General features: G+C 46.9%; 54 protein-coding genes and 2 pseudogenes (1 of these 56 running past the window's edge). 28 read left to right on the forward strand and 28 right to left on the reverse strand.

Annotated features, from left to right (window positions below; all coding sequences use genetic code 11):
• Positions 1-366, reverse strand: the beginning of a protein-coding gene (locus NQS30_RS00925; protein WP_025285397.1) for a DEAD/DEAH box helicase. It extends 2,409 nt beyond the left edge of the window; 366 of the gene's 2,775 nt are visible here — the first part of the coding sequence; the start codon lies at positions 364-366; the stop codon falls past the left edge of the window.
• Positions 353-1,963 carry an SWIM zinc finger family protein gene (locus NQS30_RS00930; RefSeq protein WP_218791402.1) on the reverse strand — a complete coding sequence of 537 codons (1,611 nt, stop codon included), beginning with the start codon at positions 1,961-1,963 and terminating at the stop codon, positions 353-355. Before NQS30_RS00930 ends, NQS30_RS00925 begins: the two co-directional genes overlap by 14 nt.
• A gap of 203 nt (positions 1,964-2,166) precedes the next feature.
• On the opposite strand from NQS30_RS00930, the gene NQS30_RS00935 reads away from it, so the two are divergent.
• The 12 genes from NQS30_RS00935 to NQS30_RS00990 all read left to right on the forward strand — a co-directional run bounded on the left by NQS30_RS00935 (position 2,167) and on the right by NQS30_RS00990 (position 12,264).
• Positions 2,167-2,310 (forward strand): YwzD family small protein, encoded by a 144-nt coding sequence (locus NQS30_RS00935; protein ID WP_003151259.1) that lies wholly within the window; start codon positions 2,167-2,169, stop codon positions 2,308-2,310.
• A 215-nt stretch (positions 2,311-2,525) separates the two neighbouring features.
• Positions 2,526-3,272, forward strand: coding sequence for a protein-tyrosine kinase activator TkmA (tkmA, locus tag NQS30_RS00940; RefSeq protein ID WP_007407552.1), 747 nt, complete (start codon positions 2,526-2,528; stop codon positions 3,270-3,272).
• Positions 3,259-3,948 (forward strand): CpsD/CapB family tyrosine-protein kinase, encoded by a 690-nt coding sequence (locus tag NQS30_RS00945; protein WP_007614272.1) that lies wholly within the window; start codon positions 3,259-3,261, stop codon positions 3,946-3,948. Before tkmA ends, NQS30_RS00945 begins: the two co-directional genes overlap by 14 nt.
• Before the next feature lie 45 nt (positions 3,949-3,993).
• Positions 3,994-4,758: a tyrosine-protein phosphatase gene (locus NQS30_RS00950; RefSeq protein ID WP_163113524.1), complete on the forward strand. Its 765-nt coding sequence runs from the start codon at positions 3,994-3,996 to the stop codon at positions 4,756-4,758.
• Between the two features lie 199 nt (positions 4,759-4,957).
• Positions 4,958-6,283, forward strand: coding sequence for a UDP-glucose dehydrogenase family protein (locus NQS30_RS00955; protein WP_015240736.1), 1,326 nt, complete (start codon positions 4,958-4,960; stop codon positions 6,281-6,283).
• A 63-nt stretch (positions 6,284-6,346) separates the two neighbouring features.
• On the forward strand, positions 6,347-7,135 hold the full coding sequence (locus tag NQS30_RS00960; protein ID WP_098081828.1) for a YwqG family protein: 789 nt from the start codon (positions 6,347-6,349) through the stop codon (positions 7,133-7,135).
• A gap of 280 nt (positions 7,136-7,415) precedes the next feature.
• The gene (locus NQS30_RS00965; RefSeq protein ID WP_007407544.1) at positions 7,416-7,850 is read left to right on the forward strand and encodes a coiled-coil domain-containing protein; all 435 of its coding nucleotides are present in this window, start codon (positions 7,416-7,418) and stop codon (positions 7,848-7,850) included.
• On the forward strand, positions 7,850-8,110 hold the full coding sequence (locus NQS30_RS00970) for a YwqI/YxiC family protein (RefSeq protein ID WP_007407543.1): 261 nt from the start codon (positions 7,850-7,852) through the stop codon (positions 8,108-8,110). Before NQS30_RS00965 ends, NQS30_RS00970 begins: the two co-directional genes overlap by 1 nt.
• Positions 8,111-8,129: 19 nt before the next feature.
• Positions 8,130-10,136, forward strand: coding sequence for a T7SS effector LXG polymorphic toxin (locus NQS30_RS00975; protein WP_124692688.1), 2,007 nt, complete (start codon positions 8,130-8,132; stop codon positions 10,134-10,136).
• Positions 10,136-10,621 (forward strand): hypothetical protein, encoded by a 486-nt coding sequence (locus NQS30_RS00980; RefSeq protein ID WP_015240733.1) that lies wholly within the window; start codon positions 10,136-10,138, stop codon positions 10,619-10,621. The genes NQS30_RS00975 and NQS30_RS00980 overlap by 1 nt, the downstream gene beginning before the upstream one ends.
• Positions 10,622-10,801: 180 nt before the next feature.
• On the forward strand, positions 10,802-11,455 hold the full coding sequence (locus tag NQS30_RS00985) for a hypothetical protein (RefSeq protein WP_015240732.1): 654 nt from the start codon (positions 10,802-10,804) through the stop codon (positions 11,453-11,455).
• A gap of 92 nt (positions 11,456-11,547) precedes the next feature.
• Positions 11,548-12,264, forward strand: coding sequence for an endonuclease V (locus NQS30_RS00990; protein WP_015240731.1), 717 nt, complete (start codon positions 11,548-11,550; stop codon positions 12,262-12,264).
• A 157-nt stretch (positions 12,265-12,421) separates the two neighbouring features.
• On the opposite strand, the gene chrA is transcribed toward NQS30_RS00990, so the two are convergent.
• From chrA to chrS, 3 genes are read right to left on the reverse strand one after another with little or no spacing between them, the layout of a single operon-like run.
• A complete protein-coding gene (chrA, locus tag NQS30_RS00995; protein WP_015240730.1) occupies positions 12,422-12,958 on the reverse strand; it encodes a chromate resistance efflux protein ChrA in 537 nt (178 codons plus the stop codon).
• Positions 12,955-13,545 (reverse strand): chromate efflux transporter subunit ChrB, encoded by a 591-nt coding sequence (gene chrB / locus NQS30_RS01000; protein WP_218791401.1) that lies wholly within the window; start codon positions 13,543-13,545, stop codon positions 12,955-12,957. The genes chrA and chrB overlap by 4 nt, the downstream gene beginning before the upstream one ends.
• Positions 13,546-13,558: 13 nt before the next feature.
• Positions 13,559-14,035 carry a chromate efflux transcriptional regulator ChrS gene (gene chrS / locus NQS30_RS01005; RefSeq protein WP_007407537.1) on the reverse strand — a complete coding sequence of 159 codons (477 nt, stop codon included), beginning with the start codon at positions 14,033-14,035 and terminating at the stop codon, positions 13,559-13,561.
• 207 nt (positions 14,036-14,242) lie between these two features.
• On the opposite strand from chrS, the gene ggt reads away from it, so the two are divergent.
• Positions 14,243-15,820 carry a gamma-glutamyltransferase gene (gene ggt / locus NQS30_RS01010; RefSeq protein WP_015240728.1) on the forward strand — a complete coding sequence of 526 codons (1,578 nt, stop codon included), beginning with the start codon at positions 14,243-14,245 and terminating at the stop codon, positions 15,818-15,820.
• Positions 15,821-15,830: 10 nt separating this feature from the next.
• Here the strand turns inward: ggt and NQS30_RS01015 are convergent.
• From NQS30_RS01015 to NQS30_RS01025, 3 genes and pseudogenes are all read right to left on the reverse strand, one after another.
• Positions 15,831-16,124 (reverse strand): annotated as a pseudogene (locus tag NQS30_RS01015) (hypothetical protein); the annotation flags it as partial.
• Between the two features lie 164 nt (positions 16,125-16,288).
• The gene (locus tag NQS30_RS01020; protein WP_012118614.1) at positions 16,289-16,909 is read right to left on the reverse strand and encodes a flavin reductase family protein; all 621 of its coding nucleotides are present in this window, start codon (positions 16,907-16,909) and stop codon (positions 16,289-16,291) included.
• A gap of 156 nt (positions 16,910-17,065) precedes the next feature.
• The gene (locus tag NQS30_RS01025) at positions 17,066-17,635 is read right to left on the reverse strand and encodes a CotG/ExsB N-terminal domain-containing protein (protein WP_117363998.1); all 570 of its coding nucleotides are present in this window, start codon (positions 17,633-17,635) and stop codon (positions 17,066-17,068) included.
• A gap of 140 nt (positions 17,636-17,775) precedes the next feature.
• Here NQS30_RS01025 and NQS30_RS01030 point away from each other — a divergent pair, with 140 nt between their 5' ends.
• From NQS30_RS01030 to NQS30_RS01040, 3 genes are all read left to right on the forward strand, one after another.
• Positions 17,776-18,870 (forward strand): CotH kinase family protein, encoded by a 1,095-nt coding sequence (locus tag NQS30_RS01030; RefSeq protein ID WP_025285385.1) that lies wholly within the window; start codon positions 17,776-17,778, stop codon positions 18,868-18,870.
• 122 nt (positions 18,871-18,992) lie between these two features.
• Positions 18,993-19,886: a hypothetical protein gene (locus NQS30_RS01035; RefSeq protein WP_015240724.1), complete on the forward strand. Its 894-nt coding sequence runs from the start codon at positions 18,993-18,995 to the stop codon at positions 19,884-19,886.
• A 41-nt stretch (positions 19,887-19,927) separates the two neighbouring features.
• Entirely contained in the window at positions 19,928-20,602 is a 675-nt protein-coding gene (locus NQS30_RS01040) for a hypothetical protein (protein ID WP_007407530.1), read from the forward strand.
• A gap of 49 nt (positions 20,603-20,651) precedes the next feature.
• On the opposite strand, the gene NQS30_RS01045 is transcribed toward NQS30_RS01040, so the two are convergent.
• Both NQS30_RS01045 and alsR read right to left on the reverse strand, forming a co-directional pair.
• Positions 20,652-21,983, reverse strand: coding sequence for an arsenic transporter (locus NQS30_RS01045; RefSeq protein WP_012118610.1), 1,332 nt, complete (start codon positions 21,981-21,983; stop codon positions 20,652-20,654).
• Positions 21,984-22,178: 195 nt separating this feature from the next.
• The gene (alsR, locus tag NQS30_RS01050; RefSeq protein ID WP_007407528.1) at positions 22,179-23,087 is read right to left on the reverse strand and encodes an acetoin biosynthesis transcriptional regulator AlsR; all 909 of its coding nucleotides are present in this window, start codon (positions 23,085-23,087) and stop codon (positions 22,179-22,181) included.
• A gap of 156 nt (positions 23,088-23,243) precedes the next feature.
• Between alsR and alsS the strand changes: the two genes are divergently transcribed.
• From alsS to NQS30_RS01065, 3 genes are all read left to right on the forward strand, one after another.
• Complete coding sequence (alsS, locus tag NQS30_RS01055) at positions 23,244-24,956, forward strand: acetolactate synthase AlsS (RefSeq protein ID WP_007407527.1); 1,713 nt, start codon at positions 23,244-23,246, stop codon at positions 24,954-24,956.
• Between the two features lie 60 nt (positions 24,957-25,016).
• Positions 25,017-25,784, forward strand: a complete 768-nt coding sequence (gene budA / locus NQS30_RS01060) for an acetolactate decarboxylase (protein ID WP_003151318.1) — start codon at positions 25,017-25,019, stop codon at positions 25,782-25,784.
• A 102-nt stretch (positions 25,785-25,886) separates the two neighbouring features.
• Entirely contained in the window at positions 25,887-26,411 is a 525-nt protein-coding gene (locus NQS30_RS01065; RefSeq protein WP_007407526.1) for an NAD(P)H-dependent oxidoreductase, read from the forward strand.
• A gap of 124 nt (positions 26,412-26,535) precedes the next feature.
• Here the strand turns inward: NQS30_RS01065 and NQS30_RS01070 are convergent, their stop codons facing one another.
• The 10 genes from NQS30_RS01070 to NQS30_RS01115 form a co-directional block, all read right to left on the reverse strand.
• On the reverse strand, positions 26,536-27,069 hold the full coding sequence (locus NQS30_RS01070) for an SH3 domain-containing protein (protein ID WP_007407525.1): 534 nt from the start codon (positions 27,067-27,069) through the stop codon (positions 26,536-26,538).
• A gap of 60 nt (positions 27,070-27,129) precedes the next feature.
• On the reverse strand, positions 27,130-28,047 hold the full coding sequence (gene rbsB, locus NQS30_RS01075; protein ID WP_007407524.1) for a ribose ABC transporter substrate-binding protein RbsB: 918 nt from the start codon (positions 28,045-28,047) through the stop codon (positions 27,130-27,132).
• Positions 28,048-28,060: 13 nt separating this feature from the next.
• A complete protein-coding gene (gene rbsC / locus NQS30_RS01080) occupies positions 28,061-29,032 on the reverse strand; it encodes a ribose ABC transporter permease RbsC (RefSeq protein WP_012118605.1) in 972 nt (323 codons plus the stop codon).
• Entirely contained in the window at positions 29,022-30,515 is a 1,494-nt protein-coding gene (locus NQS30_RS01085; protein WP_012118604.1) for a sugar ABC transporter ATP-binding protein, read from the reverse strand. Before NQS30_RS01085 ends, rbsC begins: the two co-directional genes overlap by 11 nt.
• A 16-nt stretch (positions 30,516-30,531) precedes the next feature.
• Positions 30,532-30,927 carry a D-ribose pyranase gene (gene rbsD / locus NQS30_RS01090; RefSeq protein WP_007407521.1) on the reverse strand — a complete coding sequence of 132 codons (396 nt, stop codon included), beginning with the start codon at positions 30,925-30,927 and terminating at the stop codon, positions 30,532-30,534.
• The gene (gene rbsK, locus NQS30_RS01095; RefSeq protein WP_007407520.1) at positions 30,924-31,805 is read right to left on the reverse strand and encodes a ribokinase; all 882 of its coding nucleotides are present in this window, start codon (positions 31,803-31,805) and stop codon (positions 30,924-30,926) included. The genes rbsD and rbsK overlap by 4 nt, the downstream gene beginning before the upstream one ends.
• Positions 31,798-32,787, reverse strand: coding sequence for a LacI family DNA-binding transcriptional regulator (locus NQS30_RS01100; protein WP_167340900.1), 990 nt, complete (start codon positions 32,785-32,787; stop codon positions 31,798-31,800). Before NQS30_RS01100 ends, rbsK begins: the two co-directional genes overlap by 8 nt.
• A gap of 93 nt (positions 32,788-32,880) precedes the next feature.
• Positions 32,881-34,014 (reverse strand): Ger(x)C family spore germination protein, encoded by a 1,134-nt coding sequence (locus NQS30_RS01105; RefSeq protein WP_015418364.1) that lies wholly within the window; start codon positions 34,012-34,014, stop codon positions 32,881-32,883.
• Positions 34,004-35,095, reverse strand: coding sequence for a GerAB/ArcD/ProY family transporter (locus NQS30_RS01110; protein WP_218791400.1), 1,092 nt, complete (start codon positions 35,093-35,095; stop codon positions 34,004-34,006). The genes NQS30_RS01105 and NQS30_RS01110 overlap by 11 nt, the downstream gene beginning before the upstream one ends.
• Entirely contained in the window at positions 35,085-36,554 is a 1,470-nt protein-coding gene (locus tag NQS30_RS01115; RefSeq protein WP_015240716.1) for a spore germination protein, read from the reverse strand. The genes NQS30_RS01110 and NQS30_RS01115 overlap by 11 nt, the downstream gene beginning before the upstream one ends.
• Before the next feature lie 731 nt (positions 36,555-37,285).
• Here NQS30_RS01115 and pgsB point away from each other — a divergent pair.
• From pgsB to NQS30_RS01140, 5 genes are all read left to right on the forward strand, one after another.
• The gene (pgsB, locus tag NQS30_RS01120) at positions 37,286-38,467 is read left to right on the forward strand and encodes a poly-gamma-glutamate synthase PgsB (RefSeq protein WP_003151337.1); all 1,182 of its coding nucleotides are present in this window, start codon (positions 37,286-37,288) and stop codon (positions 38,465-38,467) included.
• 14 nt (positions 38,468-38,481) lie between these two features.
• Positions 38,482-38,931 (forward strand): poly-gamma-glutamate biosynthesis protein PgsC, encoded by a 450-nt coding sequence (pgsC, locus tag NQS30_RS01125; RefSeq protein WP_003151340.1) that lies wholly within the window; start codon positions 38,482-38,484, stop codon positions 38,929-38,931.
• A gap of 18 nt (positions 38,932-38,949) precedes the next feature.
• On the forward strand, positions 38,950-40,098 hold the full coding sequence (locus tag NQS30_RS01130) for a CapA family protein (RefSeq protein ID WP_007614174.1): 1,149 nt from the start codon (positions 38,950-38,952) through the stop codon (positions 40,096-40,098).
• Positions 40,099-40,105: 7 nt separating this feature from the next.
• Positions 40,106-40,267: an extrachromosomal elements maintenance protein EdmS gene (gene edmS, locus NQS30_RS01135; protein WP_088461759.1), complete on the forward strand. Its 162-nt coding sequence runs from the start codon at positions 40,106-40,108 to the stop codon at positions 40,265-40,267.
• A 150-nt stretch (positions 40,268-40,417) separates the two neighbouring features.
• Complete coding sequence (locus NQS30_RS01140; protein ID WP_124692694.1) at positions 40,418-41,653, forward strand: C40 family peptidase; 1,236 nt, start codon at positions 40,418-40,420, stop codon at positions 41,651-41,653.
• 38 nt (positions 41,654-41,691) lie between these two features.
• On the opposite strand, the pseudogene NQS30_RS01145 reads toward NQS30_RS01140, so the two are convergent.
• The 3 genes and pseudogenes from NQS30_RS01145 to NQS30_RS01155 form a co-directional block, all read right to left on the reverse strand.
• Positions 41,692-42,417: pseudogene (locus tag NQS30_RS01145) on the reverse strand (sunset domain-containing protein).
• A gap of 105 nt (positions 42,418-42,522) precedes the next feature.
• A complete protein-coding gene (locus NQS30_RS01150; RefSeq protein ID WP_025285373.1) occupies positions 42,523-43,380 on the reverse strand; it encodes a Cof-type HAD-IIB family hydrolase in 858 nt (285 codons plus the stop codon).
• Positions 43,381-43,535: 155 nt separating this feature from the next.
• Positions 43,536-44,522: an LCP family protein gene (locus tag NQS30_RS01155; RefSeq protein WP_218791399.1), complete on the reverse strand. Its 987-nt coding sequence runs from the start codon at positions 44,520-44,522 to the stop codon at positions 43,536-43,538.
• A 304-nt stretch (positions 44,523-44,826) separates the two neighbouring features.
• Here NQS30_RS01155 and NQS30_RS01160 point away from each other — a divergent pair, with 304 nt between their 5' ends.
• Both NQS30_RS01160 and NQS30_RS01165 read left to right on the forward strand, forming a co-directional pair.
• Positions 44,827-46,203: a sugar porter family MFS transporter gene (locus tag NQS30_RS01160; protein WP_025285372.1), complete on the forward strand. Its 1,377-nt coding sequence runs from the start codon at positions 44,827-44,829 to the stop codon at positions 46,201-46,203.
• Between the two features lie 92 nt (positions 46,204-46,295).
• On the forward strand, positions 46,296-47,708 hold the full coding sequence (locus NQS30_RS01165; RefSeq protein WP_083673807.1) for a bifunctional glycosyltransferase family 2 protein/class I SAM-dependent methyltransferase: 1,413 nt from the start codon (positions 46,296-46,298) through the stop codon (positions 47,706-47,708).
• 3 nt (positions 47,709-47,711) lie between these two features.
• Here the strand turns inward: NQS30_RS01165 and NQS30_RS01170 are convergent, their stop codons facing one another.
• The 3 genes from NQS30_RS01170 to gerBA are packed head-to-tail and all read right to left on the reverse strand — an operon-like array spanning position 47,712 to position 51,402.
• Entirely contained in the window at positions 47,712-48,842 is a 1,131-nt protein-coding gene (locus tag NQS30_RS01170; protein ID WP_020956435.1) for a Ger(x)C family spore germination protein, read from the reverse strand.
• Entirely contained in the window at positions 48,839-49,945 is a 1,107-nt protein-coding gene (locus NQS30_RS01175) for a GerAB/ArcD/ProY family transporter (RefSeq protein WP_025285369.1), read from the reverse strand. Before NQS30_RS01175 ends, NQS30_RS01170 begins: the two co-directional genes overlap by 4 nt.
• Before the next feature lie 5 nt (positions 49,946-49,950).
• Positions 49,951-51,402 carry a spore germination protein GerBA gene (gerBA, locus tag NQS30_RS01180; protein WP_218791398.1) on the reverse strand — a complete coding sequence of 484 codons (1,452 nt, stop codon included), beginning with the start codon at positions 51,400-51,402 and terminating at the stop codon, positions 49,951-49,953.
• A 217-nt stretch (positions 51,403-51,619) separates the two neighbouring features.
• Here gerBA and manA point away from each other — a divergent pair, with 217 nt between their 5' ends.
• Both manA and NQS30_RS01190 read left to right on the forward strand, forming a co-directional pair.
• Complete coding sequence (gene manA / locus NQS30_RS01185) at positions 51,620-52,570, forward strand: mannose-6-phosphate isomerase, class I (protein ID WP_218791397.1); 951 nt, start codon at positions 51,620-51,622, stop codon at positions 52,568-52,570.
• Positions 52,571-52,710: 140 nt separating this feature from the next.
• Positions 52,711-55,356 (forward strand): N-acetylglucosaminidase, encoded by a 2,646-nt coding sequence (locus NQS30_RS01190; RefSeq protein WP_218791396.1) that lies wholly within the window; start codon positions 52,711-52,713, stop codon positions 55,354-55,356.
• A gap of 61 nt (positions 55,357-55,417) precedes the next feature.
• Here NQS30_RS01190 and NQS30_RS01195 read toward each other — a convergent pair whose 3' ends face one another.
• Together NQS30_RS01195 and NQS30_RS01200 are read right to left on the reverse strand one after the other, a co-directional pair.
• Positions 55,418-56,584 (reverse strand): CDP-glycerol glycerophosphotransferase family protein, encoded by a 1,167-nt coding sequence (locus NQS30_RS01195; protein WP_069006929.1) that lies wholly within the window; start codon positions 56,582-56,584, stop codon positions 55,418-55,420.
• A gap of 32 nt (positions 56,585-56,616) precedes the next feature.
• Positions 56,617-57,387 carry a WecB/TagA/CpsF family glycosyltransferase gene (locus NQS30_RS01200; RefSeq protein WP_012118587.1) on the reverse strand — a complete coding sequence of 257 codons (771 nt, stop codon included), beginning with the start codon at positions 57,385-57,387 and terminating at the stop codon, positions 56,617-56,619.
• Positions 57,388-57,671: the final 284 nt, after the last annotated feature.

Genomic DNA, 57,671 nt, shown 5'->3' on the forward strand with positions numbered 1-57,671 from the left:
GACGCCATTTTGCCAAGCCTCATAGTCTGGAAGAAAATCGCCGTCGGCAATAAATTCGAATATCGTCGAAGCCGCTTCGATTAACGGTTCCGTTTCCTTTGTCAGCTGCACGGTGCTGAATGAATTGAACGAGTTTTTTCCGAGCAGCTCGACGGTCATCCACGGGCTGAGCAGAACGGCCGGAGTGCCGATGAAGCTGACGTCTTCAAGAAACGTTCCGTAAAAGGTGGACTCATGCCATTGGAACAAATGAGTCTTCATCTGACTGAGAGTAAGCGGCTGCTCCTTCTCATCATGGCTTGACAGCGTAAATGTCCAATCTTCCATTTGTTCTACATGAATGAAAATTTCCTTAAGACTCGCCATCAATCAACTTTCCTTTCTGCAATTCTTCTTGAAGGGCGCGCAGCCTCTTGTAGCTTGCGCTCAGCCGGCTGATATACCGCTCCCATACCTGCTGTTTTTTTGCCTTTTTATAAAGCGTCCGCAGTTTTTTCAGATGGCGCGCAGCCTCTTTATAGGCGCTGCGGTTTTTTTGGTCGATAAAAAAGGCCGCCGCCCGGTGATAGGAGGGGATGAGCGCTTCCGGATCACTGGCGGCAATTTCCTTCAGGATGTCCTTTTCGATTTCCCAGACGGAAAAACCGACGAGGCTGTGAATCTCCACCCACTCCGCGTACCGTCGTTTTTCGTACAGGTACTGGCTGTATTCGGTAAAGGTATAGGGAAGGCAGCCGGAAGCAAACCGTTCAAACAGCTGATCATCCCGTGAGTGCCGCGCATAATCCGCCAATAGCGCAAACAGCTCTCCGATAATGTCGCGCATTTCTTTAAACGGCTTATCAAGCTTCGTATAGTTGACGGCAAGCGGTTCGATCCGGCCATACCATGCTTTCAGCCGTTTCCAGTCTTTTTTCGCGGTGAGTTCACCGAGCCATTGAAAGGTATACGGCAGCGCTTCAGGAGGGAAGCGGGACATATCTTCAAAGACAGATTCATCATCTTTTTGCAAAAAGGCCAGATGAAGCCGTCCGAACCGCAATTCCGGCGAAAAACGGCGCCCGCTTTCCTGTTCGAGAATCTCCTGTTCACGCGCGACCCATTTCGGCCGGTTCAAAAGCGCGCTCCACATTTCACCGAATACCCGGAGGCGTTCGTATTGAAAAAGCTCTTCTTTCACAAGCAGTCTGCGGAGCACCGGGGGCGTCCGGTCTAAAAAGGGATCGAGTGAAAAAGACAAAGCGTACGTTTTCAGTCTGTCAATGGAGGAATAAATCGTATCCATCAGCTGTTCCACGTATGGATTGATGCTGTAATAATCTTTTTCGGCATCCAATCTGCCTGACTCAATCAAAGTGAACATGTGAAGCCAGACGGCAAGCGCCGAATGAATCTGATATAAGCTTTTAAGCTCGGGTTTTTTCGGGGCGTGTTTTTTGAGCGCTGACAGATAGCCGTAATAAAGGCCCTGCATCGTCTGGCTTCCGGCCGGCGTCCGCGCCTCCCACAGCGAGAATTCCGAATCAAAAAAAGCGAGCCAGCTTGACAGCGACTCTTCATTCGGCAGCACTTTTTCCTGAAACTGCCGGCGGACAAGCTCCCTGCTTTCCTCAAGCTTTTCTCTTTCCAGCCAATGTTCGGTAAAGGTACCGACCCGCTCGAATTGGGCATATACGTAAAGAAAAACGGCCAGCACGTGGCGGCAGATCGCCTCAGACGGGCATGCGCAGCCGCTTTTCACCATGAAAAATAAGTTCAGCGTGACCCTTACAGGCACAACATCCTGCACATATGCGGAAATCTCTGTCGGGGTTTGAACCTGTATACGATAGACGGAATCCTGCCGATATAAAATGAGTGCTTTCTTCATCAGCTGAACATTGTCTTCATTGTAAGGAAGAAGTTCTTTAAGCTGTTCAGCCGCTGCGAGCACATCTTCTTTAGCAATCATATCCTGAAGCATGATTATCGCTCCTAACGAGTCACAAAATAAAAAGATTCCAATTCCTCTATTATATCGCAACACATGGCCCGGAAAAAGTTTTTCCTAAAAAAGGACATAAAAACCCGAATGTGTCGAATGATGTATTAGAGATTGCAAAACAGCACCCGACAGCATATAATAATCTTGTTTTCAATTTAATGGAAGCCGAAAGGAAACGAATGATGAAGAAAACGAAGTTAGATCAAGAGGAGTTTCTGAAGATTTTAATGCATGCGCACGACATTGGTGAGCAGTCCTCTGAGATGACCACAAAAGAAATGCTTGAGAATTTGATTTCTTATATTAAAAATGGATATGCAACATAAAATCCCGCAGGCTCTTGGCCGCGGGATTTTTTAATCTTCCTGTGACACCAGTATTTAAAGCGCTTACAAAAATAAAACAGATTGAAGTGATTGTCTATTTTTGTCGAATTTTGTCATTTGAAAAGGTTAGAAATGACAGTTTAAAACTGTATAATCGTAATTGGAAAAGATCATTGGAGGGAATGGGAATACGCGGAAAGTGATATGGAGGTTATATGGGAGAATCTACAAGCATAAAGGAAATATTCGCAATACTGAGAAAGCGTCTGCTGTTTATACTTATTATTACCGCGGCGGCATCTGCCGCAGGCGGACTCATCAGTTTCTTCGCTCTTACGCCGGTCTATGAAAACTCAACTCAAATTTTGGTCAGCCAATCCAAAAACAATCAAAAAGAAGTCCAATTCAATGATGTTCAAACCAACCTCCAATTAATCAACACGTATAATGTCATCATCAAAAGCCCGGTCATCCTTGACGAAGTGATTAAACAGCTGCATCTGTCCATGACTTCGAAAGAACTTGAATCGAAAATCACGGTGTCCAGCGAGCAGGATTCACAAGTCGTGACGATTGCCGTGCGGGATACGGATGCTAAGCGGGCGGCCGTTATGGCAAATGCGGTTGCAGCCGTTTTTCAGGACAAGATCACCGCCATTATGAACGTGGATAATGTCAGCATCCTTTCAAAGGCCGAAGCGGCGGACAGCCAGTCACCGGCAGAGCCTAACCGCAAGCTGAACATCGCGATTGCGTTTGCCGCCGGACTTTTGGGCGGAATCGGTCTCGCCTTTTTGCTGGAACATCTGGATAATACGATCAAATCGGAAGAACAGCTGGAATCGCTGCTCGGCATCCCGATCCTGGGGACGGTTACTTCAATCAGTACTAAAGACAGCGTTGCCAAAAACTTGAGGATGGCGGAAACCAAACAAGCGGGGGGCGGACATGTTGACGCGTAAAAAAGACAAACCCGGAAAACGAAGCGTGATTGCGATGTCTGAGCCGAAATCCATCAACTCAGAACAATATCGCACGATCCGCACAAACATTGAATTTTCTTCCGTTGATACGGAGGTGAAGTCCCTTTTGATCACATCCGCCGGTCCGGAAGAAGGAAAATCGACAACCGCGGCCAACCTTGCCGTCGTATTTGCACAGCAGGGGAAAAAAGTGCTTTTAATTGATGCGGATCTGCGCAAACCGACGGTTCATTTCACCTTCAAATTGGATAACGGAACCGGATTAACGTCACTGCTGTTAAAACAGATGCCGTTTCAGAAAGCCGTCCTGCCGGCTGATGAAGCAAACCTGGATATTTTAACGAGCGGTCCGATCCCGCCCAATCCGGCGGAGCTTTTATCGACGGGTGCCATGAAAGATCTTCTGTCAGAAGCAGCCGCAGTTTATGATAAGGTGATTTTGGATACGCCTCCCGTCTTGGCCGTAGCCGATACGAAAATATTAGGCAGCTACACTGACGGGGCCATTATGGTGATCTCAAGCGGGAAAACGGACAAGGAAAAAGCGGCCAAGGCGAAAGAAGCGCTCGATTACTGCCCGTGCAAGCTCCTGGGGGCCGTGATGAACGGGAAGAAACAAACGAAACACTCGGACTACGCCTATTACGGACAATAATGTCATAATGGGCGCGGTCCATTCTTTTTAAGGAGGGATTGAAATATGATAGATATCCATTGTCACATCCTTCCTTCCATAGACGACGGCGCGGCGGATGATACAGAAAGCCTGAAGATGGCGAGAGAAGCGGTCAGACAGGGGATTGATACGATCATCGCGACGCCGCATCATGTGAAATACCGCTATAACACGGACCGGCATACGGTCAACGAAGCGGTCAGCCTGTTAAACAAACGTTTGAACAAGGAAGGCATTCCGCTGACTGTTCTGCCCGGCCAGGAAATCAGAATAGACGGAGATCTGCTGGCAGGTCTTCAAAGCGGCACGCTTGTCCCGCTCCATAATACAAAGTATGTGCTGGCGGAATTTCCGGCGGATCATGTCCCGGCCTACGCTGAAAGGCTGTTTTATGAACTGCAGCTGAACGGATATGTCCCCGTCATCGCCCATCCGGAGCGGAACAGGGAAATTCGCGAAAACCCTTCCGTCCTTTACAGTCTTGTGAAGAAAGGGGCGGCCGCCCAAGTGACGGCCGGCTGCATTGCCGGAGCATTCGGTCGGAAAGCGAAATCCTTTTCGCTGCAGCTGATTGAAGCGAATTTGATCCACTTTCTCGCATCTGACGCCCATAATCTCGGACCGAGAAATTTTTATTATCAGGAGGCGCTCGGCGTTCTGAAAAAAGAAGCAGGGGCTGAGCTGATTTACATGCTCGCGGAAAATGCGGCGCTTCTCGCTGAAAACAAAGCCGTTTATAAGGAACCTCCGCTGCCTGTGGCCCGCCGTAAGCGCTGGGGTCTTTTTTAATCGTCGTCTCCATCCCGTTTAAATGAAGCGTAAGCGGCTGTTTTGCAAGATGATTCTTTTATGCTTATGCTATTATCAGCGGCCGGCGCCGTTTTTTCCTATCATGACCTCAGGCTTCCGGCATTCAGCCGGCGCCGGGATCATATGATAATAACGGTAAGCTGCCCAGCAGCAATTTCTAAACGGTTGGGGGAACACGATGAAAATAACAGTGATCGGAACAGGCTACGTCGGTCTTGTGACAGGAGTGTCTCTTTCAGAAATCGGCCATGACGTAACATGCATAGATATTGACGAACGTAAGGTTGAGCAGATGAGAAAGGGCTTGTCCCCTATCTTTGAACCGGGACTTGAAGATATGATGAAACGAAATATCGGCCGGCATCGGCTGGCATTTGAAACGAGCTACGAAAAAGGGCTTGCGGAAGCGGACGTTATTTTTATAGCGGTCGGAACACCGCAAAAAGAAGACGGGCACGCAAACCTTACTTATATTGAAAATGTCGCCGAACGGATTGCCGAACATATTTGTAAAGATGCGATCGTCGTGACAAAAAGCACGGTTCCCGTGGGAACGAATGACAGGATCAGCGAAGTTATTCATTCACGGCTGAAAGCGGACGTGAACATTTCAATCGCCTCGAACCCGGAATTTCTCCGTGAAGGTTCGGCAATTCACGATACCTTTCACGGAGACCGCATCGTGATCGGGGCTGAAGACCGGCAGACGCGGGAAACGCTTGACCGGGTTTTCGCGCCGCTTGCGATTCCGGTATATCATACGGACATCAGAAGCGCTGAGATGATCAAATATGCGTCAAACGCATTTTTAGCGGCGAAAATCAGTTTTATTAATGAAATTTCTCATATATGTGAAAAAGTCGGTGCGGATGTGGAATCAGTCGCACACGGAATGGGATTGGATAAACGGATCGGCAATCAATTCTTAAGAGCCGGCATCGGTTACGGCGGTTCCTGTTTTCCGAAGGATACAAACGCCCTCGTGCAGATTGCGGGACATGTGGAGCATGATTTTGAATTGCTGAAGTCCGTCATTAAAGTCAACAATAACCAGCAGTCCATGCTGGTTGATAAAGTGCTGAACAGGCTCGGCGGTGTGACGGGGAAGACCATCGCGTTATTAGGGCTGTCTTTTAAGCCGAATACAGATGATATGCGGGACGCGCCGTCCATTGTCATTGCGGATCGTCTGGCGGCTCTTGACGCCCGGATGACAGCGTACGATCCGATCGCTTCATTCCGGGCTTCCGGACTGCTTCCGGCTGCGGTTTCCTATCGGGAGTCCATAGAAGAAGCCGTAAGGGGAGCGGATGCCGTCCTGATTCTGACAGATTGGGAACAAATTAAACACTTCCCGCTTGAAGCGTACAAAGAGCTGATGGAAACCCCGGTTATTTTCGACGGGAGAAACTGCCACTCGCTTGAGGAAGCGGAACAGGCGGGCGTGGAATATATCTCAATCGGAAGAAGAGCCGTCGTGCCTCAGACTGATTCTGTCACTTGAAAGGCCGGCGGACCGCGCCGGCCTTTCATCATACAATCTTTAGAGACGAAGGAGATATTTATCGTGGAAAAAACATGGAAATTGCCGAAGCAAATGGAATCATCCCGCGGTCTGCTGGAAACGTCAGCACGGCCTTTTATCAAACTGCACGTCAAAAAAGCTGAAACGGGACGGTATGACAGTAAAATTGCAGGAGACCCCTATTTTCCGAAACATGAACCATATCCTAAAGATGAAAGCGGCAGGCCGATGAAGCTTCTCGCTCAAATCAATTTTGCGGATATGCCCGGACTCCCTGATTTTCCGGACACCGGCATTCTTCAGTTTTACATATCGGTCAGTGATGACGTATACGGTCTGAATTTTGACGACGGGTGCGCGCAAACGGGTTTCTGCGTCAAATATTTTGAACATGTGACAGCAGAAGAAGCGGAGCTCATGGATGATTTTTCTTTCGTTCAGGTTGAAGAGGAGTACGATTTTCCGATTCAATCCGAAGCGCTGATCACCCCTGAGCTGTCTGCTGAATGGGTGCTCCCGTCTGATTTTCAATTCGGGCAGTATGCCGGGATGGATGCCTTTGACTATTTCGAGCAGTTTGACGATGAGGTGTATGACGAATATACGGCGAACGCATTCGGCCATAAAATCGGCGGCTATGCGTCCTTCACCCAGGAAGATCCGCGGTCTTACTCCCATCAAAACCATACAATTCTGCTTTTGCAAATTGATTCAGATGATGACATTGATTCGATGTGGGGAGATGTGGGAATCGCCAATTTCTTTATCAGACCAGAAGATTTGAAGAAAAAAGATTTCTCAAACGTTTTGTACAACTGGGACTGCAGTTAACGACAGTATGATGATCATGATACAAGGCAAAGGAGACGGTTAATCACTGTCTCCTTTTTTTTAGGGAATTTATCATGGATACATAGAGGAGATCGATGAATGGATATGCCGTTTATGTGAGTCTTTTGGCGTTAATGATGAGCATCTCGGCTGTTGAAAATAAGCCATTTAACCTATTTAAGCTGCTTTCTGTCTATTTTAAAATATAATATATGGAAATATAGTATGGAAAAGTCTGTGCTTTTTGTACGACTTTTTGCGTAAGACGAGGTGAAAACAGATGAGCCATTCAAGCACATTAAGCCATATTAACAGCACGATCAGCCATAAACTGGGCGAGGTTGAACACCAAATTGATAAATTAAAAGAAGCGAAAAGAGAGATAGAATCTCTGCAGGAAGAGGGCGTATCTGAAATCAGGGACATCCTCAGGCCGCACCTGGACCATCATTGGACCGGCACTTTTGCTGAAGAATTTGATGACCGGCGCGATCAGGCCCATACAGAAGCATACAGAATCGTCACAGACAAATACGACGGTTATATTTACCGAATCGGCTTAAAGATGACACAGCTTGAAATTGAAAAAGGAGGGCTCCTTGCCGCCAGAAGCATCGCGAGAGAGGCAGAGCACCTGCTGACGCTGGGAGAAGAAGCCCTTGACACGGTCGGAGAAAAAATACAATCAATCAAAAGAAGCTGGAGTTGGTTTTAATGGCAGAAATAAAACTCAAATACGGAACCGTCATGAAGCAGCTTGAATCCGTCAGCAGCGCTTTGGAGGCTGTTTCGATCGGGAACGCCGGTTCAAACGGAAAAAACAAGCTCGACTATACCTCCAAGTACCAATCCCGCGAGGCAAAGCTTGTATCGATGATCAGCGAATACAAGCAGGCCGTTCATAAGAATATCGCGGACGTTAAAGACAACGTAGATTCTTTGAAAGAACAGGACGAGGCGATCGCCGTAAAATAACGAAAGAAAGGACTTGCCGATGAGCAAAGTGTTTGAATCACAATCGTTAACGGACGAAGCAGATAAGAGAAAGAAACAATACGAAGCCCTTGAAGAGCAGCTGCGTGCGCTCAAACAAGCCTTTCAAGGCGTGGCCGATCTGGGTGATGCTTTGAAAGGGAAAGGCGCAGACAATATAAAAGATTTTTTTCAGGGACAAGCGGAAATCGCCGACAGCTGGCTGACGCTTGTCTCTGCTCAAATTGCGTTTTTAAATGGCATTTCAGGTGACATTAAAGATCAAGAACTCAGCGATACATATGTGGAGACTTCATTTTTGGAGCATGAGCTGCCCAACGCGGATTTGAAAGCTTCAGAGATTGTCTCCGCTCATAAAGCAGAAATCGATTCAATTTTGTCAGGCATCAGCGATATTATTCATCTCGACACATATACGCTGGATGATTACGCTGATAAAATGGGCGATGCCCAGAAAACCAGACGTGACACGATCACGGCAGTCGATACGCTTGATGAATCCCTGACTGCTGAATATCAAAACTTAGAATCTCTGGACAACGCAGTGCTCAGCAAATATTCTGTTCTCATGCAGGCCACCAGCAACGGGAAAAGCGCATCCCCTATGTACTATGACAAAAAAGCCTTCCACAGCAATGAAATCTACAAAAGCGTCACGGCGACAGAAAAACAGGGAACGGACTATATTGACGCAAAAGCCCAGCAGGCCGAAGCAAGACGGCTTCAGGAAAAGGCTGAAGAAGAAGCCAATAAACCATGGTACGAAAAAACATGGGACGGCATCTGCAACTTTACCGGCGAAGTCACCGGCTATTATGATTATAAAAGAGCAGCCGAAGGCGTTGATCCGGTGACTGGAGAAAAGCTCTCCACCGCAGAACGCGTCACAGCAGGAGCGATGGCCGCCGCCGGATTCATACCGGTCGTCGGCTGGGCGGGCCGCGCTTTCAAAGGCGGAAAAGCCATTTACAAAACCGGAAAAACCGTCATTGCCGCAGAACATGCTTTAGATGCCTATAAAACCGGAAAATCCTTAGACATTCTCAAAATGACAGAAATGGGCGCATACGGCCTTGTCGCCTCAAACGGATTCACAGAAGCCGTCACAGGCCGGGATATGTTCGGAAACAAAGTGTCTGAGGAGAAGCGGAAGCAAGGGGCGCTGGAAGCTGCGCTGAGTTTGGTTGGAGCCGGTGCATTGGCGAAGCATGTAAACAAAGGCATACCGCTTGCAAAATCGCCGCAAGCATCAAAAGTTGAAAAAGGGAAAAAGATTCTAGACCAAGTAAAAGAATTCAAAGTACCGACGAATGTAAAAATTCGTGTCCACAAGACTGTCACACCGGATGGCGCAACTTTCCCAATCATTCATGCTGATGTGAAAACGACTGCTGTGAAAGATCTTGGGGTTGTGAAGATGGCGGGTAGTGGTAGCAGTGGAAGCACTCCCACAAGATTAATTCCAGGAACTCCAGGAAAGGTTACAGGAGGGAGTTCAACTAAATTAGGTAAAAATATGTTTGAGCAAATGGGACTTCCACGTTCAACAAAACGTACTCCATATCAGGCTCAACATATTATACCGAAGGAGTTTCGAAATCATCCTGTTTTGAAGAAGTTAGGAATGGATATGGATGATGCTTCAAATGGTTTTTTCTTAAGGGTACCGGAGGATGATATAAGTGCTACTTCACGGCATAAAGGATATCATTCAGTATATAGTAGTTTTGTGAGAAAAAAATTAGATGAGATCGATGTTAACCAAAGTGTAGACGTCATTGAAAAACAGGTATATGGTTTACAACAAAAATTAAGAGAATTACAAGAAAAAGGGTTGCCTCTTTATATGAGGGACGATTATTTACAAACAGAATTAAAGAAAATAAAGGAGAAAGGATTCGAAGCATATAAATTAGAAAGGAAAGAAGATAGCGCCTCAAGAAAACCTGTTTGGAAAAGAGGCGGTGGAGCGACAGTAGATCTTTGGGAAAGGTGGTATAACAAGTAATGAATTTTGGGAAATATCATAATCTAGTGGAAGAGGTAATTGAATTTTCGAAAACCTTTAAACCTATAAAATCAGTTAATGTATCTAATTTTACTAAAATAATTAATGATCAAAAACAGGCTGAATACTTGGCTTATGAAGAAGTATATGGAGAAGACGAATATACATGGAAAGATATAAGGGAAATTGAGATGAGTGAAGTATGGGGGCGATTTTACGAATTAGAAGATAATCAAAAGCCGGAAAATATAGACTCGTTATTAGATATTTTTTCTGAAAACATCAGAAGTGCCTCTACTGGATATAATGCCTTTTTTGAAGATATCGTAGCTGACTTAAACAATTGTGCTATTAATAGAGCAATTAATGGTAATACAAATAATTTTTTTGAAAAAGTTTTTGAAATTTATAAAGCTGGTTATTTTCCGTGTGGTTGGAATGGCGATTATCCTAACGGGACTTTTATGGCCTTGAATAAAGCTTAAGAGAGGTTTTAAACGAAACGTCAGTCTATGACTAAACCAAGGGCTGGCGTTTTTGTTTCTCATTAGGAGATGCCTTGTTTACTGATGTATTAGAATTGCTATAGTTAAGAGCTTGCCGTGTTGTCATCGGCAAGTTTTTTTATAGATAATATAACAATGTGGAATACAAGGAGAAGCAGGATGGACAGAGATCAAATTTCTCAATTGCAGCCATTGAAAATCTGTAATGGTTGGTCTGTAGTACAGAACAATTTAAATTCAGAAAAAAGAATGGAAGAAAAATATGAATTATTAAACCTCCAAAATGAGAAACGAAATGCATTAATTAAGGTAATTTATGAAAGTGAACAATATCATATCAAATTAATAAGCTTGAAAAAGGATAAGATTTATAAAGAAGACTCTTTTAATGAAATGGAACAATTATTGGAAGAGTTAGAATATCAAATCTGGACTGTGGGTAGTGGGGTTTTAGAGGGTTTGCAGCAGCTAAGCCAACATGTTCCCAATTTCTTAAGGCTTAAGATACCGGCGGGTTGGACTGTTGATTATATTACATTAAAAGATACTGACCCTAAAACTCTAGAGGAAAATGATGATGCTTGGTTATTTGACTTTAATCAAGACCTCCTGCAGATTTCTCATAAAACTAAAAATTTGCTGCTTGATGTAGGGTGGTACCCAGAAGGCGATCCAACTGGAAGTTATGGCATTGAACTGATAAAAAACGAAGATTGGGAAAATCCTTTAGAAGATATTATGTGTACTGAACTTAAAGAATTACTTAAACAATTGAACCTTATTTTTATGAAAGAAATGAAAAATGAATTTTAATAAAAGATATAATTTGTTGAAGGAGTCTTCGCTAGATCGACACATAGGACGATTGAGAGCGAAGACTATTTTAAGAGAGGAAAACAAGTGAAATGAAAATACATCAAATTCACGATTTAGATCTAAATGATGAATCGGACTTTATTCAAACACAACAATCCCTAATACATAAAATTAACCTATCCCCCGTCATCCATCCAGACTCCGTCAACACATGCGCAGGCGTCGACCTCGCTTATTGGGAGCAGGACGGGGAACCGTACGGCGTATGCAGTATCATCGTGATTGACGCTGATACAAAAGAAGTGATTGAAAAAGTGCACAGCATGGGGAAAATCAGCGTGCCGTATGTTTCCGGTTTTCTTGCGTTTCGCGAGCTGCCGCTGATCATTGAAGCGGCCGAAAAGCTGGAGGCGGAGCCGGATGTGTTTTTGTTTGATGGCAACGGGTATCTGCACTACAATCATATGGGCGTTGCCACCCATGCGGCTTTTTTTCTGGGTAAGCCTACAATTGGGATTGCGAAAACCTATCTCAAAATCAAAGGATGCGATTTTGAGATGCCCGAAAATGAAGTCGGCGCCTACACCGATATTCTCATTGACGGCGAGGTATATGGCCGGGCGCTTCGGACACGTTGGGACGTGAAGCCTATCTTCTTGTCTTGCGGACATAACATTGATTTAGAAAGCAGCTATCAGATCACAATGAAAATGATCAATCGAGACAGCAGGCTGCCGATCCCTGTCCGTCTGGCTGACCTTGAAACGCATGTTTTGCGAACGTTTTATCGGAAAAATCACGTGTAACACTTGCAGTCCGGGAGGCTGCAAATGTTTTTTATTGATCAAGCCATCTGGGAGGATGACAGGAATCACATGTAAGAAGCATAGACGAAGAAACAGTTATCTATATCGAACAACATATCGGGACTGAAACAAAAAGCACCTGTCCAGGTGCTTTTCTTTATAAATGAGGAACCACAAGCCCTCCATACAAAAACGCCGCGATAATCAGGAAGGCCGGATGCATCTTGAATTTTGTCAAGGCAAGGAGGGAAATCCCCGCAATCACTATCGCTTGAACCCAGCCGATCGCTTTGATGCCGTCTGCGCCGATTTGCCAGGTAAGAATGAGCATCATGACGGCGATGACAGGCTGGACGGACAGCGTCATACCTTTGATGACGGGAGATTGGCGGAAGCGCTGAATGATGCGCAAGAGGACGATCAATGCGAGCGCCGACGGTACGACGGTGGCGATCAGCGCAATCAGGAACCCGGGCCACCCGCCTGCGCTGTAGCCGACATACGCCGCGATTTTGGTGGCGATCGGGCCTGGCAATGCGTTCGCAAGCGCGAGCATATTTGAGAATTGATCGTTTGAGAGCCAGCTGTATCTGTTGACGACTTCTTCAAACATCAGCGGGATTGACGCCGGTCCGCCTCCATATCCGAGTGCGTTTGCGACAAAAAACGCCATAAATACATAAATCATGATCATGAGGCCGACATTCCTTTATCTTTTGAACGTTTATTTGTGATTTTGTCTTTCAATTTAAAATGAAACGCGCCGTATGCTAAGAAAATAATAATGACAAAGCCGGGATTGATCTGTAACGTTTGCAGGCCGATAAAACCGATGATAAAAAACAGAATGCCGGTGACCCAGCCGAAACCTTTAAGCGCTTTTTGGCCAAACTCGTACGCCATAATGCCGAGCATGACGGCGATTACCGGTGTTACGGCGCCAATCATGCCGGCAACAATTGCTGAGTGGCTTAAGACATTGACAGCCGCAAACAAGCCCGCCATAGCAAGGCATGTAGGCAGAATATGGGCAAGGGTTGCCACGATTGCGCCTAACGTGCCTTTCAGCTTAAAGCCCAGATACGCGGCCATTTTTGTGGCAATCGGTCCGGGAAGCGCATTTGCGATCGCTAATATTTCTCCGAATTCATCATCATCTATCCATTTGTATTTATTGACGGCTTCATGGCGGATGAGCGGGATCACCGACGGGCCGCCCCCGAATCCGAAAATGCCCGTTCGGATCATCGCCGCCGTAATGTCCCAATAGGGATGTTTCATGGCTATGTCCTCCTTACAGCTTCATGCCCGTTCTGCTTTTATACCGTTTAATCAGCATTTGGCAGTCGACGCTGACGACGCCTTTTTGCGTATAGAGCCGTTTTGTCAAAAACTCTTCCATCTCCTGATCATTTGCGAAAATGCCGTGCATATGCAGCTTGCTCGGTCCGGTCATATGATAAAGGCTTGTCACGGCCGGCTCCTTTTCAAGCTTTAATGCGGTTTCCTCCAAATACTGCGGCTCTACCTCCACATTAAAAAACACGGACACATGGCGGCCGATTTTCGCCGGGTTGATGACAGCGGTGAATTTTTCAATCACACCGGCATCCAGTAAATGCTGAATGCGGTGCTGAACCGCCACTCGCGACAGGTTAACCCGCTTTCCTACGTCTGTATAGGAAATCCTCCCTTCCTCGTGCAAAATCGAAAGAATCTGTTTATCCGTTTCATCAAGGACAAGATTCGGAATGCTGTATTCATGTTCCAACCCGCTTCACCTTCCTTCATTTGGTAGACATTATTGTATCATGAAACGTTACGGTATGAAGGGAGAAATTTTTTATTGTTTTCGATACGTAATGACTTAGAATTATTTCTTATCGAAAAGTAAATAGTGTGTGAGATTTTCTTTCAGGAATGTGGATGGCCGCGAAGCCGCTTTTTATACTTGAGAAAATTTGTAAAGGGGCTTGCCATGAATACTTCAACCATCGGAACGAAACAAATGGTCGTCAGTCCGCATTATCTCGCTTCTCAGGCGGGGGCCGGCATTCTGGAAAAGGGCGGAAACGCGTTTGACGCGGCAGTGGCGGTCAGCGCCTGTCTGGCAGTCGTGTATCCGCATATGACGGGCCTTGGCGGGGATTCATTTTGGCTCACTTACCATAAAGAAACGGGACGAATCAAAGCTTATAACGGAAGCGGCCGTTCAGGGAAGCATGTGACGAGAGACTTGTATCGGGGCAGAGAAGCGATCCCTCTGCGCGGGACAGAAAGCGCCATTACCGTTCCGGGAATGGCGGACAGCTGGGATGCCGTGCTTTCGGCGTACGGGCGTCTTTCGCTCGCTGAGGTGCTGAAGCCAGCTCTTGATTATGCGGCAAACGGATTTCCGGTCTCTGCCGACCAATGCGCCCACACAGAACGCAATCTCGCTCTTTTAGCCTCGACGCCTTACACCTCGGCCATTTATACGAGAAACAAAAAAGCGCCCATGCCCGGTGAACGGTTTGTCCAAAAGGATCTGGCGGCCAGCTTGGAGCAGCTTGCCGAGAAAGGCAGAAGCGCTTTTTATGAAGGAGACCTCGCTCAACGCATCACATCCTTTTTGCAAAACAACGGCAGCCGTCTGACACTTGATGACTTTAAAGCCCACCGCGGCGAGTGGACGAACCCGGTATCCTCCGATTACCGCGGGTGCAAAATCTATCAGGCTCCGCCGAATTCACAGGGCTTTACAGGCTTAATGACGCTCAATATATTGGAAAACTATGATTTTTCTCAGATCGAACATGGTTCCTTTGACTATTATCATCTGCTGATCGAGGCGCTGAAGAAGAGTTTTCAGCACCGGAATGAAGTGCTGACTGATCCGGCATTTTCTCATATTCCGCTGGATCGGCTGCTTGATAAACGGTATGCAAAGCAGCTTGCGGAAGAAATCGGTAACGTGGCTGCGCCGGCGGTAAGCCAGCCGGTCGGAAGCGACACAGCTTATGCCGCCGTCGCCGATGCGGAAGGAAATGCCGTTTCCTTTATTCAGAGCCTCTATTTCGAGTTCGGATCTGCCGTTACAGCCGGGGAGACGGGCATTCTGCTGCAAAACCGCGGGTCATTTTTTTCGCTGGACGAATCCCATGTCAATACACTTGAACCCTGCAAGCGGACGTTCCACACCCTCATGCCGGCGATGGCCTGTAAAGAAGGAAAGCCTCACATCCTGTACGGAACCCAGGGAGGAGAAGGCCAGCCGCAAACTCAGACAGCGATGATTACGCGCATCATTGATTACAAAATGGACCCCCAGCAGGCGATCAATGAGCCGCGCTGGGTCTGGGGACGGACATGGGGAGAGGAGTATGAAGGGCTGAGGGTTGAAAGCAGAATCAGCCCTGAGACGAGAGAAGCTCTAAGGCAGAGCGGCCACCGCGTCGAGACCGTTGGTGATTTTGACGGGCTTATGGGCCATGCGGCAGCGATCGTCATTGATGAAGAAGGCTTTCTCCAAGGCGGGGCCGACCCGCGCGGCGACGGAGCGGCCGCAGGAGTATAGAGCTACGCTGACTGATGAAAAAAATAAGCACGCCAAGCGCGGCAGAAAGACCCGCGTAAAACGAATCGTACACATATTGCTTTTCCTCCCGCCGGTGCCGCCATTCCATTATGCCGCTGCAGCAAAATAGAAACAACTCCCGCAAATACGTACATTTCATTGAAAAAAGTCACCGCTGCGATGCCCGTAATAAGCAGTGTGATTTCGATTAATCGATATTGAGAACTTTGACGGCAAATACTTGAAACATAAGGCTGAGCAAAATAAATACGGCTGAAAAAATCAGTAACTGAATGAAATCCATCATCTTCCTCCTAAAAATGTGTCTCTCGTTTCATACGAGTGATGGCCTTGTAAGTTTCGGCATTCTATAAGACATTAGGCTGAGTTACATGGTAAAAGACTCAAAAAGACCCCTTGCGAAAGGGGTCTTTTTGACTAGTTTCTTCTATTATAATGGTTCCTGCTTCAGGTCGGGCGGACAAGCGTATATGTCTTCCCGAGTCTGGCGTATTCATTCCCCGCGAGCCTTGCCGCAGGCTTCAGCTCATCTGTCCGTATGTAGCCTTTATCGGCGTCATATACTTGGTCATTCAAATGAAAACAAACGACTCTGCCGATGATGAGGTCTGTCGTCGTTTCTCCGCTGTCATTTTGGAACGGAAGATGGCGTTCGAGTATACATTCAAACCTCACTTTTGCTTCTTTTATACCGGGAACGCTGATGCAAGCGCTGTCTGTCACAGAAAGGTCTGTCATGCCAAGTTCACTGACATCAGGATCAAGCCTTGCCGCCGTTTTGTTAATGTCTTCAATAATGGACTCATCACTGACGTGCACAACGAATTCCCGATGAGCGAGTGCGTTTCTCGCGGTGTCTTTCTGCCGACCGTCCGCGCGGCTGACTGAGATGGCCAGAAGCGGCGGTTCTGCGGAGACAACGTTATAGAAACTGAAGGGCGCCGCGTTTACGGCGCCGTTGATGGATGACCGCGTAGTGACAAATGCGATCGGCCGGGGAACGACTGTGCCCGAAAGCAATTTGTAAGTGTCTTTTGCGTTCAGTTCGTCTGCTCGTAAGATATGCATGATTTCGGCCGCCTTTCTTTATCGTATGACCTGATTATACAGAAAGAAAATTCGGAAACACAACAAAAGAAAACCGGCTGCATATCTTATCACGTGGCATATATCTGATTGAGGAAAAAGGCTTCCGTTTAGCCGGCAGCCTATTTACGAATGGTGTTACTTGTAGTTTTTCTTTACAACCCAGATGTTCCCGTCTTTCCAGTACTCTGTTTTGCTGCAGTAATCGTCTTTTTTGCAAGGGTCTTTTTTCTGAGGACGATAAGGTTTTTTCTGCGTGCGTTTTTTCTTGCGGCGGCATGATTTCTTGTGGCTGCGAGATTTTTTGTGAGACCGGCATGATTTTTTACGGCTGCGAGATTTTTTGTGAGAGCGGCGCGATTTTTTATGGCTGCGAGATTTTTTGTGAGAACGGGATTTTTTATGGCTGCGAGATTTTTTGTGAGACCGGGATTTTTTATGACTGCGAGATTTTTTGTGAGAACGGGATTTTTTATGGCTGCGAGATTTTTTGTGAGAGCGGCACGATTTTTTATGGCTGCGAGATTTTTTGTGAGAGCGGCACGATTTTTTATGGCTGCGAGATTTTTTGTGAGAACGGGATTTTTTATGCTTGCGAGATTTTCTCTTCTTACTGCTTTTTGGTTCTTGGTACAAATAATCTTCCAATCCCTCGGTGCTTGCGGACTTTACTGCTTCTTCGATATCAGAATGGGAATAGTGGCCCATTTTGAAACCTCCTCATGATATATGTTTTAAGGATGCGATCCTTACTACCACATAGTACGCATGAATGAAAAAAGTGTATGTGTGATTCGCTGAGTTTTATATAAAAAGCACAGCCTAAATTAATACAGGGAGGTTTACTGATGAAAGACCAATCAACATTGCCTCTATACCAGCTGTTTATTCACCCGAAAGACTTAATGGAGCTGAAAAAAGACATTTGGGATGATGATCCGGTGCCCGCGGTGCTGAGAGTGAATCAAAAACGGCTTGACATTGATCTGGCGTACCGCGGCTCGCATATAAGAGATTTTAAGAAAAAATCGTATCATATCGCTTTTTATTCGCCGAAAACATTTCGCAGGGCGAAAGAGATACATTTAAACGCTGAATACAAAGATCCGTCGATGATGCGGAATAAGCTGTCTCTCGATTTCTTCGCGGAGCTTGGGACGCTGTCACCAAAGGCGAATTTCGTAACCCTGCAAATCAATGGCAGACATGAGGGGGTGTATCTTGAGCTGGAGTCAGTGGATGAATATTTTCTGGCGAAACGGAATTTGGCGGACGGCGCTGTTTTTTACGCGGTTGATGACGACGCCAATTTCTCCCTCGTCAGTGATCTGGAGCGGGATACGAAAACATCGCTCGAACTTGGTTATGAAAAGAAAACGGGAACGAAAGAAGACGATTTATACTTGCAGGATATGATCTATAAAATTAATACCGTGCCGAAGTCAGAGTTCAAGGGGGAGATCGTCAAACACTTGGACGCCGATAAGTATTTGCGGTGGCTTGCGGGCATCGTGTTTACCTCAAACTACGATGGATTTGTCCATAATTATGCTTTGTACCGGAATCATGAAACGGGACTTTTTGAAGTCATTCCGTGGGATTACGATGCGACGTGGGGAAGAGACATTCATGGTGATCGGATGGAGGCCGATTATGTCAGAATACAAGGGTTTAATACCTTGACTGCAAGGCTTCTGGATGAACCGTATTTCCGCAAAGCGTACAAAAGGCTTTTGGAAGAGACGCTTCAGACCCGGTTTACCATTGAACATATGAAGCCGAAGGTCATGTCACTGTATGAGCAGATCAGGCCGCATGTCGCGAAGGATCCATATAAGAAAGAAGAGATGGATTGCTTTGACCGGGAGCCTGAAGTGATTTGCGAATACATTAAGGAGCGGTCAGCCTTCATCAGCAGTGAGTTAGAGCGGTGGAATATCTGATTTGGAAATGAAGAAAGATTTTTTACAAATAGGCTGGTGAATCAGTTCCCGAAAATAATCGTGATACGTATATATGCATTATGCTTTTTACATTATGAGAAAAATGACTAGGAGGACAATAGATGAAACGCAATACGAAGCGGCAGCGGTCTGATGACAACTTTTTGCATGCGATGGAAGGAAAAGTGATTACTGTCTACCGGGGAGGCCCGGAGTCCAAGACAGGGAGATTAGCAGACATTCAATCGGATTATATCGCTCTTCAGGTTGATAATAAAATCGTTTATTATCAATGGAAACACGTGAAAAGTGTGACGGAAAATACGAGTGAAACCGTATCGCCGGCCGAAGCGGCAGAATGTGAAAAAGCTGATGATTTTCAAGACCTGATCAGCCGGATGACCAATCGCACGGTGCAATTGAATCAGGGAGGTCCCGAATCGAAAAGAGGAAAGCTTCACGAAACAGGGGATGATTTTCTCGTGCTGGAAACGGAAGATGACGGAATTGTATATTTTAACGCCGACCATGTCAAAAGCATCAGCGCGGAACAAGAAGAGGACGGCCAAGAGGAGGAGCGCCCGGAATTTGAAATGGCTGATGATTTTCACGGCATATTTAAACGCCTGATCCACAAATGGGTATCCATCAACCGCGGAGGTCCTGAAGCAGTTGAAGGAATACTTGTGGATAATTCCGACGGCCACTACACTCTTGTGAAAGATAAAGAAGTGCTGCGGATTTATCCTTTTCATATCAAGAGCATCAGCGAAGGGGCAAAAGGAGCAGCTAAAAAAGAGGAGAATAAAGACGACGAGAATAAAGGTGAGAAAGAGAGCGCCGAAGAAGAAAAGCCGCATGAAGAAGAATCACGCGAAGAGCAGCGTACTTCCTCCAAAAAGTCGAAAAGATCATCAAGATCCGTTCGATCCTCAAAACGGGAGAAAGAGGTCTCTTATAGCTACGCCACTGTATTAAGGACAATAGATTATCGGTGGAAACGCGGCCGTAAATGATTGGAAAGATTGTCCGTAAACGCGGGAGAGGGGGGAATGAAATGGCTGGATTAAGCAGATTTCTGGATAAACAAGTCGATATTGAGATATCGGGGAATACGACATTTTCAGGAACTCTTTTGGATATCGGTCAGGATATCATTGTGATTCATGACGGCCGGACGTTTCTTTATATTCCGCTGCTGCACCTTCAGCGAATGACATTGACGCTCCCGGACGAAGAGAATAAAGAACCGTACGCAAGAAAAAAAAGTCCGCATCCCGAAAAACAGGAACATTCCTTTTCTTACCGGAATACCCTCCAGCATATAAAAGGCAGATTCACAGAAATATTTGTTACGGGAGACCGTTCCATTCATGGGTATGTGACAAGTGTTTTAAATGATTATTTTGTTTTCTTCTCTCCGGTTTATAAGACTCTTTTCATCTCGATGCATCATTTGAAATGGCTGACACCCTATTCCGATGAGCAGACGCCGTATACATTAAACAGTTCAGAACTGCCGGTTGTTCCCGCTAATGTGCCCCTTGTCCGGAATTTTGAGGAACAATTAAAAAGATATATCGGGAAGCTGATTATTCTGGATTTAGGAGATATACCGAATAAAGTGGGGCTGTTGCAGGATGTCTCAGATAATATTCTTGAACTGACCAATGCAGACGGCGATACTGTTTTTTGGAAATTGAATCATTTAAAAACCATGCACCTGCCATAAATGATAAAACTGCCTCTCTTATACAGCAGGCAGTTTTTTTTCATGGGAGCTAAAGGTAAATCCAACTGATCCAAACATATAAAACGGTAATGGTAAACACGACAGTGAGAGGGACAACGATAATGGTCGTTTTGATATATTCTGACCAAGAAACTTTTTCGCCGTGCTGTCTGATGATATGCATCCAGATCAGCGTGGCTAATGTCCCGATCGGCAGAAGCAATGATCCGATATCACTGCCGATAATATTAGCCAGATAAATGATTTTTACGGTTAATGGGTCGATGGACATTTCAGTTAATGTCAAAGTGCTGATCATTAAGGCGGGATGGTTATTGAACAAATTAGAGAGGACGGATGTAGCAATGCCCATAATAGATGCAGCGTGGGCAATGCTTTGTGAGACATAAGGCTCAATAGACTGAACAAGCAGCGCCGTCAGTCCGATATTATGCAGTCCGTAGATGATAATGTACATCGTGAAGGCAAAAATAAAGATATGCCAAGGCGCTTTCCTTAATAAATCTGCCGGTCCGATTTTTAAATAAAACCATCTCCAGCCAAGCAGGATGACTGAACTGATGACAGCCACGAGCGAAACGGATATGCCGTTGTAAGAAGCTGCAAACAGACTGATCCGGACGAACAATACAAATGCCAAAACACAAAACATGATGTTCGTACGGCTGTTTTGGGTCGGGTCTGGCGGAGGCTGAAGCGGATGATATCGTTTGTGTTCCAGCGAGTCAAAATGAACCGGAATATCGGGGAGCTGTTTCGGCAAACGGCGGTAAAAAACGGCAAACAGCAGAAAGGCCATAAACACCAGTCCCAGCGTGCCGGGGATAAACATCATATTGGTGTACAAATAAAGGTCCATGCCTATCATTTTGAGAGAAATTAAATTGACGATATTACTGACGCCGATCGGGGTGCTTGCCGCCGTCGCAATTAATACGCCGCTTATTAAATACGGTGTTTTCTGATGTCTTTTAAGTCCGAGATATTGTAAGACCAATAGTAAAATAGGAGTGGTGATTAAGACGCTGCCGTCATTATTCAGAAAGAGCGTCATTGAAAAACAGAGCAGGTTGGTCAGCCAAAAAAGCCGGATGCCCGATCCCTTGGCGCGGTGAAGCAGTTTGGCCGCCGCCCAGTTAAAAAAACCGAAGCTTTCCAGCGCGATCGCCATAATCATTGTGGAGATAATGGTTATTGAGGCTCCGGTGACTTTTGACCCTATATCCCCCAAATCATGAAAGGAAACGGTTCCGCATAACAAAACGAGAATGGCGCCCAGCGACGCCGGAACGGCTTCATTTAATCCCCCGGGTCTCCAAAATATAAAAATAATGGTCACAAAGAAAGAAATCAGGGTCAAAATGACGGTAATATGTGTAATGTGTTCTGCCTCCTTTTAGATGGGTCATTGCCGCCCCGTTATTTTTATCCCTCCTGATCAGTTGTACTGTATGTATACGGGTACAGGTCGTAAGGTGTACTGAGCGTTTCTACCAATTTAGTAAAAATCCATAAAAGCACAAAAAAAAGAGGCTGCTTTCGGCGGCCCTCTTTTTTATGCATTTTCCTTATCCGCCTGCAATAAAGCCTGGCGTTTATTCATAATATCCAGAAAATGTTTCAGGATCGGATTTTGATTATCCTTGCGGTAGGCAATGACCCATTCGGCCGTGAGCTGCACCTGATTAATGCCGCGGTAGGCGACTTCGAGATTAAACAGCTTTTTAGCAGAAGAAGGCACGAAGGTTACACCGATGCCGGCACTAACCAATCCGATCACCATTTGATACTCCGTCGCTTCCTGAACGATTTTCGGTTTGAAGCCCGCCTGCTCGCAGTAGTTTACAAACTCTAGGTATAAAGTCGGCCATGTTTCTTTCGACAGTGTGATAATCGGTTCATTTTTTAAATCCTGAATGTCGATTGTCTGTTTAGCGGTAAGCGGGTGCTGCTTCGGCAAAGCCAGAATGCACGGACTGCTCTGCACCTTTTCCATATGTAACGCGGAATGCTGTAAAGGCGGATGAAGGATGCCGATATCAATGTTCCCCTTCAGAAGTTCTTCCTGCTGTCTGAAAGAAGAAATTTCACGCAGATCAAGCTTGACGGAGGGGAATTTTTCGCGGAATTCCCGAATGATCGGCGGCAGAAATTCATATGTGGCCGAGCCGACAAAACCGACGACAAGGCGGCCGAGCTCTCCCCGCGCCGTTCTCTGCGCCATTTCAATCGCTTTGTCTATTTCTTCGATCGCGTTTCTGCTGTGTTTTAAAAAACTTTCTCCGGCAGCTGAAAGCTCTACAACCCGTTTCGTGCGCTTTAATAAGGTCACGCCGACTTCCTTCTCAAGCTGTTTGATCTGCTGGCTGAGAGGCGGCTGTGTCATATTTAACCGAAGCGCAGCTTTGCCGAAATGAAGTTCTTCGGCAACGGCAATAAAGTATTGAAGATGGCGAAGCTCCATCCTTATCCATTCCTTTCTCTTTGTTAATTATTCGTGAAACATATTAATCATACGGCGAATTGATATTGGAGGTCAATTTCCAAAGAGTGTATAGTGAATAATATCACAAATTACTTAAAATTTTATATTTAATATGCATAATAAGGAGTGAGGGTGTTGGCAAAAGCAACAAATGAACTAAAAACCTCTGGAAAAAATCGGGGGGCGGAGCTTGTTGTTGATTGCTTAGTGGAGCAAGGTGTCACACATGTTTTTGGCATTCCGGGTGCAAAAATTGATGCAGTATTTGATGCGTTAAAAGATAAAGGACCTGAACTGGTTTTATGCCGTCACGAACAGAACGCTGCATTTATGGCTGCGGCTGTCGGAAGACTGACTGGAAAACCAGGCGTTTGTCTCGTTACTTCAGGCCCGGGGGCATCCAACTTGGCGACCGGCTTGTTAACGGCTAATACAGAAGGTGATCCGGTAGTGGCGCTGGCGGGTAACGTAATTCGCGCAGACCGGTTAAAACGGACACACCAATCATTGGACAATGCGGCGCTATTTCAGCCGATTACAAAATACAGTGTAGAAGTACAGGAAACAGGGAATATACCAGAAGCGGTAACAAACGCCTTCAGGGCAGCGTCAGCAGGTCAGGCAGGCGCGGCTTTCGTGAGCTTTCCGCAGGATGTTGTGAATGAAATCACAAATGTGAAAAACGTACGCAGCGTGCCGGCGCCGAAACAAGGCCCTGCACCGGAAGAAGCGGTCAGCGCGGCTATCGCGAAAATCCAGACGGCGAAACTTCCCGTTCTGTTAGTCGGCATGAAAGGCGGAAGACCGGAGGCGGTAAAACAAATCCGCAAACTGCTTGCCAAAACAAAACTGCCTTTCGTAGAAACGTACCAAGGGGCCGGCACATTGTCCAGAGAGCTGGAAGACCAATATTTCGGCCGGATCGGACTGTTCCGCAACCAGCCGGGCGATCTTCTGCTTGAACAGGCGGATGTCGTATTAACGATCGGTTATGATCCGATTGAATACGATCCGAAGTTCTGGAACGTAAACGGTGACCGTGCTATTATCCATCTTGACGAAATCCAGGCCGATATCGATCATGCCTATCAGCCGGAATTAGAATTATTAGGCGATATCGCCGCTACGGTTAAGCAAATTGAACACGACGCTGTGACATTTGATATGGGCAGCCGTGAACAAGAAGTGCTGAGCGAATTAAAACAGATGCTCACAGACAGCGAGAAGGCGCCAAGCGACCATAAATCCGACAGAGTGCATCCTCTGCAAATCGTCCAAGAACTGCGCAATGCAATTGATGACGACGTAACCGTCACTTGCGATATCGGTTCGCACGCGATCTGGATGTCCCGCTACTTCCGCGCTTATGAGCCGCTGAAACTGTTGATCAGCAACGGCATGCAGACATTGGGCGTAGCGCTTCCTTGGGCGATTGCCGCCACATTGGTGAATCCGGGTGAAAAAGTCGTATCCGTTTCAGGAGACGGAGGATTCCTGTTCTCTGCAATGGAATTGGAAACGGCAGTCCGCTTAAAAGCGCCGATCGTTCACCTTGTATGGAATGACAGCACATATGATATGGTCGCATTCCAGCAAATGAAAAAATATAACCGTACGTCATGCGTAGATTTCGGAAACATTGACATCGTAAAATATGCAGAAAGCTTCGGCGCCACCGGCTTGCGCGTTGAGTCACCGGAACAGCTGGCAGACGTGCTGCAAAAAGGCTTGAACACAGAAGGTCCTGTCATCATTGACATTCCTGTCGATTACAGTGACAATGTCCATTTATCAAGCGACATGCTTCCGAAGCAATTCAAAGAAAAAATGAAAGCAAAAGCTCTCTAGCACTCTGCGCACCATGACCTGTTTTCTAAAACAGCCCAATTTAAAAGGAGTGAAGGGAATATGAAAAACGCAAGCGACATCCATATGATGAGCCGCGGAGAAAAAGGCTCACCTGAGGATCAGATCTATCAAGTATCAACAATGACATCTCTGCTGGACGGAGTATATGACGGAGATTTTGATATGGCTGACATTCCGAAGTTCGGTGATTTCGGAATCGGCACGTTCAATAAACTGGACGGCGAATTAATCGGATTTGACGGAGAATTTTACCGTCTGCGCGGCGACGGAACGGCTACGCCTGTTAAAGGCGGAGACCTGTCACCATTCTGCTCATTCACATTTTTCACGCCGGATATGACGCATACGATCGACGGCGAAATGACCCGTGAAGAATTCGAGCAGGAAATCGCCAGCCTTCTGCCTAGTAAAAACTTATTTTATGCGATCCGTTTAGACGGCGTATTTAAAAAGGTGCAGACAAGAACGGTAGAACGCCAGGAGAAACCGTACGTTCCGATGATCGAAGCGGTGAAAACACAGCCTGTGTTCAACTTTGACGACATTCAGGGTACAATCGCCGGCTTCTGGACGCCGGGGTACGCAAACGGCATCGCTGTTTCCGGATATCACCTGCACTTCATTGATGAAGGACGCAATTCCGGCGGACACGTATTTGACTATGTCATTAAAGATTGTAAAGTGACCATTTCTCAAAAAATGAATATGAACCTCAAGCTTCCGAATACGGCGGACTTTTTCAACGCAAATTTAGATAATCCGAATTTTGCGAAGGATATTGAAACAACTGAAGGAAGCCCGGAATAAATTAAAAAAGAAAGCCCCATTTTTCTCGGGGGCTTTCTTTTTATTTGGCTGAACCGGCAAAGATTAGGTAAAATACAGTCAAAAGGGAAAGGTGTGGTAGCTGTGAAAGTATTGGTATTAGCGGTTCATCCTGACATGGACAACTCAGCGGTCAATAAGGCGTGGACAGAAGAATTAAAAAATCATGATGAAATCACGGTCCGTGAGCTTTATAAAGAATATCCGGACGGGAAAATAGATGCGGAAAAGGAACGGCAGCTGTGTGAACAGTATGACCGGATCGTATTTCAATTCCCGCTGTATTGGTACAGTGCGCCTCCGCTTTTAAAAACATGGATGGATCATGTGCTGGCGTATGGCTGGGCTTACGGCTCCAAAGGAAAGGCGCTGCACGGCAAAGAATTGCTGCTGGCTGTTTCCGTAGGTGCCGGAGAGGATGCATATCAGGCAGGCGGGTCTAACCATTTTTCACTGAGCGAGCTCTTAAGGCCGTTTCAGGCAATGGCTAATTTTACGGGTATGACCTATTTGCCGGCTTTCGCGATGTACGGGGTAAGCAGCGCCGATGCTGCGGCTATCCGTGACAATGCAAAACGCCTGGCGGATTACATAAAGAAGCCATTTTAGAGTCGTATGCATTCATCTTCATCCGACAATATTTCCTGAGAAATATTTCGAACCTTAGACGTTTCTGACTGCTCAAGAAAGAAAAAACGGATTTCGCGCTGAATTTGCGAAATCCGTTTTGATATTATGTCAGTTTTTGCAGATCTTTTGTGCTGATATATCCCGTTGCGCCCCCGTAATCGACAAGCGCCCAGCCGAAGTCAATGCCGCCGCCGGCTGTCTTTTTCCATCCGAGGAAAGAAACGCTTGTGTTTTTAGCAAGGGAAGCTTTGACCGCTTGTTTGTCTGTATATACTTTTGTTTTTGCCGTCGTTTTTACGGTTGTTGCTTCTTTAACAATATAATGAGTAGATACAAATCCTGTTTTTCCGTTTTTATAATGTACTTTTGCCCAGTCAGCGTTCTGGAATGAAACGATCTTTAAGCTGTCGCCTAAATGAAGGGTGTCAGCTCTCGGACTGGCTGCTGATGCTTTTGTTCTGACGTTCAATGCTTCCGCGGAAACGAGATAAGAGTCAAGCGGGTAGCTGTACAGATCGTCAATTTTGACCGCTTCCTGCGCGTGTGTCTCGGGAAGAGGCGTTATTCCGGCAGCTGAAGCCGCTGTTATTCCCGCTGCAAGGGTCAGAATGGATGCCGCTTTGGCTGTTTTCTTCATCTGTATCTCTCCTTTTACTTCATCCTTTCACGTTTTACCGGAAGTCTAAACATCGGCCGGTTATTTTTGTGTTTGAAGTTTCAATGGAGCGGAAATGGTTTTTTTGACTTTTTCTCCTTTGAGCACCTGCTCCGCCGCTTCGGCCGCCAGTTTTCCGATCAGCTCCGGCTGCTGGGCGACCGTGGCTGTCAGCTTTCCGTTTTTAATGGAAGAAATCGCATCTTTATTTCCGTCGAAACCGACGACCAGAATGTGTTTGCCTGAGCTGTTAATCGCTTCGAGCGCGCCGAGTGCCATTTCATCATTATGGGCGAACACGGCTTTAATATCCGGATGTCCCTGCAGCAGGTTTTCCATGACGGTCAATCCTTTTGTACGGTCAAAATCCGCCGCTTGCTTTGTTACGACATCCAGCTTTTTGTCGGCAATATGATGAAAGCCCGTTCCGCGTTCCCGTGTCGCGGATGCGCCCGGCACCCCTTGCAATTCCGCCACTTTGGCGCCTTTTCCGAGCTGATCGGCGAGGTAGTCAGCCGCCATTTCTCCTCCTTTGACATTGTCAGAGGCGACAAGCGTTTCGACTTTTCCGTGTTCGGCTGAACGATCAAGCGCAATGACGGGAATGCCGAGGGAATTTGCCGATTCGACGGCTGTTGAAATCGCTGATGAATCGGTCGGATTGATCAGCAGCGCATCGACTCCCTGCTGGATCAAATCTTCTACGTCATTTGACTGTTTAGATGAATCATTTTGAGCATCGACAATAATGACCTTCATGCCCCGTTTTTTGGCTTCCTTTACAACGCCTTCTTTTAATGAAACGAAGAACGGATTGTTCAATGTGGAGACGGAGAGCCCGATAGTGAATTCTTTTTTATGTTTTGTGTTTGACGGTTTTGCCCATTGTGGCGGTTCAAGTGAACAGGCGGACAGCAAAAACAGTGATAATGCCGCGATCGTGATGATGGCTTTCTTCATAATGGTCCTCCTACTATGCCGATTTTTTGCGGTCCAGCAGCACCGCGATTAAAATGACGATTCCTTTGACGACGAGCTGATAAAAAGATGATACGCCGAGAAGGTTCAAGCCGTTGTTCAGCGTACCGATAATCAAAACCCCGATCAGCGTACCGATGATGCGCCCTCGACCGCCGGACAGGCTCGTTCCGCCGAGAACGACCGCTGCGATGGCGTCCAGCTCGTATGATTCCCCGGCCGTCGGCTGTGCGGAATTTAAGCGTGATGTCAGAATCGCTCCCGCCAGCGCTGATAATAAACCTGTCAGAGAATAGATCATGATCTTGATGCGGGGCACTTTGATTCCCGATATCAGCGCCGCTTTCTCATTGCCGCCGATGGCGTATGTCCGGCGGCCGAACGGTGTTTTGTGCAGAAGAACCCACAGGGCCGCAAACGCAATCAGCATCGTAATGGCAGGTACGGGAATGCCGAGAAAATAACCGCGTCCGAATAATTGAAATGCGTAATTTGAACCGAGCCCCGTAATCGGATTTCCGTCCGTATAGACGAGGGTCAGTCCGCGAAAGACGGTCATTGTCGCCAAAGTGGCGATGAACGGCGCCATTTTTCCTTTTGTGATTAATAATCCGTTTATCATGCCGAGTACGGCGCCGATTACGCAGCCGATGATGACGGCTAAGATCGGGTCGATGCCTGAGACCATCATACCTGCGACCAATGCGCTCGATAAGGCGAGGATGGCTCCGACAGAGAGATCAATGCCTCCCGTTAAAATGACAAACGTCATTCCGAATGCAATCAGAGCGTTAATCGCAACCTGCCGAAGAAGGTTGAGAATATTGAGGGGTTCAAGAAAACTCGGGTTTAAAACGGAAACGATCAGCACAAGAATCAGTAAGCCGAGAAACGGACCGAGTTTTTGCGTAAAGGTGTGAATGGAAAATCGCTTTTGTTCAGTTGATGTCATTGGTTCAGTTTTCATACTGCTGCCCTCCCGTGGCAAGTGTCATGATGTGTTCTTGTGTTGCGCCGGCCGCATTGATTTCTCCGCTGATGCGCCCTTCGTGGACGACGATGATTCTGTCACTCATGCCGAGAATTTCCGGCAGCTCGGAAGACACCATGATGATGGCGACTCCGCGATCGGTCAGTTCATTCATTAATGAATAGATTTCCCTTTTCGCGCCTACGTCGACGCCTCTTGTCGGTTCATCAAGGATGAGAACTTTCGGGCCGATTCCGATCCATTTGGCGATGACGACTTTTTGCTGATTTCCTCCTGATAAATGCCGGGCGGCGGTTTCCGGAGATGCGGTCTTAATGGTCAGACGCTTGATGAGCAGCTCAACGAACTCCGCCTCGCGTTTTCGGTCAATGATGCCTTTCGGAGAGAAGCTGGTCAGGTTCGGCAATGAGATATTTTCACGAATGGACGTATCCAGCAGCAGCCCTTCATCTTTGCGGTTCTCCGTAATCAGGCCGAGTCCCTTGCGGATGGCATCGTACGGACCCCGAATGCCGGTTTTTCGGCCGGAAATCCAGATCTCTCCGGAATCGAGCCTGTCAATTCCGAACAGCGCCCTCATGATTTCTGTCCGTCCGGCACCCATTAAGCCGGAAACGCCGAGGATTTCTCCGGCGCTCACATGGAAACTGATCTGTGAAAAGCTTCCTTTTTTTGAGGCGTTTTTCACTTCGAGCACCTTATCGCCGAGTGACGGCGTGCGAGTCGGATACCGATCGGTCAGCTCCCGCCCGACCATTTTTTTGACCACTTCATCAAAATTAGTGTCTTTCATATGCGCCGTATCGACAGTGAGGCCGTCCCGCATAATGGTGATCCGGTCGCAAATCGAAAATATCTCTTCCATTCGGTGCGAAATATAGACGATGGATACGCCGTCCCGCTTTAACGCCGTCATCACGTCAAATAGTTTGCTGATTTCCCGTTCGGTCAGCGCCGCGGTCGGTTCGTCCATAATAATGACTTCGGCGTTTGTCATCAGCGCTTTGGCAATCTCAATCATCTGCTGCTGTCCGACGGAACATTGTCCGGCTTCCCGGTCAAGAGGAAGAGAGACTCCCAGTTTTTCAAGCTGTGATTTTGCTAGCGCTTTCATTTTCTTCGTTTCCAAAACGCCGAACGCCGTCGTCAGCTCTTTGCCGATAAAAAGGTTTTCAAGCACCGTCATGTCCGGCCATATATTCAGTTCCTGATGGATAAAGGCAATTCCGTGCTTTTCGGCTTCCTTTGGATTGGAGAAGCTCATATTTGTTCCGTTTATCGTAATGTTTCCCTTGTCGAGCCGGTAGAGCCCGGTGAGCAGATTCATTAACGTCGATTTGCCCGCTCCGTTTTCTCCCATTAAAGCGTGGATTTCTCCCGGCAGAAGCTCAAATGAGACGCCGGATAGCACTTGGTTTTTGCCGAATGCTTTATGAATGTCTGTCATGCCGATGTGCATGCTGGATCCCTTCTTTCTAGAAAATCACACCCGCCTGCAGGATGCAGTTGGCGTATGGTGTCATTTCACCCGTTCGGATGACGGCTTTTGCTTTCTGTGTGAGCCGTTTGAATTCCTCGTGGGACATGTACTCGATCGTCTGCGCTGAGAAATGGCTTTCTATGAAACTTGCATTCTCAGGATTTGCGTCTTTGATCTCGGAAGCGGCGATCACCTTTTCGACTGCCATCTCCCCGGCTACCAGGCTGGTCACGTCCCGAAAGGCGGGAACGCCCGCCGTTAAGGACAAATCAATTTTAGGGACACCGTCAGGGACGGGGAGACCCGCATCGGCGATTGCGATGAGGTCTGTATGCCCGAGATCGGCTAATACTTTGGCAATGTGGCTGTTTAACATTCCGTGTTTTTTCATGACAGCAGCTCCTCAACTTCTTTTCTGGCCGGCATGCCGCCTTGGGCGCCGAAGTGCTGCACGGACAGGGAGGCGGCGCGGTTGGCAAACAGGAGCGCTTGCTCAATGTCCCGTCCTTCCGCGAGTGCGACGGCAAGTGCCGCATTAAAGGTATCGCCGGCTCCCGTCGTGTCGACCGCTTCTGCAGGGAAGGCGGGAACAAGCCGTTCCGCGGTGCCGTCTGAGTAGCGCACGCCTTGTTTTCCTTCGGTAATGAACAGTTTGCCGGGATAGCCGGCGAGCGCTTCTTCTTTCGTCCGGTCAGGAAATAAAATGGATGCTTCATGTTCGTTCGGCGTAAGATATGCGGCATCCTCAATCGTCGATTGTTTCAGCGGCCGGGCCGGCGCGGGATTCAGAATAACCGGAATTTGCTGCGCGCGGCAGTAGCTGCACACTTCTTCAACGGTTTCTTCAGGAATCTCCTGCTGGATCAGCACGATATCAATGCCGGGAAGTTTTGCTAGCGCACTTTTGGCATAATCGGGGGAGATGTCATCGTTTGCGCCTTTTACGACGACGATGCTGTTGTCTCCTTCTGCGAGCACAATATGAGCCGTTCCGCTTTTTTTATGTGTAACCGTTTCCATATAGTCCGTATTGACACCGTTTGCCTTCAGGTTTTCAATAATCGCTTTTCCGTAGCTGTCATTGCCTGCTTTTCCTACCATATATACGTTTGCGCCCAGGCGGGAAGCGGCTACGGCCTGATTTGCGCCTTTTCCTCCGGGCACGGTTTGAAAGTCTGTGCCCAGTACGGTTTCTCCGGCTTTCGGACGCCGTTCAGATGTGACGACCAGATCCATAGAACAGCTTCCGATAACACAAATTTCACTCATGGTGATCATCCTTTCTTGTCGTTTGTCTTCTTATGTAAGTCACGGGCATTTGAATGGCCGTCTCTTTCGGCGGCTCTTTCTTTATCAATTGCAGCAGCAGGGTTGCCGCTTGTTTTCCCATCTCATATGCAGGCTGGCGGATGGTTGAAAGAGGCGGAAACAAAAGCCTGCTCTGCGGAATATCGTCGTATCCGATGATCTGAATCTCCTCCGGAACTTTTTTGCCGAGCCGCAGCGCCTCATGGAGGACGGCAGCCGCCGCAATGTCGTTGCTGGCAATGACTCCGTCGGTTTCAGGGTATGCTGCAAACAATTCTTCTGCTAAAATGGCGGCATCCTTGATGGAAAATGAAGCGGCGGAGATGACATTGAACTGCGCGTTCGCTTTTTGCAGCACGTTAAGTGCGCCGTTAAAACGTTCTTGAGCGGTCGGAAGGTGGGCTGGGCCTTTGACAAGCGTGATGCTTGTGCTTTTGCCGCGAAGCATTTCCTCAGCCGCCCGTTTTCCGCCTGCCCGCCCGTCACTGAATACGGATGGGGTGCCTTCTTTTGTCCGGTCCAGAAATACGACCGGGTAAAGGCTGCCGCTGTATTCGGGAAGGTCGGGGTAATGGGTGGCCGCCAAAATACCGGCAACTTGATTTTGTTTAAATGTTTGCAGGTAGTCGAGTTCTTTTTCCAATTCTTCATCGCTGTTGCCGATGATCAGCCGGTATCCTTCCCGCTGCAACTCGTCTTCAGCGCCGCGGGCAAGCTGAGGGAAAAAGGGATTCGTAATATCCGGAAGCAAAAGCCCGACCAGTCTGGATTCTCTTTTATAAAGAGAGCGGGCAACTTCATTCGGATAATAATTCAGCTTCTCCATGGCAAGCATGACCTTCGTTCGTGTATCTTCATGCACGTAGCCGTTGTCATTGAGGACACGCGAAACCGTGGCAACAGAGACGCCGGCAGCGCCTGCGACATCTTTAATCGTTGCCAACAAACACTCCTCCTTCAACTATGTAACCGTTTACATAAAAAGAGTAACACGAATCATTTCGGTTGGCAACAAAAAAAGAGACCGCGGTCTCTTTTAGTTCACGATGCCGATTTGTGAGATACTCACTTTGATATCAGGGATTATCTCGATGGAAGGATAGACCCCACGCCAATTGAGCCGCTTGCCCCGCTCATAATAATGGGTTTGATATTTCCGGCCGATGCCGAGGATATCCGAGTTGTGCTCCTGAATATGGCTGATCACCGATCTGGCCTGGCTGTTCAAATTTGCTGAGGCTTGTTTGTTTATTTGGTCGATTGCCGTATAAGAATTCAGCTTGTCCTTTGGATATTCCAAGACGCGTGCATTCAGTTTTAAACGGATTTTCACTTTTATATGCTGCGGATCTGTATCTATAAATACAATCTTTCGCGTGGCATCCGTGATGCCGAGAGAAAGATAATTTTCAATATCCATTTTGTATTTGTCCCACAGCTTCAGATTAATATTAGCCGATTTATTAAATTGCCCGCTTAAAAGGGTCAGGAGGGTCGAATCCTGACCGAGCACCTCAGTCACTTTCCGCTGGCCGCTGAACAGGGCAGAACCCTCTACCTTTATCGTCTGTCCGTTAATCGATAAATAAGGAAGGGCGAAATCCTTATCAGCCGTCAGCATGCTTGAACGGATGGATTGCAAATTTTCCATGCTGATATTTGATTCCGCATTAGCGCTTGTTAATAAATTCGTTAAATACTTGCTGACGATCAATTTCTGCCGGACGATCAGCTTCAGCACTTCAATCGCCTCGCCGTCTTTTACAACCGCCGGATGAGCGAGAAGCGGGCTTTTCGGATCTCTGTAGAAGACATCGAGATAAGGAAAAAGCGGTTTTTCCGCCATTTTCTCACCGATTAATAAGACTCTTTGCTTGGACGTGTCAATGCGCTGATCGACAAGCTTATCCAATTGAAACCGCGCTTCACGGATGGTGTGCCCGGAAGCGCTGAGCACCGTCGTAATGAATGAGCCGCCCGTTTCCTGTTCCGCCTGAGAGGACTGAACCTTCCGATAGGTGATGCCGATTTTATTTTTACCGTCATGATCAACATCAAGGCTTGCGGTCAGCACGAGAGAAATATCTTTCAGCAAATTTTGATCCCAGCAGCCCGCAAGTGTCAGGCTTGCGCACATGAGACTGATAAGAACCGCTTTTTTAATGCGCATGGCGGACACCCTTTTTGCGTACAAGGACAATCAATACCATAAACAACGGAAACAAATACACAAACACAATATCGGAAAAGCGGAAAAACTGATCCAGCTGCTGTATCGTTTTATCTGTGCTTGTGGCCCAAATAGACAGAAGGAAGACGAGCAGGGCCAGCGGATAAACAAACCGGCTGTGATCTTTTTGATTGAACAGCTTGGCAATGCCGGTGCTTGCCAAGTAAAACACGTTGGCCAGCGTTGAAAAGACGGTCACGAACCAAAACGTCAAAAAGAGCAGATCCGTCCGTTCGATAATTCTGAATGAAACGGTTTTTAACAGGTACAGCACAGGCTCCGGGATCATTTTTATTTCTTCGGGGCTGATTGTGACAAAGCAAGTAAGGGTGATATACAGGTAATAAAGGATAATCAAGATGTTTGAAATCGTCAGTATTTTGTAGCGCTGGCTGACGGTGCAGTTGATAAGGGGCCCGATCACGAGCGCCGCCTGAAAGCCGGTAATGCTGACAAGTGTTTGCTGCACCCCGGTAAGCATGTCTTTTGCGGTTCCGTGAAAAATCGGCATAATGTATGTGATATCGGCTTTTCCCAGCGTGTATAAAAGCGGCAGAGAGATCAGCAGCAAAAACGGCGTTAAAATAAAGCTGAACCTGGCGATCGCATTCAGCGGAGCCTGGGCGATATAGACAGAACCGAGGATCAGCATTAAGCTGACCACCCAATTCGGAGTCTGCGGGAGCACCCAGATATCCAATATCCGTGTAAATACAGAAAGAATGAGCGTGCAGAGAAACGCGAAATATAAAATATACAGCACCTGCACCCCTTTGCCGGCAAGTGTTCCGAACACCTCCTCCAGCATTTCGTACAGGTTCAGCTTCGGAAACCGGTGAAATAATATCATATACAGGCTGAATGTAAGCTGGACGAGCAATCCGGTAAGCAGAATGGAAATCCATCCGCTGCTTCCCGATTTCATCATCAGTAAATGGGGCAGCGCCAAAATGCCGATGCTGATCTGCGTCTGATTAATGAAAAACACGCCTTGAAGCGGGCTGATTTTTTTAGGCTTCATCTTTTCTCCACCCCCGAACATGTTTCATCTGCTTTGAGTCTTGCGGTCTCAAATAAAAAGGCCTTCTTTTAATAAACCAAGCCGGCAGCCGGATAAATGCATCCTTCAAGTCACTGAAATGAAACGGCGTCAGAGATGATAAATAAGGAACGCCGAGTGATTCAAGCTTGCACAGGTTCATCAGAATAAGCCCGAAGCCGAGTGCGATGCCGATAAAACCGAACGAGGATGCCAGAAACATAAGCGGAAATCTGAGCGTTCGGATGGACGTGCTCATTTCATATGAAGGAAGCACAAAAGAAGAAACGGCCGTAACGGCTACGACGATAATCATCATATTAGAAATGAGTCCCGCCTGAACGACTGCGTCACCGATCACGAGACCGCCGACAATGCCGATCGTCTGACTGATCGGTCTCGGCAGCCTGATACCGGCTTCGCGGATCAGTTCAATCGTAATTTCCATAATCATGGCTTCTATCAGCGGGGGAAAGGGAATATCAACAATCGAATTTTTCATGGTGATAATCAGATCGTTGGGAATGACTTCAAAATGAAACGCAATCAGCGCGATATAAAAAGCGGGCAGCGTAATCGCGATCATAAAGGCGAAAAATCTCAGCACTCTTAAAAAACTGGCAGAAATCCACCTCGTGCTGTAGTCGTCCGGAGATTGAAAAAAAGAAAAGAATGTGATCGGCGCAATCAAAGCCGACGGACTCCCGTCCATCATGATCAGTACACAGCCTTCCATTACGCATGCTTTTGCTTTATCCGGCCGTTCCGTATGAATGATCTGCGGAAAAATGGAAAACGAATTATCTTCTATTGATTCCTCGATAATCCCGGGCGCAAGCACGCTGTCTATACGCAAGTATGACAGGCGCCGCTTCACTTCCTCGACAATCTCCGGATTGGCGATATTCTCAACAAAGATAACCGCAACCTTTGATTTGGCTCTTTCCCCGATATCCATATAATGAACGGAGAGATGGCGGTCCTGTATGTGAAACCGCAGCTGATGAATGTTCGTTTCCAAACTTTCCACAAACCCGTCATGGGCGCCGCGGACGATACTTTCAGATTCGGGTTCCATAATGGAACGCAGCGGATTCTGGCCGACGGAAAACAGCTTCGCTTTCCTCGATGCATCGCTGAGAAAAACAACCTGTCCTGCCAAAATCCCGTCAATGAGTTTTCTGATTTCATCCGTTTCCGCACTGCTGACGGCATTCATCGTTTCCTCAAGCGGGCCGTTCTGCAGGGTGTCGCTTAACAGAAACTCATTCAGCTTCTGTTCTTCTATCATTTGTTCAATATAAAAGAAAGCGGTATGACGGTCCTGCAGTTTAATCCTTCGTATTTTAAAATCACCGCAAACACACATCAGCTCCTGCATTTCCCGTACAGCCGATTCAAAATCGCCGGGAATCCGTTTGTTTTGTTTATCCGCAGACATCAGACCGCCTCCTTCCCTGGTTATCTGTAGTTTTCAGCGGGTATTCCTTTTTTATGCATTCTATAAAATAGAGGAGTTCCTCGATGTTTTACCAAGAACTTCACAATTATGGATGAATATTTCTTGAACGAATATAAAGATTTATTAAAATTATTTCAAAAGAGTGATAAACGTCCTGTAAATGGTTTAAAAGGAGAAAGGCTTTCCGCATATAAAATGTGTATTTCTTGTAAACACTCCGGACCCGTCTTATTCTGTCATGTACCAGTCATTCCGCTAGTTATTTTGGAATGGGACTGAAAGCAGGATACGGGGGAAAAATGAATGACTTTAAGACCTTATCCTTAACAAAACAGGCAGTCTGCACACAGCGGACAGAGAGTCCCGAAACGTATGCGCAGTGCGAAAAACGCTGATACAAGCGGGCTGGAAAAGATGGATTATCAGTACATCTTTTTCTTCCGGAACGCGAATAGTTCCATTGGTCCAAATGAATTTCTGTGCGAAAATGTAAACGCATTCATTTTTCTTTTGAAAAATTGAAGTAAGGTTGAAGTCCTGCCTATTCCCAAAAAAAGCAATTCGATAATAGGAAGAATAGCGTCACTAATAGAGAATTTTGGCTCAGTGAAAGCGGGAAGATTATGTTACATAATGCCGATTGAGAATTCATAGTGAAGCTATATACTGATGAATGAATTTATCAATACAGAAGGAGATGTCAAAAATCAATGTGGTTACTCATTATAGCCTGTGCTGCCGTACTAATCATCGGAATCATTGAAAAAAGGCGGCATCAGAAGAATATCGATGCTCTGCCAGTACGCGTCAATATTAATGGTATCCGCGGAAAGTCAACCGTAACGAGGCTGACGACCGGAATACTGATGGAGGCGGGCTACAAAACAGTCGGAAAAACGACGGGAACAGATGCAAGGATGATCTATTGGGATACACCTGAGGAGAAACCGATCAAACGGAAACCGCAGGGCCCGAATATCGGCGAGCAAAAAGAAGTAATGAAGGAAACCGTAGAACGGGGCGCCAATGCCATTGTCAGTGAATGTATGGCGGTAAACCCGGATTATCAGATTATCTTTCAGGAAGAACTCCTTCAAGCCAACATCGGCGTCATCGTGAATGTGCTTGAAGACCATATGGACGTCATGGGGCCGACGCTTGATGAAATCGCTGAAGCATTTACCGCGACGATACCGTATAACGGTCACCTTGTCATTACAGACAGTGAATACACAGACTTCTTTAAAGAAAAAGCCGCAGAGCGGAATACCGAGGTCATTATTGCGGATAACTCTAAAATTACAGATGAATACCTTCGAAAATTTGAATATATGGTCTTTCCTGATAACGCTTCCCTTGCGCTCGGCGTTGCCCAGGCTCTTGGGATAGATGAAGAAACGGCGTTTAAAGGAATGCTGAATGCGCCGCCTGATCCTGGCGCCATGAGAATCCTGCCGCTGCTCAGCACGAAGGAGCCCGGTCATTTCGTAAACGGCTTTGCCGCAAATGATGCATCTTCTACTTTAAATATATGGAAACGTGTAAAGGAAATCGGCTACCCGACAGATGAACCGATCGTTATTATGAACTGCCGCGCCGACCGTGTGGACAGAACGATTCAGTTCGCAAACGACGTGCTTCCGTACATTAAAACGAAGGAACTCATACTCATCGGCGAGACGACTGAACCGATCGTCAGAGCTTATGAAGAAGGCAAGATTCCTGCCGATACATTGCACGATCTGGAATATAAATCAACAGACGAAATCATGGACGTGCTGAAAACAAGAATGCAAAACCGTGTCATATATGGCGTCGGCAATATCCACGGTTCAGCGGAACCATTAATTGAAAAAATTCAAGAGTATAAGGTGAAACAGCTCGTTAGCTAGGAGGAAAAGGATAAATGTTCGGATCAGATTTATACATCTCACTTATTTTAGGCGTGTTAATCAGTTTAATTTTCGCGGAAAAAACAGGTATCGTACCTGCCGGTTTAGTCGTGCCGGGTTATTTAGGGCTCGTTTTTAACCAGCCGGTCTTTATTTTACTCGTATTGTTAGTGAGTCTTCTTACATACGTGATCGTCAAATACGGTTTATCCAGATTTATGATTTTGTACGGACGCAGAAAATTCGCAGCTATGCTGATAACGGGAATCTGCTTAAAAATCGCTCTTGATTTCCTTTACCCGATCGTACCGTTTGAGATATCAGAATTCCGCGGAATCGGTATCATCGTACCGGGTCTGATCGCCAATACCATTCAGAAACAGGGATTAACGATTACATTTGCCAGCACGCTGTTCTTAAGCGGCGCAACTTTTGCCATTATGTTTGCTTACTACTTAATCTAATGTAAGGTGTGTCAAACGATGAAAAAACAATTAAGCTTTCAAGAAAAACTGCTGAAGCTGACCAAACAGCAGAAAAAGAAGACCAATCTTCACGTTTTTATCGCGCTGCCGATCGTCTTTTGCCTGATGTTCGTCTGCATCCTGACAGGGAAGGCGGAAACGCCGAGTGTGAAAAGAAATGCCGATGACCTTGTATCAGCCTCATTCGTCGGAGATATTATGATGGGCCGGAATGTCGAGAAAGTGACAAAGCATAAAGGCACGGAGAGTGTCTTCCGTTACGCAAAGCCATTCTTCGAAGCATCCGACTATGTGTCGGGGAACTTTGAAAACCCGGTTACATATAAAAAGAACTACAAAGAAGCAGAAAAAAATATCCACCTTCAGTCAAACAAAGATGCCGTAAAAGTATTGAAGGACATGAATTTCACCGTTCTCACGGCAGCCAACAACCATGCGATGGATTACGGCCCTCAAGGAATGAGGGATACGGTTGAAGAGTTTTCAAAGCAAAATCTTGAACTTGTCGGCGCGGGCCTCACGCTGAAGGAAGCCGAGCAGAACATTTCGTATCAAGATGTAAACGGAATCAAAATCGCAACACTGGGTTTCACTGATGTTTCCGGAAAAGGCTTTGCAGCTAAACGAAATGCGCCGGGTGTGCTTCCGGCCGATCCAGAGCTGTTTATTCCGATGATTTCTAAAGCCAAAAAGAAAGCCGATCTTGTCATTGTTCAAACACACTGGGGACAGGAATACGATAATGATCCGAATGACAGACAGCGCCAATTGGCAAGAGCAATGTCAGATGCCGGAGCGGATATTATCGTCGGACACCATCCGCACGTGCTAGAACCGATCGAAATGTACCACGGCACTGTTATTTTCTACAGCCTGGGCAACTTCGTATTCGACCAGGGGTGGACAAGAACGAGAGACACGGCGCTTGTTCAATATCATCTGCAGAAAAACGGCACGGGACGCTTTGAAGTCACGCCGATGAATATTCATGAAGCAACGCCTGCACCGGTTAAAAAAGGCAGCATCAATCATAAAACGATCGTACGTGAACTGACGAAAGAATCGAATTTCGATTGGAGCGTCAAGGATGGAAAATTAACGTTTGATGTGGATCACAGCGATATCTTAAAAAAGAAAGCGGAGTGAAAAACAAATGAAAATCATTAAAGCGGGATGGCCGTTTGCCGCGATCATTATGGTATTTATGTTTATGTCAGCGTTTAAATACAATGATCAGCTCACAGATCAGGAAAAACAAAAAATTGACACGGAAATGCAAAAGATTCAGCAAGAGGACACAGCGAGCGCAAAATAAGCGCATGATTCCGCTTGCCGGCATATTGTTTGTTCCGAATCCAGTAAAGAATGCCCATATCGGGCATTCTTTTTTTGTGTGCTCTCCTAAACATTTGTTAAAAGTTACCGATGTAAAAACTACTAAAAATGAGGAGAGTGAATAGAAAACATGCTCACAAGCTGGAGGAAGTACATCCTTGCCGGCCTTATGATTTGTCTTGTGGCACCCGCAGTAACGAGAACGGAAATTGCTGAAGCGGATTCTCAAGTTTCTGTCCTGATGGTTTCAGACGCGCAAAAACTTGTCGGAAATAAATATGTTTACGGAGGCGAAGAGCCTGAGGACGGTTTTGATCCGTCCGGATTGATGCATTATCTTTTCAGCAGGCAGAACATCCATCTGCCGAGAACGGTAAGTGATCAATGGAAAGTCGGAACCGCCGTCAAAGAAAATGACCTTTTACCGGGAGATCTTGTGTTTTTCAAAAAGTCGGATTCAACACAAAACGCGCCCGTCCATGACGGTCTTTATATCGGAAACGGAGAGATGATACACAGTTCTCCGTCAGAAGGCGTAACCGTCAAACGGTTTCAAAAAAGCAGTTATTGGATGAATTTATATCTTGGCGCAAAGCGGATTACAAAAGATCCGGAACTGGCTGATGACCCGATCGTTCAGGAGGCAGCCCGTTACCTTGACATTCCGTATGTATTCGGCGGAAGCACGCCCGAGGAGGGATTCGACTGTTCGGGGCTGGTCCAATATGTTTTTGAAAACAAGCTTCACATTTACCTGCCGAGATCAGCGGAACAGCAGTGGCTGGTCGGTGAGAAAATCAAACTGAGCGGCATAAAGCCCGGGGACGTGATTTATTTCAGCGACACGTATAAAAAAGGAATTTCCCATGCGGGCATTTATGCGGGAGAGGGAAGGTTCATCCAAGCAAGCCGCTCCGAAAAAGTCACCATTTCTTACTTGTCGGAAGATTACTGGAAAAAACATTTTACAGGTGTGCGCCGATTCAGCAATTTAGCCATTTCTAAAGAAAATCCCGTTGTGTCCACAGCGGCCGATCATATCGGAATTTCTTATCTGAAAGGCGGCGTTTCACCGGAAACCGGCTTTGATACGGCGGGATTTGTTCAATACATCTATCAAAAAGCGAAAGGAATCAGCCTGCCGCGTTATGCGGACAAGCAGATGCAGGCGGGCGTTCCGGTCGATAAACAAGATCTGAAGCCCGGCGATCTGGTCTTCTTTAAAGCGGAAAGCCTGAATCCGGCCATTTATATCGGGAGCGGACAAGTGATTCATGTCACCGTGTCCGCAGGCGTTACCATAACAAATATGAACACAAGCGCTTATTGGAAGGACAAATATGCGGGCGGCATCCGGCTTCCGTAAAAAAAGACGTCAGAGAGTGTCTCTGACGTCTTTTTCTTTTACCGTTTCGGCGCTCTGTATCCGGCCGCTACCGCATCCTCTACGGAACAGAACATTTCCGCGGGATCTGTCGTCCGGTCGTAGTATGTACTTCCCGGCGTGTGATAAATGCCGTTCCGGCTGCCTTTAATGTCGCATCCCTGTGAGGTGCCGGCTGCTTTCGTTTCGGCATGTCCGCCGGAGGAAGGGGCGTTGTTTTGCGCCGTTTCCGCGTTTTCGAATGTTTTTGTTTCTGCTTTCTGCCGCTTTAAAGTTTTATTTTTTGACTGAAGCGTTTCAGCGGTCTTTTCGAGCTTCTTTTGTGAATTTTTTAATTTCTCATTGTCTTGTTTGAGTGATTTGTTTGTTTTTTTCAGCTCGCTTATCTCTTGGCTGAGTTTGCTGAGTTTTTCTTCATTGCCGGCTTCGGCTTCGGATTTCTCCTATTCGGCCGCGGCACTGATGCTTTCATATTTTTTCTCAAGCGCCTGGTGTTCCTTCGTCAATTTTTGATAAGCGGTATCAAGGGTGCTGTATTTCTCCTCTGCCTTCACGGCCGAGGCGTCCGGCTCTGCGAGGGAGGCGCCGGTCAGAAGCAGGATAAATCCGCCGATGAGAAGGGGCCAATACAGCTTTTTTGAAAAACGTTTTTCTTTTTTGGCCGCTTTGCATATGAGGTGGAATATTCCGTATCCGACTGCGCAGAGAAAAGCTAAACATCCTATAATAGCGATTGCATTCGACATCATGAAACTCCTTTTTTCTTTATCTTACAATTTATTTTCATTTTTGGGAATTTCTTTTTTGGAAAACGTGAAAAGCCAGGCCGTGAAAGACCTGGCTTTTTCCTTTTATTGATCGTTGTCGAGAAGCCGGTTGATGAAATATGCGACGCCGTTTTCATCGTTGCTTTTTGTAATATACGTGCTTTTTTCCTTCAGTTCATCAATCGCATTGCCCATGGCGATGCGGTTTCCCGCCGCTTCAAACATGGAGAAATCATTCGGGCTGTCGCCGATGGCGTAAATATCCTGTTTTTCAATTCCGTACAGTGAGGCAAGCTCCGTCAGAGCACGTCCCTTTCCGGAACCGGCAGGGAGGATTTCGATAATGTGTTTTCCGGAAGATGTCTGGGATAATTTCGGATGATGTGTAATTTCTTCTTTGGCGTTTCTCAGTTTTTCCATATCAAAAGAGAAACAAAGAAGCTTGTAAACATGTTCGTCTCCGTTAAAAATCGCCTGTATATCCTGTACGGGTTTAATGCCGAATTGTTTGAACTGCGTCTTTGCGCCCTCCCATAATGTCTGAATATCTTCCTTGGGATTGGCGCTTTTCAGAATATCCAGTTCTGCCTGCAGTTTGGACTCGCCGTCAAATGGGGACAGCAGATGATCATCTGTATAGACCTCAAAGTAAATGTCTTTGTCCGTTAAATAAGCGGCGATATCCTTCCCGGCCTGCTGATCCATTAAGAGCCGGCTGACGGAGCGGTATCCTTTGTCATGGACTGTCCCGCCGTTTGCCGCAATGATCGGAATATCTAAATCCTTCAAGAGCGCTTTTACATCAAACGTGGCTCTGCCCGTGCAGATGGCCACGAGAATGCCCGCTTCATCCGCTCTTTGTAAAGCCGCTCTGTTTTCCGGAGAAATCACACTGTCCGAGTTCAGTAATGTGCCGTCTAAGTCAATGGCTATCAATTTCATATGTATGGATGCCCTCCTTAAAAATAAAGCTGCTTCATGTAGTATGTTCAGCTTTGTGCGAAATCAGCAGAAAGCCTTCAGTTAAAAGGCTATACCTTCATGTCCTTTTTTTCAACAGAAAAACGGCGGGGTTTCTAAAACCCCGCCGTGACGTCTTACGCGTCTAAATCATTTTTTAATTTTGTTTTTACTTCTTGAAGGTTTTCCTCATTCAGCTTGAAGTAATAAATATTTTTGCCGTACTGAGGAGTGTAAATATAGCTGTCTGAACCTGTCAGCTGCAAAGAATCCACTGATTTCAGCGATGTGATAAACGGGAACAGACCTATGGCGTCATTAAGAGATAAGTTCATTTTTAAGTTTTTCCCTAAGCTGTCGACGATATCGTCATAAGATGGGATCGAGCTTAACGATTTAGATTTTTTAATAATGGCGCTCAGCACTTCCATCTGTCTTTGTCCGCGCATCAGATCGGTGTCCGCTTTGCGTGTTCTTACATAAGCCAGTGCCTGCTCACCGTCAAGCGTCTGGACGCCCGGCTTCAGCACGACTTTTCCTTTTGTATCGACTTTAATACGATCGGCAACTTTCTGGCTTTTCACATTTACCGTAACGCCGTTCAACTCATTGACGACATCGCGGAACGCGTCGAAGTTGCTCTCAACCACATAATCTACCGGAATATCAAGCATGTTTTCTACTGTTTTATAAGTTAAATTATAACCGCCGTAAGCATGTGCGTGCGCGAATTTGTCATAGCCGTGTCCCGGGATGTTGACATAGGAATCCCGCGGAATGCTGAGCATCGTCGCTGTTTTCTTTTTCCGGTTGAAGGTGACGAGCACGTTGGCGTCACTTCTTGCGTCATCTACTGATTCGCCCTTATTGTCACGGGCGTCTATTCCTAAAAGCAATACGGTGAAAGAATCCTTCTTCGGGTCAAATTCTTTGATCCGTTTTACGGACTGGTCGCCGCGGTCAAGGCTGACGTGCGCTTCTTTGGTCGCATTATTCAATTTCACAAATGCGTAGGTGCCGACGGAACCGGCGATCACCAATAAGAAAGCGGCGAATACCAGTACAAATTTCACCCATTTTCTGAGGCGTCTTTTCTTTTTTCTGCGTTGAGATCGTTCGTCCATATCATTACCTCTCGTTTCTATTCTTTGTGAAGCGTACCATAATTGTTGACTTGGAGCAACTCTGCAAATGAGAAAATTCAAAATCTTTCTCTCTATTTCGACAACATCTACTGTTATTTTTGCATCAGGTTCACATTATATTGGACGGCAGGAAGCGGGAAATGTTTCGTCGCTTTGTAAAAAATAATTAGTAAAATAATGGATATTAACGGTGCGGAAGGTTTGAAACGGACGAAAACAGGTAAAAGAAGCAGTAGAACAATTCCGCGCGGATACAGCGTTGGATGAAGGGAGTCTACATAACATGAAAAGCATACACTCGAATAAATGGCTCTATTTTTTCGGCGCACTCGGCGGCGCGTTATACGGATATGATACCGGAGTCATTTCCGGAGCTATTTTATTTATGAAAAAAGAACTGGGACTGAACGCCTTTACAGAAGGCCTCGTCGTCAGTTCGTTATTGGCGGGGGCGATTCTCGGATCGGGGTTTGCCGGCAAACTGACCGACCGGTTCGGCAGGCGGAAGGCCATCATGGGAGCGGCGCTGCTGTTTTGTATAGGCGGTTTAGGAGTCGCTTTTGCCCCGAATACAGAGGTGATGGTTCTTTTCCGGATCATTCTCGGACTGGCTGTCGGAACATCTACAACGATCGTTCCGCTCTATTTATCGGAGCTGGCTCCGAAGCATAAACGAGGGGCGCTTTCTTCGCTGAATCAGCTGATGATTACGGTCGGAATCCTCGTTTCTTATATCGTGAACTATATATTTGCCGATGCAGGCGCTTGGCGCTGGATGCTTGGACTTGCGGTTGTGCCGTCAGTCATTCTGCTGATCGGAATCCTATTTATGCCGGAAAGCCCGCGCTGGCTGTTTACGATCGGCAAAGAAGAGAAAGCAAGAGAAATCCTTTCATCATTGCGGGGAACGAAGAATATTGATGATGAGATTGATCAGATGAAAGAAGCGGAAAAGGAAAACGAAGGCGGCTTGAAAGAATTGTTTGAGCCGTGGGTGAGACCCGCGCTGATTGCCGGCCTCGGACTTGCCTTTTTGCAGCAATTCATCGGGACAAATACAATTATTTATTACGCCCCGAAAACATTTACCAGTGTCGGGTTCGGCAATTCCGCGTCTATATTGGGAACGGTCGGAATCGGCGCCGTCAATGTCATCATGACGCTTGCGGCTATTAAAGTCATTGATAAGATCGGCCGGAAGCCGCTGCTGCTGGCCGGTAATGCGGGCATGGTCATCAGTCTGCTCGTATTGGCCGCGGTCAATCTTTTCTTTGAACATTCAGCAGCCGCATCATGGACAACGGTGATTTGTTTAGGCCTGTTTATTGTTGTATTTGCGGTCAGCTGGGGGCCTGCCGTGTGGGTCATGCTTCCTGAATTATTCCCGCTGCATGTCCGGGGTATCGGGACGGGTGTCTCCACTTTGATGCTGCATGCCGGAACATTGATTGTCTCATTAACCTATCCGATGTTAATGGAAGCAGTCGGCATCAGCTATTTATTTCTCATTTATGCCGCGATCGGGATACTGGCATTCCTGTTCGTCCGGTTTAAAGTGACCGAGACGAAGGGGAAAAGCCTTGAAGAAATTGAGCAGGATCTGAAAAGCCGTAACGGAGGCTCGGGATCAGAATCAAATCGGCGGACAGTTCATCCGTAATATTCAGTTTTAGGGGGCGGTTATTCACCGGCCCCTCAAAACGGATGCCGTGCGGGCGCCCGGTCACATAAATGACGGGGATATGTCATACGTTGTATAAAGTCACGATAAAGGCGGGGATGCCGGTGAAAACGAGTATTATTATCCTTACATATAATGAACTTGAGCTGACGAAAAAATGTCTGGCCAGCATTGAACGATACACCGACAAAGATAAGATTGAACTGATTATAGTTGACAACGGTTCCTCAGACGGAACGAGAGAATACATATCAAATCTGCCTGACGTCAAAGTCATCCTAAATGAAAAAAACCTCGGGTTCGCCAAGGGGTGCAACCAGGGAATCGAAGCGGCAGGGGGAGAAAATCTGCTGTTTCTGAACAACGATACGATGGTCACGAAAAATTGGCTCACCTCCATGCTGAGGGTGCTGTATCAATCTGAAAAAACCGGTATGGTCGGGCCTGTCAGCAACTATGTCAGCGGCGCGCAAATGATCCACGACGCATATCAATCGCTTGATGAGCTGGAGTCATTCGCGGAGGCATATTGCGCACGGGAAAAGCATCATACAAAGCGGGTGCTGCGCCTTGTCGGCTTCTGTCTTCTGGTGAAAAGAAGCGTCATTGAAGACATCGGCCCGTTCGATGAGCAATTCGGATACGGTTCTTTTGAAGATGATGACTTATGTCTGCGCGCCCTGCAAAAAGGCTACAGCCTGCACATCGCCCTCGATGCCTTTGTGCATCACCACGGGCACGCGACGTTTACGGCTAATCAGGATATCAATATCAATCAGTTATATTCGGAGAACCGCCAGCGTTTTACGGAAAAATGGGGCACTGATTTCACGTACTTTACTCATCCGAGACCGGAAATTGCGGAGCTCGTTCCCCGGGAGGCGAAACGGATACTTGATGTCGGCTGCGGCGCGGGGGCTACGGGGCTGGAACTTCAAAACAGACAGCCTTGCGAACTGTACGGAATAGAACTGCACCCGCTGGCGGCGCAAGCGGCAAAAGGATACTATGAAGCGGTGCTGCAGGAAGATGTCGAAGAAGTGAAGCTGCCTTATCCGGAAGGCTTTTTTGATTGCATCATTTTCGCGGACATCCTTGAGCACTTAAAAGACCCGTGGCGCGTCATTGAAACGTACTCATCCTATTTGTCGCCTGCCGGATCAATCGTTTGCAGCATTCCGAATATTTCCCACGCCGAAGCGCTGTTTCCGCTTCTGCTCGGTGACTGGACATACAGAGACGCCGGCATTCTCGACCGCACCCACTTACGGTTTTTTACGCCGCAGACGGTGCGCACGCTCTTTCCGGAAGAGACATTTGCTGTGAAAAAGCAGTCCTATACGTATGTTCACGTGGATGAGCGGGTGCAGCTGTTTTTACAGGAAATCACACGAATGGCGCAATCGATGCAATTTCCGGTGACACAGCTGCCCGAACAAAGCCGGATTTATCAGATTCTCCTCCGTGTCGAAAAAACAGGCTGAAGGCTACCGTCCCATCGTTCCGAAGTTGGTAATCTGAATGGAAACATCATAGTCAAAGGCCGCTTCGGAGAAGGTCTCATCCCAATGATGCTTTACTTTCTTCCAATAGTCGGGATATTGAATGCGGACTCTGTCAGAAAAGAATACAGGGTCCGTTTCATATTGATTCTGCAGCTTATCGATGACTTCTTTCACATCGCTTTTCAGTTTTTTTTCGAAAATCTTTTCCAGCCCGTTTAAATAGTGCTGATCGAATGAATCTTCTCCGGCATATTGATCCTCTGACAAAAGTCCTTTTGTTTTTACCGCTACATGAAATGACAGCTTCCCGTTTTTCAGCCTGGGAGTGATGGCGGATGTTGATTTTTTGATCTCGAAGGTAATCGGGTGCCCCCCTTTATCCAAAGCGGGCAGCACGCCGCCCCGTATCGTCCCCATCAGCCAATTCAGGCTCTGTATTTCGTATGATGACAGAAAGCCCGCCAATCTGTTTTGTTTTGCGTTTTTGATAATGGCCGCTCCGTCATACACCGTTTTTCCTTTTTGATTGCTGACGGCCTGAATGAGAAAACTGAGTTTATTATGGCAGTAAATCGAAGCTCTCCCGATTCGGAGCGGTTTTAAAATCTTCCCGTTGTAGCCGCCGTTGTTCGTAAGGTCGATCAGCTTTTCCGCGGCCATGGGCTGCTGCTGATTCGGCGTCGGCTCCGTCAGAATATCGGACGCTTTTCCTCTTGCCGCGAAGAGATAGCTGCTCCGCCTTAATTCATCATCGCGGATAAAATGATTCATCATCTGCAGTATATTTTGGTCGGCCAGCAATTTGTCGCTGAATATCAGCACTTTTAAATGATCGCTGTAAACAGGTGGATCTTTTAAAGAGACTTCACTGACGGCTTCAAGAATGGTATCCCCCCGCGTCGTCACATTGACAAACACGGGCCGGCCGGAAGCCTGGCTGTTTTCGCTTTGGGGCAGCAGGTTTTGATAGGTTAATTTATATCGGCGGTCACTCGTCTCGTCTATCGCCAGCCCCCGGGCGAAAGACAGCTTTTCGACTTCCTTCGCGTCCCAGCATCCTGAAAGCGTCATCAGTATGAAAAGCGCCGCCGCCCATTTTATGAAAAGTGTCATGACGTCTGTTTCCTCCCGGCTATTTTTTTCATCCAGCTGACAAACCAGATGAGAAAAGGAATCATAATGACGGCAAAAAACGCATATCCGAGAATATTCGCGAATGCAAACACACTGTTGATATCATCGGGGTACATTGAAAGGCCGAATGTCACTGCCAATAAGCCTCCCAGCAGCCAGGCATTGTTTTTATTTTTCAGTTTGAAAATGGTGTTTAATCCGAGATGCGCCCCTTTAAAAGAACCGAGCATACAGGTGAACTGCTGGCATGTCCACGTAATTAAAAGAAAGATATCAAACCGCTCTATGAAAATGCCCCGGATTTCCAAGGCATGAATCAGGGAAATGGTCGGATACGTCACCGTTTTGGCTTCAGCGACCGACATACAGCCGATGACGACAAGCAGCGTAAAGCTGTAAAAAATGGTCGCGCCTGCGATGCCGAAGACAGCCGCCTTTTTCGCCTGCTTCGGGTTTTTCATAAACGGCACCAGATAAAGAATCACCTCAAGTCCCGAAAAATACAGAAGGGTCCGCGGAAACAGCTCAAAAAAGCTTTTGTAGCCTCCTTCCATGACCGGGCGGACGAAATCCAGCTTAAAAAGTCTCAAACTGAATATGAGCAGCGTAATCAGAATGACGATCGCAATCGGAAACAGATAGGCATAAAGCTTTGAAATGGGATAGACCCCGCCGGTCACATGGTAAATGCCGACCGCCAGAAAGATGAATATGACGACACCCATCGGCGTATTTTTCAGTAAAAAGTAATTGATGACTTCACCGAGAAAACGGGCTTGAAAACAGACGGTGACGACAAAATAACAGCTGATGAATAAATTCAGAAGAGAACCGATGGCGCGGCCCATGATGCTTTGATTCAGCTCATAAATGGTTTCCCCGCTGTTTTTCTGCAAAAACGGCATAAAGAGCAGGACGATGCCGATAAACACGACACTCTGCACAAGAATAATGATCCATCCGCTCGGACTGTCCGCTGTTGCGGCGGAGCGCGGCAGTGTTAACACGCCCGCTCCGATCATTGTTCCGCTTACCATGAGAAGTGTCTGCATAAACGACAGCTTGTCTTCCGGTTTTTTCATGGGGATCACCTTTGCTTGATTTTATCTTTCGTCTCTTTTCTGGTCGGCCGTTTTTTCAAAAGAGGCGTCGGCAGTCTGACGATCGTATCCTTTAAGTCCTGGCCAGGCTGCGCCATGATCGGAATAAGATAGTCCTGACCGAAGCTTTTCAGACGCATCAGATGGCCGATGACAAGCAGATAGCACATGATCAGTCCGTATAAACCTAATATCGCCGACAAAATCATCGAAAAAATACGGATGAGCCTCAGCGGAAAATTGAACGCATAGGAGGGCGCCGTAAAAGAAGCCAATGCCGTAACGGATACGACAATGACCATCATCGCGCTGACGATGTTCGCCTGAACGGCGGCCTGCCCGATCACCACGCCTCCGATCAGGCCGATCGTCTGTCCGATCGGCTTCGGCAGCCTGAGTCCGGCTTCTCTGATCATCTCGATCGTAAAAATCATGATGAACGCTTCAACAAAAGGGGGGAACGGAACATTCAATCTGCTTCCGGCAATCGTAACCGCCATTCTCGTCGGCAAAAGCCCCGTGTGAAACGTAACGAGCGATATGTAAAGGCCGGGTAAATAAATCGTGATTAAAATGCATGTATACCGAAGCAGCCTGAGAAAGGTAACCGGAACCCACCGCTGATTATAATCGTCAGGGGAGTGGATAAATTCATCAACGGTAGCCGGCACCAAAAGGGTAAAAGGCGTTCCGTCTACAAGAATGGAAACCCTTCCTTCCAAAAGAGCGCCCATAACCCGGTCGGGCCGTTCGGTCGTCAAGACGGTCGGGAAAATGGAATACGTGTTATCTTCAATAAGCTGCTCGATCGCTCCTGATTCCGGAATGTCGTCAATGGTGATGGACTCCAGTCTTTTCATCACTTCTTTTACGACATCATCAGGCGCGATATCCCGAATGTAGGCAACGGCGATCCGCTTTTTTGTCCGTTCGCCGAGTGTGACCTCTTTGATCTGGAGGTTGGGATCACCGGACTGCTCGCGCAAAAGCGCCGTGTTCGTCCGAAGCTTTTCGACAAAACCTATCCTCGGCCCCCGTTCAAGCACTTCTGAAGACGGTTCTTCAATATCACGCATTTTAAATGTTTCCGTCTCAAACGAAAGAGCTTCCTCCCACCCCTCCGCCAGCAAAACCGATTTGCCGGAGAAAATGTCTGCCTCCGCGTCTTTAAGTGAAGAAAGCCGGGTATGACGATAGCCGAAAGAGATGGATGACGGCGGTGTTTCAGCCGGTTCCTCTTGATGCCGGGCGGCCGCCTGCACGGGCGAAATAATATATTCCGCAAGCAATTGATTGTCGGTCAGTCCGTCTATATAGATAAGACAGGCGTCACATTTGCCGTTTCCGTACGTAAACGAATAAAACATCATGTCATCGCTTTGGCCGAACCGTTTTTTCAGCACTTCAAGGTTTTTGCTGAGCTCCGCATGTATCATCACAATGTTCCCCCCTTTCCATCAGTTATTTTAATTTGCGACAAACAAGGCATTTTATTCTGGAATAGGAAATGACTGAGCATTCCGCCCCATCCGAATGGTATAATGAGCAGGTCAGCCATTTTATACATATTGTTTTTAACCGCGGCTCCCTCCGTGTTTTAAAAAAGACACAGGGGGAATGGGATATGAGCCGCTTTTTAAGGGGAGGGGAACGAACATGACGCAAGAGCCGATTTTTTTACAGCCTGTATGTAAAGAAAAACTATGGGGCGGCACGTTATTACGCGAACGATTCGGATATGACATACCTTCAGAAACAACCGGCGAATGCTGGGCGATATCAGCCCATCCGCACGGAATGAGCACGGTCAAAAGCGGTCCGTATCAAGGGAAAACCTTGATGGAACTGTGGGATCAGCATAGAGAATTATTCGGCGGAACGGAAGGGGACCGGTTTCCGCTGCTGACGAAAATACTGGACGTCAAACAACATCTGTCCGTTAAAGTCCATCCTGACGATTATGACGCTGAGGAGCATGGACTGGGCGAAACGGGGAAATCTGAGTGCTGGTACATTATTGACTGTAAAGAAAATGCGGAAATCATATACGGTCACACGGCCCGTTCGAAAGCGGAACTTGTCACCATGATTAACAGCGGTGACTGGGAAGGCCTGCTGCGCCGTGTGAAGATCAAACCCGGCGATTTTTATTATGTGCCGAGCGGTACCATCCATGCCATTTGCGCGGGGGCGCTCGTGCTTGAAACACAGCAGAATTCAGAGGCCGCCTACCGGATATATGATTACGGGCGTACAGATCAAAACGGCCAGGCGCGTGAGCTGCATATCCGCGATGCCGTCAACGCAGCCACCGTTCCTCATGTGGACGGATTTTTAGATGAATCAACTGAAACGAGAAAAGGCGTCACCATCAAAACCTTTGTGCAGGGAGAATATTTTTCTGTATACAAATGGGATATCAGCGGGACGGCGGAAATGACCCAGGACGCTCCGTTTATGCTGTGCAGCGTCACAGAAGGAAGCGGCTCCATCCTCTGTGAAGGCAAGTCCGCCAAGCTTGAAAAAGGCGCGCATTTCATACTGCCGGATCAGATGCCTGACTTTACGATAAACGGAGATTGCACGATCATCGTTTCTCATATATAAAACCAAACTTAATCCCAGCTCTGGGATTAAGTTTTTTTTATTTGGAAAATTGGGTGATTTCTCTCTGTAAAAATGAAGAAGGCCGGCCGATAAATAAACTAGTTTGATAGAAACCAATTGAATCAGAAAGAGGAGAAGGAATGAAAAAGAGATTCGTTGCACCTATGTTATTGTCCGCCGTTTTCCTTGTCTTTTGCACCCTTACACAGCCCGCTGAGGCCGCATACAGCGACTACTCCGTTTACGAGCTGGAAACGAAGCAGCAATTTGCTTCTGAGAACGAGGCGCTTCAAGCGGCAGCGAAATTGAAAAAGGATACGGGGTGGCAGGCTGACGCAAAGAAAGCCGGAAATACGCCGCTCACTTATCAAATCTCAGCTTCAGGCTTACACGATGAAACGGATGCGAAAACCGTGCTGAAAGATTTTACGAAGCAGACGGGCGTGTCCGGCACTTACAGCGCAAGCGGAAGCAAACAGCCGTACGTGACCGTCACATCAGGCGTTCTATCAGACGAGCTGCAGACGAAAAATCTTCTTGCCGAACTGACGAAAAAAACGGGCGTGACCGGCGCCGTCAAGCCGGCGGGGACAAAACAGCCGTACATGCAGGTCGTGACTGCTGAGATGGCGGCCGAACAAGACGCAAAAGCGCTCTCGCAAGCGTTGACGAAGCAGACGGGCGTGAAAGCGTCATACCGTCAGATCAAACGGGAAACAGCCCGGTTTCAGATCCAATCAGGAACAATCTCCGGCGATCAAAAAGCCGCTCAAATCCAAACTGATTTTCAAAAGGAAACAGGATTGCAGGCGTCGCTGAAAGTCACGGCAAAGGCCAGTCCGAATATCACCGTGACAGCCTCTGACATTTCAAATGCAAATGATGCGGCAGGTTTAGCGAAACAGCTGCAGCAGAAAACGGGCGTCAAAGGGAACGTTCAAAAGTATGCCCAAAGAAAAACAGCAACCGTGTACAACGTGCAGTCAGGATATTTTAACGGAGTAAGCGCCGTACAAAATGCTATCACCCAAATCAAGAAGAATACGGGTGTGAGAGGAAGCTATCAAAAAGCCGGCAAGAAAAACAATTACACGGTCGCGATGAGCGGACTGACGGCTAAGCAGCTGCAAAGTGTTCAAGCTTTCTTTAAAAAGAAAAAATGGCATTGCGACGCATCGCCTGTCAAAAAGACAGCATCAGTGTCCGTTTATCGGATCACGGCAGGGCAGCTTACCGCTGCAAAGGCAGATCAAGCGGAGGCGTTTTTCCGCCAGCAGCATGTAAAGACGGCAAGAACCGCGGCGGTAAAAACAGCAGAAAACGAATATCAGCTGCTTTCTCAGCAGACGGCAGACCAGTCGAGGATAAAAAAAGGATTGAATCTGCTGGCGGGATATAAACTGACTGCCATTACAAAAACGATATCCAAGCAGACGGACACAACGTACCAAGTCACAACCGAATCACTGTTTGATACGGCAAAGGTCAATCGTTCGCTGGACTTTTTCAAAGGGAAAAAAGTATCCGCCTCCGCGCAGAAAACAGGTGAAGCAGCGTATACACAATTCAGAATTGAAACGGCACCGCTGCTTAAAAAGGAAGACATTGACCGCGTGACTGCTTTTTTCAAGCAAAACAAAGCGGCCGGCACTGTGAAGGAGACGGGGAAAACCGGCTCTGCACAGTACGTCATCAAAACCGAAACATTCAGCAGTAAAACCGTTTTAAATAAAAGCATGAGCTTTTTCAGCGCCAAACAATTACAGGCCGGCTATACGAGTGAAAGCCATCCGGTTTATGAACTCCGCATTCGCGATCAATTCACGGGAGCGCAGTCAGCGGACGCCGCCTCCCAAAAGCTGAAAAAGCTGTACGGATGGACGATGGCTATTTTGAAAATAAAAAACGGACCGCAAATCATGAATACCAATTACAACATCTCGCTGGCAGATATGGTCAAAAAACAAATGACAGTCAGCCCGCAGACTGATGCCGCGGCTTATGCATCGCTTACGTACATCAATACGGCCTCCGGAACTGTCACAGCCGACGTCCTGAACGTCCGGTCAACCCCGGAAGTCAGCTCCGGCAATATTATCGGGCAGTTGAAAAAAGGCGATAAAGTCAGCATCACAGGCCAGACAAACGGCTGGGCCAAACTCAGCATGGGCTGGAGAAACGCCAGCAGTGACGAAGTCGGGCAGTATGTCAATCCGGCTCACTTCGCACAAGACAGCAAGTATTACTTTCAATTTCTGAAGCTCTCTCAGACAGCCGGACTGAACGCATCGGAACTGAATCAAAAAGTGCTGGTCAATAAAGGAATACTGACAGGGAAAGGCCAGGCCTTTATTACAGCCGCCGGCAAATACAGCATCAATGAAGTGTATTTGATTTCGCATGCTTTGCTTGAAACGGGCAATGGCACGTCAGAGCTTGCGAACGGCATTATGTATAATGGTAAAAAGGTTTACAACATGTACGGCATCGGGGCTTATGACAGCAACCCGAATTACTACGGCGCACAATACGCGTATAATCAAGGCTGGTTTACTCCGGAAGCCGCGATTATCGGCGGAGCCCAATTTATCGGTGCGTCTTATATTCACAATCCTTCATACGAGCAGGATACGCTGTATAAAATGAGATGGTCTCCAGCCGCGGCCCATCAGTATGCGACAGACATCGGCTGGGCGTATAAGCAGGTAAACCGCATGTACAGCTTATACTCACTGCTGGATGACTATACGCTTTACTATGATGTTCCCGTGTATATGAAAGTATAAAAAAAGGGCTGAAGTGTATGCTTCAGCCCTTTCTTCATGCAAAAAACACCCGCTATCGGATTCAGGCAGGTGCTTCAGCACAATTCTTCATTTTTGTTTCCGCAAATTTCAATAACGCTTCACTCGAATTCCCATCTGAATACATATTCCATTTGTCCGAGAACCGCTTCATTTCTTCTGCACGAAATGGCTTTTTCGTCATTTCCTCCAGAAGGGCTTCGCTGTCATGACAAGCCTTTCCGGGGATGACGGAAGTATAATTGTCGATTAAACCGCGCTTTTGATCATATTCTTCCAGATCATACGTGAAAAAGAAAATCGGTTTATTTAAGAGCGCGAATTCAAAAGGCACGGAAGAGTAATCCGTAATTAAAATATCAGCCGCTTTCAAGAGATCATGAAGACGCATGTCAGACACGTTCTTGATCAATTCGCTTTCAAACGAAGCCGAAATCTGATGCAAAACGGCAGGGTGAAGCTTTACAAGCAGCATATACTCTCCGTTTAACGCGTTTGTGAGCTGTTCTTCGGTGAATGGCAGCCGAAAGGACTGCATATCATAATCCCTGAATGTCGGTGCGTACAGGATGATTTTTTTCGGCCATTTGAGCTTCAGTTCCGGCTTGTGTTCTTCATAATAGACGTCAGTCAGGGGGATACCCGTTTTTAACAGCTGGCCGTCCCGTATGCCGAACGACTTTTTAAAAACGTCAGCCATCGCGTCTGAACCGACGGTGACAAAGTCAAACGATCGGTAAACTTTTTTAAACCGGCTGATATCTGATGCCGGGCGGTTTTGATTCGTCACATCCTCAAGGCCGAACTTTTTCAAAGAGCCGTTCGCATGCCACACCTGAATGCATGTCGTTTGCGGCCGGCGGTTTAAGACGCTTGTCATGAGGAAATAGTTATCCGTTATCACCACTTTGCTCTTAAAAAGGATCAAAACAGCCTTCAAAAGATGCAGCGGATGTTTTTCGTTCAGATAAAAAGAGCCGATACCTTCCAGCTCTTTTTTCAGACTGACGGCGTGTCTCGTATACAAAACCGTCATTTCATAAGAAAGCGATTCAGCGTGCGCTTTGTAAGAACGGATGAGAGCCTGCGCATTCTCTTCAAAAGATACCAGCAGGGTCAGATGGTTCTTGGGCTTTACAGGCTTGAACAAAACGCCGAGAACAGACAGATATATAGAATAAAAAGCGGCGAATAAAGATCGCAAGTTCATAGATTACCAATCTCTTTTGCTGTTTTATTTGTTTAAAGCTGTTTCGTTTGATCTTCTGCCTGCTTGGAATACAGGCTTTTATTTGATTTATTATTTCTCAAAACGGTAAAAGCATACTTCGGAATGTTCAGCATCCTTTTCCATCTCCACGGATTCGTCAACAGTCTGTACAGCCATTCCAGATTCGTTTTGATCATCCATTCAGGGGCGCGTTTCACCGTTCCGCTGAACACATCAAAGCTTCCGCCCAAACCGATCGATACAGCCTGAGGGAAAAGATGTTTGTATTCATAAATAAATTGTTCCTGATGGGGATATCCTAAGGCGACAAACACGAGATCGGGTTTCGCCCGGGAAATCTGTTTGGCGACGAAGCGTTTATCCGCTTCATAACCGTTGCTGGCTCCGACAACCTCAATATTCGGATACTCTTTGCTGATCCGGTTCAAAACGGCGTCAAGCACGTCTTGCTTAGCTCCGTATAAAAATATTTTTTTAGACTGCCGGTTTGCGAGGCCGAGCAGCGCAAGAAACACATCGAATCCCGCAATTCTTGATTTCAGCGGGTGCTGCGTCAAACGTGACATTAACACGACGCCGATACCATCCGGCAGGACGAAATCCGCGGAAGAAATGACTTGATGATAACCTTTGTCTTTCGCCGCAGCGTATCCGATCTCAGGATTGACCGTCGCAATGACGGCTCCTTGCTTTTGTGCGATATAATAAGTGTCTAAATATGAAATAAACTCCTGTAAATTTCCATTAACATAAGAAAGGTTGTGCACCATTTCAGTCTGCATCTGCCGTCCTCCTTTTTGTACGGGATTTTCTTTCACTTTTTCGTGACTTAGGCTAAGCTTTATTTTAACATAATACCTTCAGAGAAACTTAACAATAGTTTTACAAAAATATAAATAAGATAACAATTTCTTTAATCATACGCGCAAAAACCCTGCTAAACTCCTATTGTAATAACATTTGTTAATAAGTGGATTTTAACTTCGTTTTACATTGGCTTAACCTTTTCAGGGCTATGTGATATAATGAGGTTCCATGAGTACGAAATTGGCACTTTAGTGATTAA

Source organism: Bacillus sp. B1(2022) (genome assembly GCF_040259625.1).
In the GTDB taxonomy this organism is placed as follows: Bacteria; Bacillota; Bacilli; order Bacillales; family Bacillaceae; genus Bacillus; species Bacillus velezensis.

Coding starts and splice junctions, on each gene's coding strand:
- NQS30_RS00930 (WP_218791402.1), bottom strand. CDS start 1,963: ATGCTTCAGGATATGATTGCTAAAGAAGATGTGCTCGCAGCGGCTGAA.
- NQS30_RS00935 (WP_003151259.1), top strand. CDS start 2,167: ATGAAGAAAACGAAGTTAGATCAAGAGGAGTTTCTGAAGATTTTAATG.
- tkmA (WP_007407552.1), top strand. CDS start 2,526: ATGGGAGAATCTACAAGCATAAAGGAAATATTCGCAATACTGAGAAAG.
- NQS30_RS00945 (WP_007614272.1), top strand. CDS start 3,259: ATGTTGACGCGTAAAAAAGACAAACCCGGAAAACGAAGCGTGATTGCG.
- NQS30_RS00950 (WP_163113524.1), top strand. CDS start 3,994: ATGATAGATATCCATTGTCACATCCTTCCTTCCATAGACGACGGCGCG.
- NQS30_RS00955 (WP_015240736.1), top strand. CDS start 4,958: ATGAAAATAACAGTGATCGGAACAGGCTACGTCGGTCTTGTGACAGGA.
- NQS30_RS00965 (WP_007407544.1), top strand. CDS start 7,416: ATGAGCCATTCAAGCACATTAAGCCATATTAACAGCACGATCAGCCAT.
- NQS30_RS00970 (WP_007407543.1), top strand. CDS start 7,850: ATGGCAGAAATAAAACTCAAATACGGAACCGTCATGAAGCAGCTTGAA.
- NQS30_RS00975 (WP_124692688.1), top strand. CDS start 8,130: ATGAGCAAAGTGTTTGAATCACAATCGTTAACGGACGAAGCAGATAAG.
- NQS30_RS00980 (WP_015240733.1), top strand. CDS start 10,136: ATGAATTTTGGGAAATATCATAATCTAGTGGAAGAGGTAATTGAATTT.
- NQS30_RS00985 (WP_015240732.1), top strand. CDS start 10,802: ATGGACAGAGATCAAATTTCTCAATTGCAGCCATTGAAAATCTGTAAT.
- NQS30_RS00990 (WP_015240731.1), top strand. CDS start 11,548: ATGAAAATACATCAAATTCACGATTTAGATCTAAATGATGAATCGGAC.
- chrA (WP_015240730.1), bottom strand. CDS start 12,958: ATGATCATGATTTATGTATTTATGGCGTTTTTTGTCGCAAACGCACTC.
- chrB (WP_218791401.1), bottom strand. CDS start 13,545: ATGAAACATCCCTATTGGGACATTACGGCGGCGATGATCCGAACGGGC.
- ggt (WP_015240728.1), top strand. CDS start 14,243: ATGAATACTTCAACCATCGGAACGAAACAAATGGTCGTCAGTCCGCAT.
- NQS30_RS01020 (WP_012118614.1), bottom strand. CDS start 16,909: ATGCATATCTTACGAGCAGACGAACTGAACGCAAAAGACACTTACAAA.
- NQS30_RS01025 (WP_117363998.1), bottom strand. CDS start 17,635: ATGGGCCACTATTCCCATTCTGATATCGAAGAAGCAGTAAAGTCCGCA.
- NQS30_RS01030 (WP_025285385.1), top strand. CDS start 17,776: ATGAAAGACCAATCAACATTGCCTCTATACCAGCTGTTTATTCACCCG.
- NQS30_RS01035 (WP_015240724.1), top strand. CDS start 18,993: ATGAAACGCAATACGAAGCGGCAGCGGTCTGATGACAACTTTTTGCAT.
- NQS30_RS01040 (WP_007407530.1), top strand. CDS start 19,928: ATGGCTGGATTAAGCAGATTTCTGGATAAACAAGTCGATATTGAGATA.
- alsR (WP_007407528.1), bottom strand. CDS start 23,087: ATGGAGCTTCGCCATCTTCAATACTTTATTGCCGTTGCCGAAGAACTT.
- budA (WP_003151318.1), top strand. CDS start 25,017: ATGAAAAACGCAAGCGACATCCATATGATGAGCCGCGGAGAAAAAGGC.
- NQS30_RS01070 (WP_007407525.1), bottom strand. CDS start 27,069: ATGAAGAAAACAGCCAAAGCGGCATCCATTCTGACCCTTGCAGCGGGA.
- rbsB (WP_007407524.1), bottom strand. CDS start 28,047: ATGAAGAAAGCCATCATCACGATCGCGGCATTATCACTGTTTTTGCTG.
- rbsC (WP_012118605.1), bottom strand. CDS start 29,032: ATGAAAACTGAACCAATGACATCAACTGAACAAAAGCGATTTTCCATT.
- NQS30_RS01085 (WP_012118604.1), bottom strand. CDS start 30,515: ATGCACATCGGCATGACAGACATTCATAAAGCATTCGGCAAAAACCAA.
- rbsD (WP_007407521.1), bottom strand. CDS start 30,927: ATGAAAAAACACGGAATGTTAAACAGCCACATTGCCAAAGTATTAGCC.
- rbsK (WP_007407520.1), bottom strand. CDS start 31,805: ATGAGTGAAATTTGTGTTATCGGAAGCTGTTCTATGGATCTGGTCGTC.
- NQS30_RS01105 (WP_015418364.1), bottom strand. CDS start 34,014: ATGCGCATTAAAAAAGCGGTTCTTATCAGTCTCATGTGCGCAAGCCTG.
- NQS30_RS01110 (WP_218791400.1), bottom strand. CDS start 35,095: ATGAAGCCTAAAAAAATCAGCCCGCTTCAAGGCGTGTTTTTCATTAAT.
- NQS30_RS01115 (WP_015240716.1), bottom strand. CDS start 36,554: ATGTCTGCGGATAAACAAAACAAACGGATTCCCGGCGATTTTGAATCG.
- pgsB (WP_003151337.1), top strand. CDS start 37,286: ATGTGGTTACTCATTATAGCCTGTGCTGCCGTACTAATCATCGGAATC.
- pgsC (WP_003151340.1), top strand. CDS start 38,482: ATGTTCGGATCAGATTTATACATCTCACTTATTTTAGGCGTGTTAATC.
- NQS30_RS01130 (WP_007614174.1), top strand. CDS start 38,950: ATGAAAAAACAATTAAGCTTTCAAGAAAAACTGCTGAAGCTGACCAAA.
- edmS (WP_088461759.1), top strand. CDS start 40,106: ATGAAAATCATTAAAGCGGGATGGCCGTTTGCCGCGATCATTATGGTA.
- NQS30_RS01140 (WP_124692694.1), top strand. CDS start 40,418: ATGCTCACAAGCTGGAGGAAGTACATCCTTGCCGGCCTTATGATTTGT.
- NQS30_RS01150 (WP_025285373.1), bottom strand. CDS start 43,380: ATGAAATTGATAGCCATTGACTTAGACGGCACATTACTGAACTCGGAC.
- NQS30_RS01155 (WP_218791399.1), bottom strand. CDS start 44,522: ATGGACGAACGATCTCAACGCAGAAAAAAGAAAAGACGCCTCAGAAAA.
- NQS30_RS01160 (WP_025285372.1), top strand. CDS start 44,827: ATGAAAAGCATACACTCGAATAAATGGCTCTATTTTTTCGGCGCACTC.
- NQS30_RS01170 (WP_020956435.1), bottom strand. CDS start 48,842: ATGACACTTTTCATAAAATGGGCGGCGGCGCTTTTCATACTGATGACG.
- NQS30_RS01175 (WP_025285369.1), bottom strand. CDS start 49,945: ATGAAAAAACCGGAAGACAAGCTGTCGTTTATGCAGACACTTCTCATG.
- manA (WP_218791397.1), top strand. CDS start 51,620: ATGACGCAAGAGCCGATTTTTTTACAGCCTGTATGTAAAGAAAAACTA.
- NQS30_RS01190 (WP_218791396.1), top strand. CDS start 52,711: ATGAAAAAGAGATTCGTTGCACCTATGTTATTGTCCGCCGTTTTCCTT.
- NQS30_RS01195 (WP_069006929.1), bottom strand. CDS start 56,584: ATGAACTTGCGATCTTTATTCGCCGCTTTTTATTCTATATATCTGTCT.
- NQS30_RS01200 (WP_012118587.1), bottom strand. CDS start 57,387: ATGCAGACTGAAATGGTGCACAACCTTTCTTATGTTAATGGAAATTTA.